Origin of the sequence: Lachnoanaerobaculum gingivalis (genome assembly GCF_003862475.1) — a bacterium.
GTDB classification, from domain to species: domain Bacteria; phylum Bacillota; class Clostridia; order Lachnospirales; family Lachnospiraceae; genus Lachnoanaerobaculum; species Lachnoanaerobaculum gingivalis.
In genome coordinates, this window is record NZ_RRCO01000004.1 from 288,358 (window position 1) to 346,028 (window position 57,671).

Here is a 57,671-nt window from a genome sequence, read left to right on the forward strand (position 1 = left end):
ACATCACTTGGTTGCTATGAGAGAACACTTGCATGGCTTATAGAAAAATATGCAGGAAAGTTCCCTACATGGTTATGTCCTGAGCAGGTAAGAATTCTTCCTATATCAGACAAGTATGCAGACTATGCAAACTCAGTTTTGAAAGAACTTAAGAAAAACGGTGTGGACGCTACTGTTGATACAAGAACAGAGAAAATCGGATTTAAGATAAGGGATGCCAGACTTTCAAGACTTCCATATATGCTTGTAGTAGGTGAAAAGGAAGAAGCCGAGGGAAGCGTATCTGTAAGAAGCAGATTTGCAGGGGATGAAGGAAGTAAAAAGCTTTCAGACTTCGTGGATATGATCTGCAAAGAGATAAGAACAAAAGAAATCAGAAAAGAAGAAGTAACTGAATAAAATGTGAATTTAGAAGAGGGCGAAGACCTTTAAATGATCTTTGCCCTCTCTTTATTTTTATTTATCAAGTGCATTTTGGAGTAAATGGAGTGGGAATGGCGGTGAGGCCAAAGGCCTTACGGCTATCGACATCAAAAGTACAGGGTTGTCGTCTGCGGCGCTTCTGTTGGTGTTAAGTTTACCGCATTTTTTACATCTGTGAACTATTGCCCATTCACCCTTATCCTTAACCCATATGGAAATAGGCTCCATAATGCCTTTACAATCACTTTTTCGATCTCCCGGTTCATTGTCCACATGAATGGAGGACAGGCAGTAGGGGCAATGGTTTCTGTGATGTGTACCTGCACCTTCAGGATTTATCATTTTTCCACAATTGGCACAGGGGAAAGAGTCATTGCATGCTTCATATCTGTAATCAGGTTCTATTTTTACGGAATTTTTCTTTTTGATTGTACCGGCTTTCTTCTGTGATGAAGGGGCGCTGTTAAGGTTTTTTAGAGCCTCTTCCAAATCAAATTTTTCTTGACTCATATTTTCTTCTCCATTGTGTATTTCTTACAATATAGTTTGTGTATCTTAACCAAACAGGCACTGTGAATTATCTAATGTGTCAGATATAATTATATTGTATAAAAATTATATAAATACTTATTTCTGTATTATACCCAAGAAATTTGTATATGTAAAATATATTTTAACGGATTTAGGATGAGTTGTAGGAGAAAAAATGAAGAAGAGATTAGTTGTTCTGGCGGCGGCACAGCAAAGAGCAAATGAGAGTGCGGTATCATTTGCACATACCAGACCTGACGGACAGGCTTTTTATACTGTGAACAATATAACAAATAATTACATTGGAATATCTGAGATATTGACAATGGACAATTCCTCATCTACAGATATAAAGATTACATCATTTAAGAATTCACCAAAGCATAATGAGTTTATGCTTCAAAGTGAGGGGGTTATAGAAAATCTGCCGGTGTCTACAATATATGCCGGAGTCGGATATTATTATGTAGCAATGCTTTTCGGACATCAGAAATAAACAAAAGTCGCCACCGATTATACTTACAGCTATTTATCGATGGCGGCTTTTTTTAAATATTTACTTTTCTTAAATCGTCAAAAAATCCGGGATATGATATTTCAACACAGTTTTTATTATCAAGTTTTATTTCACCGTCTGAAATAAGCCCAAGAACAGCAAATGTCATTGCGATTCTGTGATCGTCATGAGTAGATATAGTGACATTTCCCAAAAGTTTGTTTGTTCCCTCAATCTCCATACCGTCTTCGGTTTCAACTACATTTACACCGAGTTTTGAAAGTTCCTCACACATTACCTTTATTCTGTTGGATTCTTTTACCTTAAGCTCTGTAGCATCCTTTATAATAGTTTTACCTTCGGCCATTGAAGCTACGGCGGCAAGTAAAGGCAGTTCATCTATAAGAGTCGGTATAATATCTCCTCCTATAGTAGTTGCATGAAGTTTTGAATATGATACTTTGATATCGGCTACAGGCTCAAACTCATCATTTGATTTGATTATTTCTATATTTGCACCCATATCTTTTAATACTTTTATTACGCCGTCTCTTGTGGGATTGATACCAACATTTTCAAGTATAAGCTCGGAATCCGGAACCAAAGTGGCGGCAGCCATAAAAAATGCCGCAGAAGATATATCGGAAGGAACGTCTATATCTGTCGCAAAAAGTTCCTTACAAGGATTTATTGTTACGGAGGTTTTTGTAGTGTTTAAATTTGCACCGAATTTTTTTAACATTAATTCGGTATGATCTCTTGATTTTGCAGGCTCAATTACAGTAGTAGAAGAGTCTGCGTATAATCCTGAAAGAAGTATTGCGGATTTTACCTGCGCGCTGGCAACAGGAGAGTTATATTCAATACCGTGAAGAGAACTTCCTGTGATTGTCAGAGGTGCAAAACCGTTGTTACTTTTAATGTAGGCTCCCATCAATGTCAGAGGAGCTATAATCCTGTTCATAGGCCTTTTTTGTATGGACTTGTCACCTGTGAGAACAGAAGTAAAATTTTGTGCGGATAAAATACCGCTGACAAGTCTGGTTGTAGTACCGCTGTTTCCGCAGTCAAGTATTTCTTTAGGTGCGCTTAAACCATAAAGTCCTTTTCCATTTACTTTAACACAGGTGTTTTCCATTTCAATATCAATACCCATTTTCTTAAAGATTGATATAGTTGAAATGCAGTCAGCACCTGTTAAAAAACCTTTTATATTTGTAATACCCTTTGATATGGCTCCAAACATAACAGCTCTGTGAGATATTGATTTATCGCCGGGAACCATTAATCTACCTTTTATCATATTTCCTCCGTTAAATAATTTTATAATTATATTCCTTCAATAATTTGCCTGCCATTTTACAGGAATCGGCATCATAGAAAGAAATATTTAATGCACCTTCGCCCTTTTCTCTGTTGTGATTGATACCGATATTTTTAATACTTATAGAATTTGCGGCCAGGATGGCGGATATAACGGAAATTGCTCCGGGTTTATCCTGTATATGCACGCTTAAATCATATTTTGAAATAATAAGTCCCTGAGAGTTTGTATCAAGAGAGTTTCTGTACTCACCGGATTTTGCAAACATATTGTTGATATATGTACTCGACTTAGCAGACAAATGTGAGTATACATCCTCTAAAGTATCTATATATTTGCGAAGCATCATATTTATAGGCTCAGAATTAAGCATACATATCTGTTCCCACATGATTGGAGAAGCCGAGGCTATTCTTGTAATATCCTTAAATCCTCCTGCGGCAACTCTTTTCATTACTCCGTCATCATAGTCATTTTCACTTACCAGATTTACAAGTGTAGCCGCAATAATATGAGGTAAATGACTTATGGTTGCAACAACTTTATCATGCTTTTGATAATCTATTACAAAGGGTATAGCCTTTATTGATTCGATTATTCCTGAAAATACCTCAAGCTTATCGACATTTACTTTTGAAGATGGAGTGATCATATAATAAGCGTTTTCCAAAAGCAGTGCATCAGAAGCGTCATATCCTGTTTTTTCAGAACCTGCCATCGGATGTCCGCCTATAAAGACATCCTCAAGTTCAAGTTCTTTTGCAAGACTGTGAATTGAAGATTTTGTGGAACCTACATCCGTTATGATTGCATCATTTCTTATATAAGGCTTTATGTCGTTAAGATATTTATCATTGAACTCTACCGGAGTACATAAAAATACTATATCACAGTCTGAAAGAGTGTTGTCTATACCTTCAAGAATAATATCTATAATCCCGTCACTTTTACCTTTTAACAGCTCGGAACGGTTGTTTGTATAGGCATAGATTATTGATTCGGGTCTGTATTTTCTTATTGCTTTGGCAATCGATCCCGCTATAAGTCCAAAGCCTATAAAAGCTATATTATTGTATTGCATAATCCTCCGTTCCGGCACTGCACCAATATTAAATATAAAAAGTCTAGTACATTTGTCCGAATTAGTCAATTACTTTTACTTTAATAATTTAAAGTGACATAGTAAAATAGCTTGAACAGGACTATTTATCTTTACTAAAACAGTCTATTTATACAAAAGCTTTATAAAAATATATTACGATTTAACTATAATAAAAGTACAAATTACATTGTCTAAATTGAATATAAAACTTGAAATTTTATCGTATGTTTAGTAAAATATCTTTATCAGAAAAGTCTATTGACTAAAAAGGAGGGATACTCTTATGAAGGTTTATGAAACTAAACAGATTCGTAACGTTGTACTGCTTGGCCATGGAGGCTCGGGTAAGACTACAGTAGCAGAGGCCATGAGCTTTGTTGCAGGAAATATTTCAAAGATGGGAAGTATTTCAAGCGGAAATACCATCAGCGATTATGACAAAGAAGAAATTAAAAGAGGTTTTTCCATCAGTACATCTTTAGTTCCGGTAGAATATGAAGGAGATACCGGAAGTGTAAAGATAAATCTCTTGGACACTCCGGGATATTTCGACTTTGTAGGCGAGGTGGAAGAAGCCGTATCAGCTGCAGACGCTGCCATTATTGTAGTCAATTGCAAGGCCGGAATTGAAGTAGGTACAGTAAAAGCATGGGAGTTGTGCGAAGAATACGGTTTACCTAGAATATTCTTTGTAACAAATATGGACGATGACAAGGCAAGCTATCGTGAACTGCTTTTGAAGCTTGAAACACGCTTCGGAAGAAAAGTGGCTCCTTTCCATCTTCCAATCAGAGAAAACGAAAAGTTCGTAGGATTTGTAAATGTCGTAAAGATGAAGGGTAGAAGATTTACAAACCTATCAGATTATGTAGAGTGTGAGATACCTGATTATGTTGAAGCCAACTTAAAGATTGCAAGAGAGGCCTTGATGGAGGCCGTTGCCGAGACAAGCGAAGAATACATGGAAAGATATCTTTCAGGTGAGGAATTCAGTGATGATGAAATTTCAACAGCACTCAAAGAAAATATTTGCAACGGAGATATCGTGCCTGTAATGATGGGTTCAGGAGTGGACGCACAGGGATTTAAGGCACTTATGATGGCAATTGAAAAGTATTTCCCGTCACCTGATTATAAAGAGTGTGTGGGAGTAGACGTAAGCAACGGTGAGCATTTTACAGCAAAATATAATAAAGAGGTTTCATTATCCGCAAGAGTATTTAAGACAATCGTGGATCCTTTCATAGGAAAATACTCATTGGTTAAGATTTGTACAGGTACACTGAAGCCTGACAGTGCAATCTATAATGTAGGTAAGGAAACAGAGGAGAAATCCGGAAAGATTTATGTACTCAGAGGAAAGAACGCTATAGAAGTACCTGAGCTTGTTGCCGGTGATATCGGCGCTATGGCTAAGCTTAGTGCAACAACTACAGGTGATACTATTGCGTTAAAGAATGCACCTATCCTTTATCATGGACCAAAGATCTCATCACCATATACATGTATGAGATATAAGATCGTAAACAAGGGTGAAGAGGATAAACTTTCATCAGGTCTGTCAAAACTTATGGAAGAAGATTTGACATTAAAGCATATGAACGATACTTTAAACAGACAAACTCTTCTTTACGGAATAGGTGATCAACAACTTGAAATTGTAGTTAGCAAACTTTTAGATAGATATAAAGTAAAGATAGAACTTTCAAGACCTAAGGTAGCTTTCAAAGAGACTATCAGACAAAAGGTTGAGGCTGCCGGAAGATATAAGAAGCAATCAGGTGGACACGGTCAGTTCGGTGATGTAAAGATGAGCTTTGAACCTTCAGGAGATCTTGAGAAGCCATATGTATTTGAGGAGACTGTATTCGGAGGTTCGGTACCTAAGAATTATTTCCCTGCAGTTGAAAAAGGAGTGGCTGAGTGCTGTATTAAGGGACCTTTGGCCGCATATCCTGTAGTAGGTGTAAAGGCAGTACTTTTGGACGGTTCATATCACCCTGTTGATTCATCTGAAATGGCATTTAAGATGGCTGCAACAATAGCATTTAAGGACGGATTTATGAAGGCCGCACCTGTGCTTTTAGAGCCTATTTATACAGTAAGTGTAATAGTTCCTGATAAGTTTACAGGTGATGTTATGGGAGATCTCAACAAAAGACGTGGTAGAGTTCTCGGTATGGAGTCAATAAATCACGGAAAACAGCTTATAAGAGCCGATGTTCCTATGTTGGAGCTTTTTGGATACAATACCGAGCTTCGTTCAATGACCGGAGGTATGGGTGTATTCAGCTATGAATTTGCAAGGTATGAGCAGACACCGGGAGATATCCAGAAGAAGGAAGTGGAAGCAAGAGCAAGTAAGCTTGAAAATGATACGGAATAATAAATATATTTATTATTAAGGAAATATGTTTATTCGTAAGAAATCTTACTATAAATTTACATATTGAATAAAGTGCTTGAAAATTTTTTCATAAGGTTATATATTAGCTTCATCAAAAAAACTTATATGAAAAAGGAGGTATCATATCATGCACTTATCAATAATCAAAAAAACAGTTTTATCATTAACATTGGCTTTAGGTTTAGTTTCAGGTAGTGTAGTTGCTTTTGCCGCACCTTCACAGATAATTATTCCTGGAAAATCTGCAGACGCTGCAAGCGCACAGGTTATTAATGAGGGAAAGATAACCCGTATTATAGGAATAGAGGGAGAGAAGGCACCTTCAGAGATTATTATACCGGGTACTTCTACAGTTGTAGTAAGATCAACAGTATCTAATGCAACACCTTCTATGGCTACTCGTTCAAACTCTACAGCGTCAAGCAGCAGAGGCGGTTCATCAAGCTCATCAAGAAGCGGAAGCTCAAGAGCTGTTACTGCAACAACAGTACCTACAAATACTCCTGCTTCAAACTACGGTCCTGCACCTTCAAATACTACTGCTCCTGCAGGTAATGTAGGTCCTGCAGCTAACGTAGGTCCTGCAGCAGGAAACACAAATGTTTCAACTAAGGGTGATGTGACAGCAGCTAAGCGCGGAAAATTAAATGTACCAAAGACAGCTGATGCTTCAGCAATGGGACTTTATGCAGCATTACTTGGTCTTTCAACTGTAGCAGGTGCGTTTGTAATCGCAACAAAGAAGAAAGAGAACTAATCTTAAATTAAATAAAATAATATATTTTACGGCAGACTGTACAGTCTGCCGTTTTTGTGTTTTTTTTAATGCAATTTTGTATGTTTCTTATAAAAAACAAGAAATTGATAAAAAAATAACAATATACCTTTATTTTATTTTTTAAATATAGTATTATATCATTGCTCAGTATAGAAGACAGTTTTAGAAATACTTAAAACTATTGTCACTATAAACGGAAATTTTTTTTAGTGGAGGAAAATTGTGAGAGGTGTTGAAACAAGAATTCAGGAAATAAGGCATAGAATCTTTAGAGAAGTTGCCAGAATGGCTTATCACACAGAGTGGCCGGTAGATAAAAGAATAGAGGAGCTTCCTTATAAGATTATTCCCGGTGAAGTGGGAAATTTTAGAAACAACGTTTTCCTGGAAAGAGCTATAGTAGGTGAAAGACTCAGACTTGCTATGGGATTGCCTTACAGAAGTGCGGCTAATCATGCTCCCTTATCTGAGGGAATAGAGCTTGCGGATAAGGCGGAGACATATTATACACCACCGTTAATTAATATAATTAAATTTGCATGCCATGGTTGTGTTGAAAAGAGAGTATATGTAACTAACGGTTGCCAGGGATGCTTGGCACATCCATGTTCGGAGGTTTGTCCTACAGGTGCTGTAAAGATAGATAAAGAGAGCGGATTCTCAAGCATTAATCAGGAAAAGTGTATCAAATGCGGTAGATGTGCAAATGTTTGCGCATACAATGCAATCATTGTGCAGACAAGACCTTGTGCGGCTTCATGCGGTATGGATGCAATATCTTCAGATGAAAACGGTAAAGCCGATATTGACTACGATAAATGTGTATCATGTGGACAGTGTCTTGTAAACTGTCCGTTCGGCGCTATTTCAGATAAATCACAGATTTTCCAGACTATAAGAGCTATTCAGTCGGGAGACAGAGTATATGCGGCTATTGCTCCTGCTTTCGTAGGTCAGTTCGGTCCTAAGGTGACACCGGGAAAACTGCGTGCGGCAATGAAAGCGCTCGGATTTGCCGATGTATTTGAGGTAGCTATAGGTGCAGATCTTTGTGCCACACAGGAGGCATTTGACTTCCTTGATGAAGTACCTGAGAAATTACCTTTTATGGGTACATCATGTTGTCCTTCATGGTCATTGATGGCAAAGAAAGTGTTCCCGGATCAGGCTGAATGTATATCAATGGCACTTACACCTATGACGCTTACGGCAAGACTTATAAAGAAACAGCATCCGGACGGAAAAGTAGTATTTATCGGACCTTGTTCAGCTAAAAAGCTTGAGGCTATGTGGACAGAGGTAAGAAGTGAAGTGGACTTTGTACTTACATTTGAAGAGATGGCCGGAATATTTGATGCAAAACATATAGATATTGAAAATCTTGAAGAAGATCCGAACGGTGTCAACGATGCATCTACAGATGGAAGAAACTTTGCTGTGTCAGGAGGAGTTGCAAAGGCGGTTGTAGGAGTTATTAAGAGTCAGTATCCTGACAGAGAAGTAAAGGTAATGAATGCGGAAGGCCTTGCAGATTGCAAAAAGATGATGACAATGGCTAAGGCAGGAAAGTACCCGGGATATCTTCTTGAAGGAATGGCATGTCCGGGCGGTTGTGTTGCAGGACCGGGAACAATGCAGAATATCAAGAAATCTCAAGGTGCGGTAAATCAGTATGCGGCTAAGGCAACACATGGCATTGCTATTGAGACGGAATCTGTAAAAGAGCTTGATAAGTTGGTTAAATAATTAAATATAATAAAAGCTATTGGCACTCATATTAGGTGAGTGCCAATTTTTTATTGACTTTTATATTTTCATGGTTATAATAGTTATATCAAAGCAAATAATATATTTGCGAATTTATTAGAGAGGTGATGAAATGAAAAAGGGAAACTTATCAATAAACAGTGAAAATATATTTCCGATTATAAAGAAATGGTTGTATTCAGATCATGATATTTTTGTGAGAGAATTGATTTCAAATGCAACAGATGCCATAACAAAGCTGAAAAAATTAAGCCTTGCAGGTGAGTTTACAAAGCCTGAAGGAGATGAATATAAGATAAATGTAGAAGTCAGTCCTAAACAAAAACTTATTCGTTTTATAGATAACGGTATAGGTATGACTGAAGAAGAGGTAGAAAAGTATATAAATCAGATAGCTTTTTCAGGTGCGGTTGATTTTATAGAAAAATATAAGGATAAGACAAATGAAGAGCAGATAATAGGCCATTTCGGTCTTGGATTTTACTCTGCATTTATGGTAGCGGATAAGGTAAGTATTGATACTCTTTCATACAAAGAAGGTGCAAAGCCTATACATTGGGTTAGTGACGGCGGTCTGGAGTTTGAGATGGGAGAAGGCAACAGAGCTTCAAGAGGAACTGCTATTACATTATATCTTAATGATAATTGTCATGAGTTTGCAAACGAGTTCAGAGTAAGAGAGATACTTAACAAGTACTGTTCATTTATGCCGGTAGAGATATTCTTAAAGGATATAGATGCTGAGGAAGCTACAGAAATTATAGAAAAGGATGAGCTTTTAGAAAGCGATACCGTAATAGAGACTATAATTGAGCCTGCAAAGACGGAAGAAAAAGAAAAAGAAGACGGTACTAAGGAATTAGTTGAGATAGAACCTGCAAAGGAAAAGATCAAGATTAAAAAGCGTCCTGTAGCGCTAAATGATATACATCCGCTTTGGACTAAGCATCCTAATGAGTGTAGCGATGAGGAGTATATCGAGTTCTACAGAAAAGTATTTATGGATTATAAGGAGCCTCTGTTCTGGATCCATTTAAATATGGATTATCCTTTTAACTTAAAAGGAATTTTATACTTCCCTAAGATAAATACGGAATATGATTCTATAGAGGGTACTATAAAACTTTACAACAACCAAGTATTTATCGCCGACAATATAAAAGAGGTTATTCCGGAGTTTTTATTACTGTTAAAGGGTGTAATAGACAGTGCAGACATTCCGCTTAATGTTTCAAGATCCGCATTACAAAATGACGGTTCTGTAAGAAAAATCTCAGAGTATATTGCAAAGAAGGTTGCAGATAAGCTTTCAGGAATGTGCAAGACCGAGAGAGATAAGTATGAGAAATACTGGGATGATATCGCACCTTTTATAAAGTACGGTTATCTTAAAGACGAGAAGTTTGCTAAGAAGGTAGAAGATTATATATTATTTAAAAATATAAATGATAAGTACCTTACATTAAGCGAGCTTATTGATGAAAGCAAAAATTCCGAGGAAACGCTAGAAAATTCTTCTGATGAAACTCAGGAAAACGCTGAAGAGAAAAAAGAGGTTGAGAAAACTCAGATATTCTATGTAAATGATGTAAAAGAGCAGAGTCAGTATGTAAATATCTTTAAGTCTGCCGGAAAGGATGCCGTAGTATTGCCACACAGCATTGATGTACCTTTTATCTCAACTCTTGAGATGAAAAGAGACAATGTGAAATTCCTTAGAATAGATTCAGATATGACGGATGATATGAGAAGCGAGGAGGTAGCTGAAGATACAAAGGCTTCATATGATAAGTTATCTGAAAAGGTAAAGACAGCTCTTCACAATGACAGATTGAAAGTTTCAGTACAGCTTTTAAAGAGCGATGAGATTTCATCGGTGATTACAATATCCGAAGAGAGCAGAAGAATGCAGGAGATGATGAAGCAGTACGGAATGATGGGCATGGATCCTTCAATGTTTGGAGGTGAGGGTGAGACTTTGGTTCTCAATGCAAATCATCCGCTTGTAAAGGAGCTTCTTGAGAACAATCATGAAGATTTATTTGATATGATTTGTGAACAGTTCTACGATCTTGCTTCAATATCACACAGCCCGCTTTCACCTGAGAGAATGAGTACATTTATTAAAAGAAGCAATGAGCTTATGCTTAAATTAAAATAATAAAATAAAAACAGCCGGTACTTAACAACTTAAAATCGTAAGTGCCGGCCTTTTTAATATTTTACTCAATGCCTACCATTACTGAAGTAGCCTTGATAACAGCATAAGCTTTTTTGCCTACAGCAAGTTCAAGCTCTTTTACAGCGTTCTTTGAGATTGTAGCTGAAACTACACCAAGCTTTGTCTCAATAGCTACGATATCGTTAACAGCACCTTCTTCAATGCTCTTTACAACACCTTGGAACTTGTTTCTTGCAGAGATCTTTGGAAGCTCTGTAGCAACCATAACCTCTGTAGCCTTGATAACTGCGATTGCAGAAGCTCCATCCTTTAACCCGAGCTCCTTGATAGCATTAACTGAAATAGTAGCTGAAACAGCCTCTCCGTTTACTTCAATAGTAACGATGCCGTTAACAGCACCTTCATTAACATTCTTTACAATTCCCTTGAATTGATTTCTTGCACTTAATTTCATTGTGTAAAAACTCTCCGGTAAAAAATATTTTGCTTAAAGAACTTAAGCAATACTACAGATTTTAGCATAAATTTAAAATATTTCAAGCATATTTAGCTTATAGAATTAAGCATACTTGACTTATAATAAGTATATTACTATAATGGATGTAGTTTTAAAAACTACATTAAACGGAGTTGAAAAATATGACATATAGATTAATTGGGGATAGTTGTACTGATTTGGATGAGAATCTGAAAAAAGATGAAAATATAAAAATTGTTCCGCTTACACTTGAAATCGGAGACTATCAGGTTATAGATGACGAGAAGTTTGATCAAAAAGACTTTATAAAGAGAATGGCCGAATCGAAAATAGGACCAAAAAGTGCCTGTCCGTCACCGGATGCATTTAAAGAGGCTTTGGAATGTGATACCGATATGGCATTTATCGTTACTCTTTCAGAGCATCTTAGCGGAAGTTATCAAAGTGCTGAGATCGGAAAGAAACTTTACGAAGAGGAATATGAAAAAAAGGATATTTTAGTGCTTTCGTCAAGGTCGGCATCTGCCGGACAGTATAGACTTATGCTTGAGCTTGACAAATTATGTAAAGAAGGTCTTAGCTTTGAAGAGATTTCAAAGAGAATGATTAAGCTTAGAGATGAGATGAAGACATATTTTGTTTTGGAGTCTCTTGATACACTTAGAAAGAACGGAAGGCTTTCGGCGGTGAGTGCATTTATAGCCTCAGCTTTAAATATCAAGCCTGTTATGGGTGCCGTAGACGGTGTGATAGTAAAAAAAGACCAGCAAAGGGGGATGCAGAAAGCTTTAGTAAAAATGGTTGAGCTTGCTATATCTGAAGCGGGAGAAAACACATCTGAAAAGATTGTATGCATTACTCATATAAATAATGAAGAAAGAGGTGAGAGTGTAGCTAAGCTTTTCCGTGACAGTAATAAATTTAAGGATGTTAAGGTTGTAAACGGTGCAGGAGTTGCCACTTTGTACGCAGGTGACGGAGGAATAGTTCTTGCAATCGGATAGGTCAAAAATAAACTTAAGTACACAATAATAAATTGTGTACTTTTTTTGGATTTATGATAAACTTACTTTGTAATGTATAGATATTAGAACGATATGTATGCTTTAATTAAAATATTAAGCGAGGGGTATATGAATTTACTTGAGGCAAGGGATATATTGGAGAAAAGAGGTCAAAAATTATTAGAGGAGCTTTACGGAAAATCCGGAGTTGATGATAATTTAAAGAGATATGAAGCAGTTTTAAAGGGATTCTTAAAGGAATTCGGAGAAAAGGATGTTAAACTGTTTTCATCTCCCGGAAGAACCGAGATTTCAGGAAACCATACGGACCATAACAACGGAAAGGTACTTGGAGGAAGTATAAATCTTGACTGTGTAGCGGTAGCTACAAAAAACGACTCCGACTTTGTTAATATTATAAGTGAGTCTTTTTCGCAGAAGTTCAGAGTGAATATAAAGGATATTGAGCCGGGAACAGATAAGATAGGTACTGTAGAACTTTTAAAGGGAATACTGGCAGGATTTAGACAAAGGGGTGCGAGTATCGGCGGTTTCGATGCCTATATTACAAGTAATGTAATTTCAAGTGCAGGGGTAAGTTCCTCAGCCGCATTTGAAACTTTGATTTGTCAGATAATAAATACCTTATTTAATGAAGGGAAACTTTCAAAAACAGATTATGCCTATATCGGAAAATATGCCGAGAACAACTATTGGGATAAGGCAAGCGGACTGCTTGATCAGATGTGTTGTGCTTATGGAGGGCTTATAAGCATAGACTTTGCAAATCCTGATTTGCCGAAGGTTGAAGAGATGGATTTTGACTTTGCGGGGGCAAAGCACGATCTTATAATTGTACAAACAGGAAGAGGACATGCGGATCTTTCAGCGGATTATTCTTCAATACCTGCAGAGATGAAAAAGGTGGCGGAGTTTTTCGGAAAGTCTACATTATCTGAAGTTGATGAAGATGAGTTTTATAAAGAACTGCCGAAGATAAGAGCTTTTGCAGGTGACAGAGCTGTACTTAGAAGTATTCATTTCTTTGATGAGAATAAAAGAGTCGATAATGAGATAAAAGCATTAAAGAACAATGATTTCGATTCTTTCTTAAAGAATATTACGGACAGCGGAAATTCATCATGGAAATATCTTCAAAATGTATATACAAATGCCGCACCGAATGAACAGGGGATTACAGTGGCACTGGCTTTATCCGAGAGATTCCTTAAAGAAAAGAATGTTGGGGCAACCAGGGTTCACGGTGGAGGATTTGCAGGAGTTATTATGGCGATGGTTCCTGAGAACTTAAGTGATGAATATGTTTCCTATATGGATAAATTCCTTGGAAAAGGGTCAAGTTATAAGATGAAGATCAGACCTTACGGGTCTATATGTTTGGATGAAATGATTTAAAGGAGGATAAATGAACGAAGAACAATATTCGGTAGCATGTCTTATTGTCGGAATACTGAGCTGCGTACTTTGTTGCATGTGTTTAGGACTTCCGCTTGGAATAGTAGGTATAGTACTTTTTGTTTTGTCGACAAGAAACGGACATGGAATAGATGTAAAGGCAGGTGTAGGACTTGCTTTATCAATACTGGGCGTTATACTTTCAATTGCTATGGTATTTATAATAATAATAGGATTGTTATTCTCAGATGATAACGGCTACAGCAGCTATCGTGATAACAGCAATCCTTTTGAATATTTTATTGAAGAGTATGGTGATTCATTGGAGTTTGATGACAGTGATGAATATCAGAATCTTCCATATTATTTTGATGAAAATGAAGATGCACAAATAAATGAATTATAATTATGGATAAGGAATAAGCTTATGAAATGCCCTTTTTGCCAGGCGCAGGATACAAAGGTTATCGATTCTCGTCCTGCGGATGACAATTCTTCAATAAGAAGAAGAAGGCAGTGTGAAAGCTGCAATAAGAGATTTACCACATATGAGAAACTTGAGACAATTCCTCTAATGGTAATTAAAAAGGATGACAGCAGAGAAAACTTTGACAGGTCAAAGATAGAATATGGAATCATCCAAAGCTGTCATAAGAGACCTGTCTCCACAGTTGTAATAAGAAAAACGGTGGATGATATAGAAAACCAAATCTATTCTATGGAAGTCAGTGAGATACCTACCAGGAAGATAGGTGAGCTTGTGATGGAAAAATTAAAGGAACTGGATGAGGTTGCGTATGTAAGGTTTGCATCTGTATACAGGGAGTTTAAGGATGTAAATACTTTTGTAGATGAGATATCAAAGCTTTTAAAGAAATGATTTTTATGAATAAACTTTTTCCGGATTTACACAAGAAAGATATATATGAGATAGACTATAGAGGGCTTTATAATAAGGGATTCAGAGCTGTTCTTTTTGATATAGACAATACTTTGACTACTCATGGAACAAAGGCTGACAGGTCAAATATTGAATTTTTTAAATCTCTTAGAGAAATAGGATTTAAGACCTGTCTTATTTCAAACAATAAAGAAAAAAGAGTTTCACCGTTTGCAAAGGCGGTCGGATCGCCTTATATATATAAGGCTGATAAACCTTCAAAAAAGGGCTATATAAAGGCGATGAATACTTTGAATGTAAAAAGGGAACAGACTTTTTTTGTAGGAGATCAGATTTTTACAGATATATGGGGAGCTAATAATGCAGGAGTTTACTCTGTTTTAGTGGACCCCATAAGCCCGAAAGAAGAAATACAGATAGTTATAAAAAGGTTCTTTGAAAGAATTGTACTTTTCTTTTATAAAATTAAGACAGATAAGGTGAAAAAGAATGATAAGTGCTGATACAAAAGTTTACGGTATCATAGGAAATCCTGTTTCACACAGCCTTTCTCCGATTTTACAAAATACTTTGGCTAAAGAAATGAATATAAATATGAGCTATTCGGCATTTCATGTGACTGAAAATATCAAAGAGGCGATAAAAGGCGCTTTTGCGTTGGATATTAAGGGTTTTAATGTAACTATCCCATATAAAAAGGATATGCTTGATATAGTTACAGATATTGATGACAGGGCAAGAAAAATAGGTGCAATAAATACGCTTATAAAGACTGAAAACGGTTATAAGGGATATAATACGGATATTATAGGACTTGGCATGAGCCTTTATAATAACAATCTTAGTATAAAGAGTAAGGATGTAATTATTTTGGGGGCGGGAGGTGCCGCAAAGGCTGTACTTTATTTGGCAATAGAAGAGGGAGTAAAATCAATTACTCTTGTAAACAGAAATATTTCAAAGGCTGATGAACTGAAAGCGGATGTAGGTATTAAAGATATTTCCGTTATCGCTTTGGATGATTTAAAGTCAAATATCAATCTGCTTGACAAGGATAATTATTTTGTATTCCAGACTACGAATGTGGGTATGCATCCGGATGTTGAAGATTGCATAATAGAAGATGAGGTATTTTATGAAAAATGTGATTCGGGTATCGATCTTATTTATACACCTTTTGAGACTGCATTTATTAAGAAGATGAAATCAAAAGGGAAGGTTTGCATAAACGGTCTGGATATGCTTATTCTTCAAGGTGTTGCAAGCTTTGAGATATGGAATAATGTTAAAGTCGATAAGGATATTATAGAAAAAGTGAAAGTATTGTTGACAGAGAAACTTAGAGAGAGAATGCAATGAAAATTTTGGTGATAAACGGTGTGAATATGAATTTCCTCGGAATAAGAAATAAGGAAGTTTATGGAAACAAGGACTACAGCTATCTTCTGGAAATGATTGATAAAAAGGCAAAAGAGCTTGGGGTGGATGTGGAATGCTTTCAGAGTAATCATGAAGGTGCGATAGTCGACAAGCTTCAGGAGGCATATTTTGAAAAGCCGGCAGGAATAGTTATAAATCCTGCAGCATTTACGCATACAAGTGTAGCTATAAGAGATGCTCTTGAGAGCCTTGATTGTATTAAGGTAGAGGTACATATATCAAATATTTCGGACAGAGAAGAGTTTAGGCATAAGTCTCTCACACAGCCTGTATGTACAGGGCAGATAGCAGGACTTGGGCTAAGCGGATATACTCTTGCAATGGAGTACATAATAGAGCAAACTAAGTCTTGATTTGACATCAAAATTGTTATAGAATAGTTCAAGTATCGCATGAAAGTTTTTAGGAGGAAATATTAATGGTTTCAGCAGGTGATTTTAAAAATGGTTTAACATTGGAGATTGAGGAAGGACAGGTTTTTCAGATTCTTGAATTCCAGCATGTTAAGCCGGGAAAGGGAGCTGCATTCGTTCGTACAAAAATTAGGAATGTAATTACAGGTAGCGTTGTTGAAAGAACTTTCCGACCTACTGAGAAATTCCCACAGGCAAGAATAGACAGAGCCGATATGCAGTATTTATATGCAGACGGAGATATGTTCAACTTTATGAATGTTGAGACATATGATCAGATTGCACTTAATGCAGACAAGGTTGGAGATGCGTTGAAGTTCGTAAAAGAGAATGAGATGGTTAAGATATGTTCATTCAACGGTAATGTATTCTCTGTAGAGCCACCTTTATTTGTAGAGTTGGAGGTTACAGATACAGAGCCGGGATTTGCAGGAAATACAGCACAGGGTGCTACAAAGCCGGCAACAGTGGAGACAGGTGCAGTTGTTTATGTTCCATTGTTTGTAAATCTTGGTGATAAGATTAAGATTGATACAAGAACAGGTGAGTATTTATCAAGAGTTTAAAATTTTCAATGTTTGACGGTCATCTTGACCGTCTTTTTTGTAGTTGAGTTGCACAGTATAGTGCATAAAAATAAATTATACAGACTGGAGATATATGAAGACAATTATTGAATTGATTTCCGATGAGCTTAAGTCTGCATTTGCAAAATTGTCATATGATGAAAAGTATGGAAAGGCCAATATTTCAAACAGACCTGACCTATGTGAGTATCAATGCAACGGCGCAATGGCGGCAGCTAAGGAATATAAGAAAAAACCTATTGATATAGCAAATGAGGTTGTTGAAATCCTAAAACAAAGTGAAAGCTTTGAAAAAATCGAAGCTATTATGCCGGGATTTATCAATATAAATATAAGCAATACTTTTATAGAGAAATATGTGAGAGACATGTCAAATTCACAAAAGTACGGTATAGAGCTTGACAATCCTGCAAAGAAAATAATAATCGATTATGGAGGTGCAAATGTTGCAAAGCCTCTTCATATCGGACATTTACGTTCTGCGATTATCGGAGAGAGCTTAAAAAGAATGGGAAGATTCTTCGGTAATGAGGTAATAGCGGATGTACACTTGGGAGACTGGGGTCTTCAGATGGGGCTTATAATAGAAGAGCTTAGAGAAAGAAAACCTGAGCTTGTTTATTTTAAGGAAAACTATGACGGAGAGTACCCAAAGGAAGCGCCTTTTAGCTTAAATGATTTGGAGGAAATATATCCTGCGGCTTCAAAAAAATCAAAGGTTGATGAAAGTTTTAAGCAAAGAGCACAGGAAGCCACTTTGGAACTTCAAAAAGGTTACAGACCGTATAGGGAGATTTGGAAGCATATAATTAATGTATCTGTAGAGGACTTAAAGAAAAACTACAGTTCACTTTTGGTAGACTTTGATCTCTGGAAGGGTGAGTCCGATGCCGATCCTTATATACCGGATTTGATTAAAGATCTGGAAGACAGAAAAATTGCAAGAGTTTCTGAAGGCGCTTTGGTAGTGGATATAGCTATGGAAGGTGATAAGAAGGAATTGCCTCCTTGTATAATAAGAAAATCCGACGGCGCTGCACTTTATGCCACATCGGATCTCGGTACTTTGGTGGAAAGAGAAAAGCTTTATTCACCTGATGAATATATCTATATTGCGGATAAGAGACAGGAACTTCACTATACACAGTTTTTCAGAGTATCAAGAATTGCAGGTATAGTTCCTCCAAATCATGAACTTAAATATATAGGTTTCGGAACAATAAACGGAAAAGACGGAAAGCCTTTAAAGACAAGAGACGGCGGTGTGGTTCGTCTTGAGACTGTAATTAAGGACATTGAGGATGCCGTATTTGCAAAGATAAAGGAATCAAGAGATGTATCCGACGAGGAAGCAAGAAATACTGCAAAGATTGTAGGACTTGCGGCTATTAAATATGGCGATCTCAGCAATCAGGCTGCAAAGGATTATATATTTGATATTGACAGATTTATATCATTTGAAGGAAATACAGGGCCTTATATTTTGTATACAATAGTCAGAATAAAGTCTATACTTGAAAAGTACTATGAAAGCGGTTCAAAGCAGGTCAGTCTTAATGACTTGAGTGTTCCTGTGGAAGATATACATAAAAAGCTTTATATGGAATTGTCACAGTTTAATGAAGTTATGAAATCTGCATGGAATGAACTTGCACCACATAAAATATGTCAGTATATTTATGCGGTTTCAAATACATTCAACTCATTCTATCATGAAATAAAGATACTTTCTGAAGCTGATGAGAAAAAGAAAAAAGGATACCTTGCAACTATTCTTCTTACAAAGGAGCTATTGGAGTCTGCCATAGATCTCCTTGGAATAGAAGCGCCTGATAAAATGTAATAAAAACTCCTACTAAATTCTGAATTTGGTAGGAGTTTTTATATAGCAAAAAAATATTTTTGCTATATTATTTTTATTTAGATTGAATTTTTCTGTATAAAATTATAGACTGGAAGTGACATATTAATGCAGAGATAGAGAGAATTTTATTAATAAATATTTGTAAAAAATACTTGCTTTCTGTATCATAAAAAAATGTATACAAAAAAATACAATATAAATCCTTGAAAATCGTCTGTAACTTTGTACAAATATGGTATAATAAAAGAAAATAAGGGTGGAAAAATGCTTCAAACGGCAGTATGCCGAAAGACTAAGAATTGCTTTGGTTTCTTGGTTTATTTGTGCGTCAGGAGATTATATATTGCTTTAAAATAATCTAAAAATTAACAATTAATTTGACTTGTTTTACACAAATTACTGCCTGATTTCTTACATTTGTTTACCCGGATAGAAGAGGAGAAAAATATGGGATTAGCTACATTTATTGGTGGTGTACATCCATATGAGGGCAAGGAACTCTCAATGGAACATCCGATAACGGTACTACAACCAAGCGGTGTTGAAATGGTGTTCCCGTTAAGCCAACATATCGGTGCACCTGCAAAACCCTTGGTGGCTGTCGGAGATGAAGTGCTGGTCGGACAAATCATCGCAGAGGCGGGGGGATTCATATCAGCCAATGTGGTAAGCTCAGTGTCCGGAAAAGTGAAAAAGATCGAACCCAGAAGAGTGTCAAACGGTTCAATGGTGAATTCCATTATCATTGAGAATGATAAGGAATATCGTGCTGTAGAAGGTTTTGGAGAAAAAAGAGATTATACAAAGCTTTCTAAAGATGACATCAGAAAAATAGTGAAAGAGGCAGGTATTGTCGGACTCGGAGGAGCTGCATTCCCGACACATGTGAAGCTTTCACCAAAGAATGAAAATGAGATTGATTACATCATTGTAAACGGTGCGGAATGTGAGCCGTACCTTACAAGCGATTACAGACTTATGATGGAAGAACCTGAAAAGCTGGTGGAAGGCTTAAAGATTATACTCAGGCTTTTTCCGAATGCAAAAGGTGTTATAGGTATTGAAAATAATAAACCTGAAGCTATTGAGAAAATAAAAAAACTTGTACAAAACGAATCAAAAATAGAGGTTGTGGAACTGTATACAAAGTATCCGCAGGGTGGTGAGCGTTCACTGATTTTTGCGTGTACAGGAAGAAAGTTGAACTCAAGCCTCTTACCTGCAGATGTAGGCTGTATTGTTGACAATACGGATACAGTTATTTCAATATATAATGCGGTAGCCGAGTCTACTCCTCTAATCAGAAGGATTGTAACTATAACAGGCGATGCCGTTACGACTCCGCAAAACTTTAAAGTAAGAACAGGAACCAATTATCAGGAACTTATTGAAGCGGCGGGCGGTTTTAAGACTGAGCCTAAAAAGGTGCTTTCAGGCGGTCCTATGATGGGACAGGCTTTGTTTACTCTTGATATTCCTGTTACCAAGTCATCATCTTCAATTACAACTTTTGTGGAAGATGAAGTTGAGCAAAATCCTGAAACACCATGTATCAAATGCGGAAGATGTATTGATGTATGTCCAAGTTTTCTTGTGCCTGTTCTTATGATGGATAAGGCATTAAAGGACGATACTGAAGGATTTGAGAAGTTAAACGGTATGGAATGTGTTGAATGTGGCTCATGTGCTTATGTATGTCCTGCAAAGAGACCACTTACTCAAGGATTTAAATATATGCGTCAGGCTGTTGCAGCAAAGAGAAGAGCTGAGGCGGCAAAGAAGGAGGGGAAATAATGGCAGGCAAATTTAATGTTTCATCATCTCCTCATGTAAGGGATAATTCATCCACAGCAAATATCATGAAGGATGTTTGTATTGCAATGATACCTACTTTGGCATTTGGATGCTTTCAGTTCGGTTTATCTGCGCTTATCGTGGTTATATGTACAGTTCTTGCATGTGTACTTGCTGAATATTTATACGAAAAAGTAATGAATAAGCCTGTAACTATCGGAGATTTTTCCGCTGTGGTTACCGGACTTATATTGGCTCTTAATATGCCGCCTCAGATTCCTGTTTGGATGCCTATACTTGGTGGTGTATTTGCAATAATTGTTGTAAAACAGCTCTATGGCGGACTTGGCCAAAACTTTATGAATCCGGCTTTGGCTGCAAGATGCTTTATGCTTATATCATTTGCCGGAAGTATGACAAACTTCAGCTCTGTGGCTATGAACTATGATTCATCATCTACACCTACACCTCTTGCTTTCTTAAAGGCAAAGGGAATTACGGATGCACTTGAGCAGTATGATCTTGTAAATATTTTCCTCGGTAGAATACCGGGAACAATAGGAGAGGTTTCAACTATTGCTTTACTTATAGGTGCAATTTATCTTGTTGTAAGAAAGGTTATTTCTCTTAGAATACCGGTTATATATATTGCTACAGTTGCTGTATTTGTATTCTTATTCGGTGATCACAATCCTACAACTGTTTTATATCATGTGCTCAGCGGAGGTCTTATATTCGGTGCGTTCTTTATGGCAACAGATTATGTAAGCAGTCCTGTTACAAAAATGGGACAGGTGTATTTTGCGATATTTATCGGTATACTTACAGGTTTATTCAGATTATTCGGAGGCAATGCGGAGGGAGTTTCCTACGCTATCATCATCGGTAATGTGGTGGCTCCGCTTATAGAGAAGGCAACATTGCCGAAGGCATTTGGAAGGGAGGCAAAGAAGGCATGAAAAAACAATCAGGATTTGTAAAAGATGCGATTATTTTATTTGCTATAACCCTTATTTCAGGCCTTGTACTGGGATTTGTATACGATATAACAAAGGCTCCTATAGCGGCTGCGGCAAAAGCGGCAAAAAATGAAGCTTATGCTGTTGTTTTCCCGGAAGCCAAAGACTTTGAAGAAAATGAGGCCGATACGGCAAAGATTGCGGAGACTGCAGATGAAATTGCAGGTAAGGGCTTCGGACATTCAAATATTGATGAGGTTGTTACCGCAAAGGATGGGTCCGGAAACAATATAGGCAGAGTTATAACATCAACATCAAAAGACGGATATAACGGTACAGTACAAATATCCGTAGGTATAAAGTCTGACGGTACTGTGGTCGGAATAACATTCCTCACACTGGAAGAGACACCGGGTCTTGGTATGAGAGCGGCGGAAAAGTCTTTCTACGGTCAGTATGCAAATAAAAATACAAAAGAATTCAAGCTTGTAAAGGGTGCTGCAAGTGCAGACGATGAGATATCGGCTATAAGCGGATCTACCATCACAAGTACAGCTGTTACCAATGCTGTAAATGCGGCACTTTACTTTAATTCAATATTGGAATAAGGAGGAAATATGAATAAGAGTTTAGAACGTTTATATAACGGTATAATAAAAGAAAATCCTACCTTTGTTCTGATGCTTGGTATGTGTCCTACACTTGCGGTTACAACATCTGTAGTAAATGCTATAGGTATGGGACTTTCTACAACAGCCGTTTTGATGTTTTCAAATTTAATTATCTCTGCAATGAGAAATATAATACCTGACAGAGTGAGAATCCCTGCGTTTATAGTTATCGTTGCATCTTTGGTTACGGTGGTACAACTTTTGATGCAGGGTTATACACCTGAACTTTATAAATCACTCGGTATTTATATACCGCTTATAGTTGTTAACTGTATTATTCTTGGTAGAGCGGAAAGTTATGCTTCAAAGAATCCTGCAATTCCGTCTTTCTTTGACGGAATTGGAATGGGAATCGGATTTACGCTTTCACTTTCCTGCATAGCTTTTGTAAGAGAGCTTATTGGTGCGGGAACAATATTTAAGGGACTTATTGCTTTACCTAACAACAATCAGATAATACCTACAGATTTTACTATTTCAATACTTGTACTTGCTCCGGGTGCATTCTTTGTACTTGCACTTTTAGCGGCTTTACAAAATTATTTTAAGGCTCCAAGTGCTACAAATACAGGTAATTCATCTGAAATAGCTTGTGGAGGAAATTGTTCGGCATGCTTTGGTGAAAGCAAGGCACACAATCACAATGCTATTGATAAGGATATAGAAGAAAAGGAACTTGAGGCAAAGAGAAAGAAAGAAGAGGCTCTTGCTAAGGCAAAGGCTGAGAAGGAAAATGCAGCTAATGCAGGGGAGGGTAAATAATGACTCAACTGATTTTACTTTTGATTAGTGCGGCACTGGTAAACAATGTAGTGCTCAGCAGATTTTTGGGACTTTGTCCTTTCCTCGGTGTATCAAAAAAGACTGAAACCTCTGTAGGTATGGGAGCGGCGGTTATATTCGTTATTACCCTTTCAAGTATGGCGGCCAGCCTTATTTATGCACATATTTTGTTTCCGTTAAAGCTTGAATATTTACAGACTATTGTATTTATTCTTGTTATAGCGGCATTGGTACAGTTTGTTGAGATGGTATTAAAGAAAAATATGCCGTCACTTTATGAGGCTCTAGGTGTATACCTTCCTCTTATTACAACCAACTGTGCAGTTTTGGGTGTTGCTCTTGACAATGTTGCAAAGGAATACAATTTTGCACAAAGCCTTGTATACGGCGTAGGTACTGCAAGCGGTTTTGCTTTGGCGATAGTATTGCTTTCAGGTGTCAGAGAGAAAATTGAAAATAATGATATACCTCATGTAGTATCAGGTATGCCTATTGTACTTATAACAGCAGGTCTTATGGCAATTGCCTTTACCGGATTCTCAGGACTTATTTAGGAGGGAAGAATATGAATGGAGTAATTATTGCGGCGGCAGTAGTTGGTATAGTAGGTATTCTTATCGGTCTCCTACTTGGAGTTGCCAGTGAGAAGTTTAAAGTTGAAGTGGATGAAAAAGAAATAGCTGTAAGAGATGCCCTGCCGGGAAACAACTGCGGTGGTTGCGGATATCCGGGTTGTGACGGTCTTGCAAAGGCTATTGCGGCAGGTGAAGCACCTGTAAATAAATGTCCTGTAGGCGGAGCACCGGTTGCAGATATTATCGCAGAGATAATGGGAGTAAGTGCAGGTGAGGCAGTAAAACAGGTTGCATTTGTAAAATGTAAGGGAACTTGTGATAAGGCAAAACAAAACTTTACATATTTTGGCATTACAGACTGTAATTCGGCTATGAATGTTCCGGGACAGGGCGGTAAAGCCTGCAGCTACGGATGTATGGGATTCGGATCATGTGTAAGAGCTTGTGAGTTTGATTCTATACATATCGTTGACGGAATTGCATTGGTGGACAGAGAGAAATGTGTGGCATGTGGAAAATGTGTTGAAGCCTGTCCTAAGAAGCTTATAGACTTGGTACCTTATGAGACATTTACTTTTGTACAGTGTAATTCACAGGATAAGGGTAAAGCTGTCAAAGAGGTATGTGAGGTTGGTTGTATTGCATGCACTATGTGTGTAAAAGCATGTGAGGATGATGCAATCCATATGAATGGAAATGTAGCACTTATAGATTATTCAAAGTGTATAAATTGCGGAAAATGTGCGGCAAAGTGCCCAACTAAGGTTATACAAGTTGTTGACGGTAAAATTGCAATGACTGCATAATATTGATTTTAAAAGGGGAGTTTAGATATCTAAGCTCCTCTTTTTTATTAGGAGAATAGAAGTTTGAAAGTAATTTCAATGCTTTGGTATAAAACTTACAAGTATAAAACTTTATTTAGTATTTCAGACACAAAAAAACCACCTTGGGAATAGGTGGTTTTAACATTTTTAGGGGGGCCGGACAGTTAAACTGTCCGGTATGAGTATGAAAAAGCTTTGTAGTTCCAGTAATTCTGAAACCTGCACTAGCTATCGCTAATGCTCTTATAATATAAAAAATAATTGTGTCTATAATATGGAAAAAATATAAAAAAAATATAAAGAAAGAAAATAATAAATAAAAAACAAAGCCAATATATTTATAAAAAATTTAGGTTACAAAAACACGGATTTTAGACAAAAATTTCTGTTTATTATTCAGAAAAAATGGAATGGAGGATATAACTAATATGTATACCGAAATTCTTACAGGAGATATGATACCTGCTTTGGCTATTGCGATGCCGGTAAGTTATATTTGGACTAATTTTATTGTGCCTTTACTCTAATTTGGCTTATTTAGGGGGATTTGAGCCTTTGTGCCATTGACATAATATCTACAAGTGATTATAATATTAACCGGTTATAAAATAAAAAACGAAGACGGAGAGAGTAATCCTTGGCAGAAGTTTCAGCGAGTCGGTGACGGTGTAAGACCGATACGGAGCGATGGATGAAAATCACTCCTGAGTTGCAATCTGAATTAAGAGTAAGATGTGCCGGTTTCCCCGTTATAGGAACACATATGATAGTATGTTGTAAAGGTGGTATATAAGTTTTGGCTTGTCCTGTTACAGGGCAGGCTTTTTTTATAATCATCTTACAAAGAAAGGATTTTTTATGTATAAGAAAGTGCCTACAGACCTTAAATTTGTAGAGAGAGAAAGAGAAGTTGAAAAGTTTTGGCGTGAGAACCGAATTTTTGAGAAGAGTATTGAGGATAGAAAAGATGCTCCCACATATATGTTCTATGACGGACCGCCGACAGCAAACGGAAAGCCACATATAGGACATGCCTTAACCAGAGTTATCAAGGATATGATTCCAAGATACAGAACTATGAAGGGCTATAAGGTTCCGAGAAAAGCCGGCTGGGATACACATGGACTTCCGGTAGAGATAGAAGTTGAAAAAGAGCTTGGAATTAACGGAAAAGAGCAGATAGAAAAATACGGTGTCGCACCTTTTATTGAGAAGTGTAAAGAGTCGGTTTGGAAATATAAGGGTATGTGGGAGGAATTCTCAGATGTTATAGGTTTCTGGGCTGATATGAACGATCCGTATGTTACATATCATAACTCATATATTGAGTCTGAGTGGTGGGCTCTAAAGCAGATTTGGGATAAGGGACTCCTTTATAAGGGATTTAAAGTAGTGCCGTACTGCCCAAGATGTGGAACACCGCTTTCAAGCCATGAGGTGGCACAAGGGTATAAGGATGTAAAAGAAAGATCTGCTATTGTAAGATTTAAGAAAAAGGATGAAGATGTTTACTTCCTGGCTTGGACCACTACACCTTGGACCTTACCAAGTAATGTGGCTCTTTGTGTAAATCCTGACGAAGATTATGTTAAAGTAAAGCAGGGAGATTATACTTATATTTTAGCAAGTGCATTGGTTGAAACGGTTTTAAAAGAGGACTATACTGTTCTTGAGACTTATAAGGGTAAGGATCTTGAAGGAATTGAGTATGAGCCGCTTTGGGGTGGACTCAATGTAAAGGGGAAAGCATGGTTTGTAGTATGTGACAGCTATGTCACTTTGACAGATGGTACAGGTATAGTACATATAGCACCGGCATTCGGTGATGACGACTCAAGAATAGGCAGAAACTATGATCTTCCTTTTGTTCAATTTGTAGATGCACAGGGTAATCTTACAAAGGAAACAAAGTGGGAAGGCGTATTTGTAAAGGATGCGGACAAGCTTGTATTAAAAGATCTTGAAGAGAACGGAAAGCTCTTTGATGCACCTGTATTTGAGCATAGCTATCCACATTGCTGGAGATGTAATACACCGCTTATCTACTATGCAAGAGAGTCTTGGTATATCAAGATGACTGCAGTTAAAGAAGATATAATAAGAAATAATAATACAATCAACTGGATTCCTGAGAGTATCGGAAAGGGAAGATTCGGAGATTGGCTTGAGAATATTCAGGACTGGGCGGTATCAAGAAACAGATATTGGGGAACACCTCTTAACGTATGGATTTGTGACTGCGGACATATGCACAGTATCGGAAGTATTGAAGAGTTAAAGTCTATGTCAAAGAATTGTCCTGACAATATAGAACTTCACAGACCTTATATTGACGCTGTGACAATCACCTGTCCGGAGTGCGGTAAGGAGATGAGAAGAACTCCTGAAGTACTTGATGCGTGGTTTGATTCAGGATCTATGCCTTTTGCACAGCATCATTATCCTTTTGAAAATCATGAGAAGTTTGAGGCACAATTCCCGGCCGACTTTATTTCAGAGGCTGTAGACCAGACAAGAGGTTGGTTCTATTCACTTCTTGCCATATCTACACTTATATTTAATAAAGCACCGTATAAGAATGTTATTGTTATGGGACATGTACAGGATGAAGACGGTCAAAAGATGAGTAAGTCAAAGGGAAATGCCGTAGATCCTATGGATGCACTTAACAAGTTCGGTGCGGATGCTATCAGATGGTATTTCTATGTAAATTCGGCACCATGGCTTCCAAACAGATTCCATGACAAGGCGGTTGAGGAAGGACAAAGAAAATTCCTCGGTACACTTTGGAATACTTATGCATTCTATGTACTTTATGCAGATATCGACAGCTTTGATCCTACAAAGTACAGTTTGGAGTATGACAAGCTTAGCGTAATGGATAAATGGCTTTTATCAAAGCTTAATACATTGGTAAAGACAGTTGACGACTATTTAAATAACTATAAGATAACAGAGACTGCAAGAGCACTACAGAGTTTCACAGATGATATGAGTAACTGGTATGTAAGAAGATGTAGAGAGAGATTCTGGGCAAAGGGAATGGAGCAGGATAAGGTAAATGCTTATATGACACTTTATACAGCTCTTATAACTCTTTCAAAGATAGCTGCACCGATGATACCTTTTATGACTGAAGAGATTTATCAAAATCTTGTAAGAAGCGTAGATAAGAATGCTCCTGAAAGTATCCACTTAACAGACTTCCCGGCTGTCAACGAAGAGTTTATCGACAAGGATCTTGAGGTAAGCATGGACGAGGTGCTTGACATAGTAGTACTTGGAAGAGCCGCAAGAAACTCAGCTAATATAAAGAACCGTCAGCCTATCGGAAATATGTATGTTAAGGCTGAGACTGTACTTGATCCTTTCTATGTGGAGATTATAGAGGATGAGCTGAATGTCAAGGCTGTAGAGTTTAAGGATGATGTGGAAGAATTTGTAAGCTACTCATTTAAGCCGCAGTTAAAGACTGTCGGACCGAAGTACGGTAAGCTCTTAGGAAAGATAAGAGAGGCACTCGCTTCACTTGACGGACATGCGGCGATGAAGTCTTTGAATGAAACAGGTAGTGTAGACTTTGAGTTTGACGGTGAGAAGGTAAGTCTTTCAAGAGAAGATCTGCTTATCGAAACTGCAAAGAATGATGACTTTGTAACTGAGGCAGACAATAAGACTACTGTTGTACTTGATATAAGACTTAGCGAAGAGCTTATTGAAGAAGGTTTTGTAAGAGAACTTATTTCAAAAATTCAGACTATGAGAAAGGAAGCGGGATTTGAGGTGGTTGATCATATCGTGCTTTCACAGACCGGTAATGAGAGAATTGCTGAAATAATAAAGAAAAATGAAGCAGTGATCAAGAACGACACATTGGCAGATGAGATAGTATATAACAATGTAGAGGGATACACTAAGGATTGGAACTTGAACGGAGAGAATACATCCCTTGGAGTGAGTAAGAAAGGTTAGATATACTTACGATGATGAACGCTAAGGAATTAAAAAAAGCTATAGAGGATAATGTAAAGGTATTATACAGAAAGACTATAGACGAGGCGAGTAAAGAGCAGGTTTTCTATGCTCTTTCCTACGCCATAAAAGACACTATCATAGATGAGTGGATAGCAACACATAAGGCTTATGACGCTCAGGATGCAAAAATTCTTTACTATTTATCAATGGAGTTTTTGATAGGTAGAGCACTTGGCAACAATATAATAAATCTCGGTGCAAGAAAAGAGGTTGCACAAGTTTTAAATGAGCTTGGATTTGACCTGACAGATATAGAGGATCAGGAGAGTGACCCTGCTCTTGGAAACGGCGGTCTTGGAAGACTTGCCGCATGCTTTCTTGATTCTCTTGCAACTCTTAATTATCCTGCATACGGTTGCGGTATCAGATACCGCTACGGTATGTTTAAGCAAAAGATAGAGAACGGATATCAAAAGGAAGTTCCGGATAACTGGATTAAAAACGGATATCCTTTTGAAATAAAGAGAAGCGAATATTCATATATTGTAAAATTCGGTGGAAATGTAAGAGTAGAGAATGTGGACGGTAAGGAGAAGTTTATACAGGAAAACTACGGTTCTGTAAGAGCAATTCCTTATGATATGCCTGTACTCGGATATGAGAACGGAATGGTAAACACGCTTCGTATCTGGGATGCCGAGGCTATTACAAACTTCAGTCTTGAGCAGTTTGATAAGGGGGATTATCAAAAAGCTCTCGAACAGGAAAACCTTGCAAAGACATTGGTAGAGGTACTTTATCCGAATGATAATCACTATGCAGGTAAAGAACTTAGATTAAAGCAGCAGTATTTCTTTATTTCAGCCAGTCTTCAAAGAGCGCTTGACAAGTTTAAAGAAAATCACAGCGATATACATGATTTACCGAAGAAGGTGGTATTCCAGTTAAACGATACTCACCCTACAGTAGCGATACCTGAACTTATGAGACTTCTCTTGGATGAGGAAGGATTAAGCTGGGATGATGCTTGGAAGATAACTACAGAATGTATGGCATATACCAACCATACAATAATGGCGGAGGCACTTGAGAAGTGGCCTATCGATCTGTTTAAATCACTTCTTCCAAGAGTTTATCAAATCGTAGATGAGATAAACAGAAGATTTGTAGAGCAGATAAGAGCAAGGTACCCACATAATTTTGCGGAAAAAGAAAAGAACATGGCAATACTCTATAACGGCCAGGTAAGAATGGCTTATATGGCTATTGTAGCAGGATTTTCTGTAAACGGTGTTGCAAGACTTCATACCGAAATTTTGGAACATCAGGAGCTGAAAGATTTCTACGAGATGATGCCTGAGAAGTTTAATAATAAGACAAACGGTATTACTCAAAGAAGGTTCCTTGCTCATGCCAATCCGCTCTTGACCGATTGGATTACAAAGAAGCTTGGAACAGATAAGTTTATTACTGATTTACCGCTTTTATCAGGTCTTAAGAATTATCTGGATGATGAGAACGCTCTTAATGAGTTTATGGATATCAAATATCAGAATAAACTTAGACTTGTTAAGTATATCAAGGAGCATAACGGGATAGAAATAGATCCCGACTCTATCTTTGATGTACAGGTAAAGAGATTACATGAGTATAAACGACAGCTTTTAAATATTTTACATGTAATGTATCTTTATAATAAGCTTAAAAATGATGATAACTTCGATATGTATCCGAGAACATTTATATTCGGTGCCAAGGCGGCGGCAGGATATAAAAGAGCAAAGCAGACGATTAAGCTTATAAACTCCATTGCTGATGTAATCAATAACGACAAGAGCATAAATGATAAGATAAAGGTTGTATTTATTGAGGATTATAAGGTATCAAATGCTGAGATAATCTTTGCTGCGGCCGATGTCAGTGAACAGATATCTACTGCAAGTAAAGAGGCTTCAGGTACAGGAAATATGAAATTCATGCTTAACGGTGCGCCTACTATAGGAACTATGGACGGTGCCAATGTTGAGATAGTTGAAGAAGTTGGTCATGAGAACGCATTTATCTTCGGACTTTCTTCAGATGAAGTTATTGCATATGAGAAGAATCATGAGTACGATCCGATGGTTATTTTTAACAGTGACAGCGAGATCAGAACAGTACTTATGCAGCTTGTAAACGGATTCTATTCTCCAAACAATACTGAGGAGTTTAGAGAGATCTATGATTCACTCTTAAAGAGTAACGGTCATGACAGAGCCGATACATATTTTATTCTTAAAGACTTCAGAAGTTATGCTGCGGCTCATGAAGAGGTTGACAGAGCTTACAGAGACAAGAAGAGATGGGCAAAGATGGCGCTTACTCAGACTGCAAATGTAGGTAAGTTCTCATCTGACAGAACAATAGAAGAATATGTAAGAGATATTTGGCATTTGAGTAAATTAAGGTTGGATAATGCAAAATAAAAAGATTTTCAGTTTTGATATTGATATGACATTGCTTAATCATGAAGATTATAAGATAACCCCATCTGCTCTTTTAGCTATAGAAAGCTTAAGAGAGCAGGGGCATATCATAGTCCTTGCGACAGGTAGAAATCCGGAAAACAGCGACAGCAGGCAATTTGTTGATATAGTAAAGCCTGATGCTGTGATCGGTCTTAACGGTACCTTGGTAAAGGTGGGAGAAGAAAAAATCTTTGAACATTTCTTTGATAAGAATGTTTTAAGAGGGCTGGCAAAATATGTAGAAGGCAAGGAATGCTCTATAGGGCTTACCCTTGAAGATAAGGATTATTTTTTCAATCCTCATATAATTGATGCATATGATTTTAAAAGATGGGGACAGCACTTCAGAAAGTTTTATCCGGCTGAAGAATTATTTGACCTGCCTATAAGAACATTGACTTATATAGGACCGGTTGAATGTGCAAAGGATATAGAAAAGAAATTTCCCACTTTGAAACTTCCGCTCTTTGCCGGAATGTTCGGAGCAGATGTTGTAGAAAAGGTTGCAAGCAAGGCGGAAGGACTAAAACGCTTGTGTAATTACTTCAGTGTTGATTTAACAGATACGGTTTCATTCGGAGATTCCATGAATGATAAGGAAATCTTGGAGGAATCGGGACTGGGTATAGCAATGGGAAATTCAATAGAGGAACTAAAACAATATGCAGATTATGTCACCGAAAATATAGCAGATGACGGAGTCTTCAATGCATTGGTAAAATTTGGCTTTATAAATACTTAATATTATAGAAGTAACAGCTCTGTAAATAAGATTATCGGCTCGTTTTGTAGCGATTTGATAAACTTATATTATACAGGGCTTTTACAAAAGGAGCATTATGAAACAGACAATTGTTGATTTAAGAAAAGTAATGCAAAGAGAGGGGATAGACGCATGGATATCCCCTTCTTCTGATGCACATCAAAGCGAATATCCTACAGAATATGACAAATGCAGGAGATTTCTTAGCGGTTTTACAGGAAGTGCAGGTACACTTCTCGTAATGAAGGAAGAGGCCTTTCTTTGGACTGACGGAAGATATTTTTTGCAGGCAGGAAATGAACTTGAAGGTTCAGGCATTACTCTTATGAAAATGGGAGAGCCGGGAGTACCTAATCTTGATGAGCTTTTGGAAGAAAAGATGAAAAAAGACGAAGTGCTCGGCTTTAATGGATCACTTCTTAGCTTTTCAGAGGGAAAGGTTATTGCAAGTAAGGTTGTAAAAAACGGAGTTAAACTTGCAATAGGAAAAGAGATCACTGATGAAGTATGGACCGACAGACCGAAAAGACCACATACAAAAGTGTTTATTTTGGATGAAAAGTATGCAGGAAAGTCGGCGGAAAAAAAGATAAGTGAAGTAAGAGAAAGAATGAAGGGAAGAGATCTTTTGATAGTATCATCACTTTCAGACATTGCATGGCTGACTAATCTGAGAGCCTTTGATATAAAATGTAATCCGCTTTTCCTATCTTATTTTATACTTGAAAGCGACAAGGCTACATTATTTATTCAGGATGAGGCGCTCAGTGATGAGGTAAGAACATATCTGGCTAAGAACGGAATAGATATAAAGCCATATGACAGTTTTGATGAAACTGTGGCAGGTATTAAAAATAAACAGATAATGTTTGATGAGGCGGATGTCAGCTATAAGACATTTATCTCAATAAGCAAAAAAGAAAATGCAAATAAACTTTACAGTGTATTAAGCCCTGTAACATATCTGAAAAATATCAAAAATGATGTTGAGGTTTCAAATATGAAGAAATCCCATATTAGAGACGGTGTATATATGGCTAAGTATATGTATTGGATAAAAAAGCAGATAAAAAACGGTGCCAAGCTTACAGAAAAGACGGCATCAGATTATCTTGACAATCTAAGAAAAGGAGATGAACTCTTCCTTGATTTAAGCTTCCCTACCATATCAGGATATGCAGAGAACGGTGCAATAGTTCACTATGAGGCTGAGTATGAGACTGCAAAGACACTTGGAGCAAAGGGACTTTACCTGTTTGATTCAGGTGCTACATATAAGGACGGTACTACAGATGTAACCAGAACAATTTCTCTTGGAGAAAATACTTATGAAGAGAAGCTTAATTATACTCTGGTAACGATCGGTATGCTGAGACTTTTAAACACTACATTTAAAAGAGGAGCCATAGGCGTATGCCTTGATATAAAGGCGAGAGAAGCACTTTGGGAGTACGGGCTTGATTATAATCACGGTACAGGACATGGAGTAGGCTTTGTAAATACAGTACATGAGGCACCTACCTCTATAAGAAATAAGATAAACAAAGATTTATTCAGAAATCTTGAGTTTGAACCGGGTATGATAATGAGTGACGAGCCCGGAGTATATATAAGCGGCAAGCATGGTATCAGAATGGAAATTTTGATGAATGTTATAGAAAAACAGGAAGGTTTCCTCGGATTTGAAAGTCTTACCAAGGCACCTATTGACAGCGAGCCGTTACTTGTTGAAGTGATGACAAAGAAGGATATTGAATATTATAATAAATATCAGAGAGAAGTCTATGAGGCTATATCTTATGGACTTGATGAAGAAGAGAAAGCATGGCTGAAGGAATTAACAAAAGAAATATAAAAGCTTCAAAGGAGCTAAAATGCGCAGTCGCCAAAAAATGTGGCGGCTGCGATTATATAAACAGTTCATATGAAAAGCATGTCAAGGAAAAACTTGATAAAGCAAATTCTTTGATAAAAAAATACGGTAAATTTGACGGGATTGTCTCAATGAGCAATCCCTATCATTATAGGAACAAAGTAAGTGCGGTTTTCGGCTTTGAAAACAAGAAAATAATAGCCGGAACTTATGAAAAGAACTCACATAGAGTGGTAGATACAAAAAACTGTTTGATTGAAGATGAGAAGGCAGGAAGTATCATACAGACCATCAAGAAAATGTGTGTTTCATTTAAAATAAAGGCATATGACGAAGACAGTGGCTTCGGATTTTTACGCCATGTACTGATACGCGTAGGAAAGAAAAGCGGTCAGATCATGGTGGTTTTGGTGACCTCAAATGTAATATTCCCAAATAAGAATGCCTTTATAAAGGTACTAAGGGGAGAGCATCCCGAGATAACTACCATAGTTCAGAATGTAAACAATAAAAACACCAGCATGGTACTTGGTGACAGAGAAATAGTGATGTATGGTAAAGGCTATATCACAGATGAACTATGCGGCCTTACATTTAAGATTTCACCAAAGTCATTTTATCAGGTAAACAGAGATCAGACAGAGAAGCTGTATTCTCAGGCAATAGAGTACGCCGGATTAAAGGGAGATGAAGTATTACTTGACGCCTATTCAGGTATAGGAACTATAGGGCTTATAGCTTCAAAATCTGTTAAAGAAGTTATATCAGTGGAGCTAAATAAGGATGCCCACAAAGATGCCATCACCAATGCCAAGATAAATAATATAAAGAATGTGAAATTTTATAATGCAGATGCAACAGCATTTATAAATGATTTGGCAGCAGCCGGGGAAAAGATAGATGTGGTGATCCTTGATCCCCCAAGAACAGGCTCTACAGAGGAGTTTATAGCTGCGGTCGGCAGATTAAAGCCAAAGAAGGTTGTGTATGTTTCATGCAATCCGGAAACACTGGCAAGGGATCTGGAAAGCTTTAAGAGGCAGAGGTATGGGTTTGAGAAGGGGATGGTGTTTGATTGCTTTTGTCATACTAAGCATGCGGAGTGCGTCTGTTTGATGTCACGAGTGGAAAAGTAAAGTTGCTGAAAAGGCTTGAAATCAAAGGGTTTAGAGGTTATGTGTTAATATTTGACTACCCTCTAAACCTCTTTTAGTCCTGATGAAAACAAAGATATACACACAATTTTTTTATTCTGTAACTATAAAACTGCTGATTTTCGCTATTGAAACTACAGAATTGTTGTTTGTGTGGATTTTAGGTCGTTGAGACGATAGTAATGCTGTCATTTGTAAACTTTCTATGGTGTCATTAAAATGTAAGAGAAAATATGGTAAAATGATATATTGATGATATATAAAAGTCAACAATATGATTGAAAGGGTTTTAGATATGAGTTTTTCGGAAGATATAAAAAAGATAAGGCGAATGGCATTGCTAACTCAGGAAGATTTTGCAAAAGAAATCGGTGTTTCTTATGCCACAATTAATCGATGGGAAACGAGGAAGGCGAAACCAAATCTGAAAACAATGAAATTAATAGACGAGTATTGCAAAAAGAATAATATCGATTTTGATATTAGAGAAGAAATTATATATTGACTAAATGCAGGATAATTGATTAGCTTGAAGTATAATCGTGTTTGGCAGTTTTAGCTCACTACACGTTCTAATATGCAATGGAGCTTAGAGCGGACAGCATATAAAAAAATAACAAAAAAACTCATCATTTTGTATTATTGTACTAAATGGTGTTAGGAAAGGAATAAATTAATGGGTAAACCGACATCTACCAACAAAAACCCAAATTATCATAAGCTCTTACCGTATTTATCCAATAAGGAGTTTGATGAGGCTTACGCCTTGGTTAGTCATTACATTCAATCAAATGGAAGTGTAGAAGCAAACGAGTATAGAAAACTTTTATTAGAACATGGAGTTAATGTTGATAATTTGCCTTCAGCTGATAAATTTAATAAGGCGTTTGATGTACCATTTCCAGCAAGCAAATCTGAGTTCACTTTTATTGATTTATTCGCTGGCATAGGCGGATTCCGCTTGGCAATGCAAAACAACGGAGGTCGCTGTGTATTCTCATCAGAGTGGGATGATGCTGCAAAACAAACATATTTTGAAAATTATGGAGAGGTACCATTTGGAGATATAACAAAGCCTGAAACAAAGGCACTTATTCCAGAGAAGTTTGATGTATTGTGTGCAGGATTTCCATGTCAGCCATTTAGTTATTCTGGTCAAAAACTTGGGTTCAAGGATAAGACCAAAGGAACTTTATTCTTTGATGTATGTGAAATACTAAAAGCACGAGAGCCACAGGCGTTTTTCTTAGAAAATGTTAAGGGTATAGTTTCTCATGATAAAGGAAAAACTATTGAAACCATTCGTAGTATCTTAAAAGATGAACTTGGTTACGATATACATGAATGTATTCTGAGTTCTTTGGACTTTGGACTACCGCAAAAGAGGGAACGTTGGTATTGTGTTGGATTTAAGAAGAATACTGATTTTGTATTTCCAGAGGGCACAAATAGTGGTGCTACCTTAAGAGATATTATTGATTTAGCTAATAACAATTCATCGCTGAAACTTCCTAAATTTGAGTTAGATCGAATAAAGTATCATTTTGCTCATGCGGATGAAATAAGGGTAAAACACGACAATTCAAAGTATGCCCCTAAAACTAAAAAGGGAAAGTACGGTGTTTACTCATTCCAAAAGCCCGATGGAAGCTTACGATTCCATGTTGGAGATCCAGCTAAAACGCAAATACAAGAAGCTTTTTATTCATGTCTGGAATCGTATGCCTCAACAATTATAGCTAATAGAACACCAAAATTATGGGATATAGAAAGAAAGCTGTCAGTTCGTGAGTCTGCAAGACTACAAGGATTTCCGGATGAATTTATGATTCCTGTTTCAGACGCACAAGGCTATAAACAGTTTGGTAATTCTGTATCTGTACCAGTTCTGACGGAGATTGTAAAGAACTTAATTGAACATCTCGTAGTGGAGGGTAAATAACTATGTATTTTTTTACATCTGAGACAATAGCGCAAGCTAATAAGCAAATTTCTTATTTAGATGCAAAAGTGGGAGGCCTGTTATGTATTCTTAGCTGCCTTGACAAGGAGATTGAAGAAAACCTAAATTACACAATTAATGGCACCTTGCTGCGAAAGCAATTGAGTATGGTTTTTGATAAGACTCCCAGAGATTCGTTTGATAATGTTAAGTCAAGTTATATTATATTCGCTAAAGATTGGGTTACCACTTTTTTTAGGCGCTATATAAAGACCAAAATTGATTTAACAGCCTGTTCAGTTTTCTTCTTAAGAAGGAATGGATTTGAAAGAGAGTGTACTGAAGAAGAGGTAGTAAAGATTTTTATTGACCGATTTAACCTAAAGCCATTTGCCGACAAATGGTTTTTTGAAGGTAAAAAAATAGAGCTTGAGTATAACCAGACTGATGTTGAAGATAATCAAAGTGGATTTTACTCTATGATGAAATATAATAACGATTTCAAATCGATTCTTTTCAACAGTGTAATTCAAAAATCGGCAGCGGATTTAAAAGCGGCAGGACAAATACAGACACTTTATTCTGGTTCTGGCGTTCAAACATGTTTCTTATTATCGGATGAACCGCTTGATCATTATTACATTATGCGGAATTCAAATAATTCCAAAACTGAAGAAGATGAGGATATCTCAAGTGATGTTTTGAATCATAACCTGTTTGGTATTCACATTAAAGAAAAGAATACAGCTTTATCAGAAGAAAATCCACATATTTGCATAGGTTGGTCAGTTCTTGGAGATTTATCTTCTGTTTCAACTAAAGAAGAGCTGGCAGATATTTTTGCTAAAGAATGGCCTGAAGCAAAATCAAGAGCGCAAGGACAAAATGTGGGTCAAGTTTGGCGATTCGTTAATGACATGCAAATTGGAGACTATGTTGTATTCGCTGATGGAAATGTATTCCACATTGGAAAGATTGAGTCGGATTATTATTACGATGACGCAATCGGAGATGATCAGAGCTTAGATTATAAGAATTCACGTAAGGTCGTTTGGCTAAAAAAGAATATTCAAAGGTCAGAGATTTCATATTCACTCCATCATTCTTTAATGACAGCTATGTCCGTTTGGACAATGAATGATTATAGGGCAGCTATTGCCAATTTATTAAATGGTACATACATTAAAGACCAGGACGATGCAGAGACTGAAATCGAAATTTCATCTATCAGATTTAGTACTGGATATCAATCTAAATTTGCACGCAACAGAATCGTTTTCGGTGCTCCTGGAACAGGAAAGAGCTTCACAATTAATAAAGAGAGAAAGGAACTTCTCGGTTCAGATAACGAGACTGATTATGAGCGGGTTACATTTCATCCAGACTACTCGTATGCAAATTTCGTAGGTACATATAAGCCAGTTCCAAGTATTGATAGTGAAGGCAAGGATACAATTACTTACGCTTATGTTCCAGGCCCTTTCATGCGAGTATATGTTAATGCACTAAAAAACAGCAGAGAAGATTTGACAAAGCCGTATCTCCTCATTATTGAGGAAATTAATCGTGCAAATGTTGCAGCAGTTTTTGGTGACATATTCCAGCTTCTTGATATGGAAGGAAATGTGAGCGAATACCCAATCCAGGCATCAGAGGATATAAAGGCATATCTTGCCAAAGAACTTGGCGGAGTTCCAAGCGATTACTCTAAAATCCGTATACCGGATAATATGTTTATTTGGGCTACTATGAATAGTGCCGATCAAGGTGTATTTCCTATGGATACGGCATTCAAAAGAAGATGGGATTTCACTTATCTTGGCATAAATGACAGTGATGAGGATATTCAAGGAAAGTATGTTGAAGTTGGTTCTATAGAAAAGCAGCATATAGAATGGAACTCTCTTAGAAAGGCTATTAATGATTATCTTGCTTCGGAGAAAATAAATGAGGACAAGCAACTCGGACCATATTTCATTTCGAGAGATATTGTCGTTCCCCAAAATGGTGATAAGATGGATAGCAAGAGATTCTGTGACGTTTTTAAGCATAAGGTTCTCATGTATCTTTTTGATGATGCTGCAAAGCAGAAAAGGAACAGATTGTTTGAAGGATACAGGGGAGATAAAACAAGATACTCTGAAATCTGTAAGGGATTTGATGAGCAAGGCATTGGCATCTTTAATGCAGCAATTCAAAACCAGGTTGAGGTAGTGGATCTTGTTACGAATAGCATCGAGCTTGATGAAAATGATATGTACAAATCTGAAGAATAAGGAGGTCTTAGCTTATGATCTCTAAATTCGTAAGAGAGCAGAAAAGATATACGCAAAAGGATCTTTGTGAGATTTTGGAGTGTTCAGAAGAGGAAACGGTTAAGCGTATAAGAAAAATAAAAGAGTTTGGTGTTCTAAAGGCTGTTAAAGCATCAGATGTACAGAGAGATATGTCAGATCTTCTTGACGAAGATATCGAAGTTGCGGACGTTGAAGTGGGAGAAGATGAATATCTCTATGTGTTTACATTTGTTGGGGTCATAGTTGTTGCGGGGCGTGTGTTGAAATGCTATCCCAAATATCTGCTTAATAATGAAGCTCCAAAGGATGAACTACGACAAGTAATAAAGGTTTTAGAAAAGTACAATACAAAAGAACAGATAGTTCGTATGTTCAATGACAGTAGCGAAAGCAGTACATTTAATCTGATTGCTGTCTTACTTTTCTTGCTTTCAGATTTCTACGAGAATGGGGTTTACAGTAATACAGAGGATATCATTGAAAGTAACGGATCTGGTGAGATACTGTGGGATAAAACCATCAATGAGACATTTACACTAATTTCAAACGATAGGCCTTTCTATACGGATCTGCAAACTAAAAAGCGAATAACCGATGATTTCGATTATTTCAAGAGATTACATGAGTGCATCCTTACTAAGGCTTCACAAGAGTTGAAAACTGCGGAACTACTTGATCTCTTTGAAATTACTCCCGTTGATTTGACGGATGAGACCTTAGATGATTTTGGAGAAGATGAGTATATCCTTTATCGCATCGAAAAGGAACTAAACACTCAGTTTAATACAAGAAAGCAACTCGTGTTGAAAACAGTATATGCATATATAGCTCAATGCGGAAGCCTTAATGACTTGGATTGTCTGTCACTTTTTGGGACGAATAGTTTCAATCTTGTGTGGGAGGGCATTTGTGCGGATATCATGGATAACAATCTTGATACAAATCTCGGTTCGATTCTACTTCCTGAAAGATTGAAACCAGGATATGACAAAAATCAAAAGTTGAGAGACTTAATTGAGAAACCATTATGGACAATTACAGGAGAGAAAGCTAAAGACACTCTCATTCCAGATTTGATTACTATCAGAGGTAACCGGTTTATAATATTCGATGCAAAATACTATAATGTAAAGCTTGAGCCAGGCATTGCGCCTAAAGGGCAACCGGGAATCGAATCTATAACTAAGCAGTATTTATACCAGTTGGCCTATAAGAAGTTTATAGAGGATCACGGCTTCACATCAGTGAAGAACTGTTTCCTTATGCCAACAGAGAACAAAGAAGTAGAAGCGCGTGGGGAGGTATCAATGGAGATGTTGTCTTCTCTTGGACTTCAAGATATCAAAGTCAGATTCTTGCCAGCAGAACATGTATATGAGCATTATCTTGCTGGGAGAAAAATGGATATTGAAAGCTTGAATTTATAGCAAAAAGAAAGCGGTTCACAATATGAAGCGCATATGCTTAGGCACAATGATTACACTACTGCACCAAGAAAGAAAGTGCAATGCGGATAAAATTAAAACTATATACACGGGATGTTTGTGGACTACGGTATTGGCATTGAGAATTATAGTAAGTAGTTGCCATAGCCATCTAATAGTGAGTATGATTTAGAACCACAGGATTTTATAGAGTCTACAAGAAAAAGTGGCAATATCCTGAGCAAGTAAAAAACTTATATCTGCAGAAAACTTTATACTTAATGTAGAGTTGTTAATAGATCTTGCTAATCATCCTCCGTTTCATTTTGAGCGTTTAAAAGGTAATAGAAAGAATAAATGTAGCATACGGTTAGGTAATACAGGATATTGGGTTGGTCCTATGTCAAGATTTAGTACAAATTAAAATGAGAGGTTCTACCGGCTAAGATGCCGGAAGAACATGTACCTTATTATATAGCTTTTCAAACTCGTCAGGAGACATATAATCACAATGACTATGAATCCTTACCGTGTTATAAAAGGCTTCAATGTACTCAAATATAAGCCTATATGCGTGGCTGTAGTCTTGAATACTGAATCTGTTTAGCCATTCTCTTTTAATAAATGAATGAAATGATTCAATGCACGCATTATCATATGGATAGGCACAACGAGAATAGCTTCGTTGCATAGTTTTAGTGGCTTCACACCAAGCATTTGATACATACTGGCTGCCGCGATCAGAATGTATTATTAAAGGCGATTCGGTGTTACGATAAGTCTTTGCTTTATCTATGGTTGCTACAACAGTTGATACTTCCATAGTAGCAGAAAGAGTCCAGGCTATTATTTTCCTGGCAAATAAGTCCATAACACAATTAAGGTAAACAAAGCCGTTTTGAGTCCATATATAGGTAATATCTGTACACCATACGGCATTAGTGCGTTCCGGGTTAAATCGTTCATCAAGTATGTTTGTAAGTTCAGTACTGAAATCAGAGTCTCTGGTAGTGGTAGTAAAAGGCTTAATCCATTGGGCTTTAATACCCATTTCACGCATATATTTGCCTACAGTGCGCTCAGCAATAGTTTCACCTGACTTACGAAGTTCTTTGGTTATTTTAGGAGCACCATAGTTTTGTTTTGAAGCATCATAAATAAGCCGGATATTCTTCTTAATAGCTTCCTTCCTCTTAATAGCAAAAGATATTTTTCTATTAAGAAAAGAACAATATCCGAATCGAGATACACCTAAAAATTTAAGCATTCCGGAAGTAGAGACACGGTGTCCACTTACTTTAGTTGCCTCTACCTTTGCAGAAACCTCTGTATAGATAGCAATAGTTAACTTTTCCCCAGAATGCTTATGGCTTTTTTTAGTACATCAAGAGCATCCTGAGCATCACGAAGCTCATGTTTAAGGCGAGCTATTTCTTTTGCATCATCAGATTGATAGTTACCTGAGCCACGAACGGGAATGTCACCATCATTATTACGAAATTGACTTTCCCATTTGGCAAGTGTACTAACACCAATACCAAGATTCTTGGCACATTCAACTTGAGTAAGGTCAGGATGTTCATTTCGATAGTTTATAGCATCCAGCTTAAACTGCTTTGAGTGATGGTTTCTATTACTTGACATAATGAGTTCCTCCTAAGGTTTATTATATAACAAATAAGGAAATATCTCATTTTGTTTTGTACTAAATATATTCTAGCGCCAGGTCACGATTATTCCTTGCTATAATGATGGAAGAGAGATTATAGAGGTAGATATTTTGGCTCAATGTAAAATGATTAGAATAGTGAAGGTAACGGAGGTGTCGAATCATTTTGAAGGGGTATGCTTGCTGACAGCAAATTGAGTAATAAAATCTGTGAAAACAACTTTCTAACAGATTTTCTCCCTTATAGTTGCTTTTATCCCTTAAAATACACCTTATTTTAAGAGATAAATAAAGGATTACGGGAATATCAATATCTACAGATAAAGTTGCGCTGATTTGATTTTGGAATAATGGAATATCAATATCTACAAAAACAAAATAACAATACTGATGAAGTTTTATTTTTCAACCTTGAATCGACAAATGAAGAAATGGAAAAGATGACTGTACTTGACAAAAACAAGAGATATACTGCATATTGAAAAATACATATATAAATTCATCAAGGAGTAAAAATGAGTAATATTGTTTTAGAAAAACACTTTGATAGAATCAAGGCGGCTTACGAAGCATGTGTGTTTACCAATGGTATCAGACCGGAGCCTGAAGATAATATAAAGAAGTTTGAATCAAATTATGTATCTATACCGTTAGAGTACCGTTGGCTACTACTTAACCTGGGAGGTTGCTATTTGGCGGAACCATGGATTTTTAACTTGAAGGAGTTGGAGGAAAACTATACATTCTTTGAAGAAGCATATGAGGAGTATATGAGCGAGTGTAAACATGGTAAGGCATTTCCGATTGGAGGTTTAGGTGACGGAAGCATAGTATTTATAGACTTGGAAAGCGGTAAGGTGCGTGGATATAATAATGACTATACTGACATTGAGGAAATTGCAGAGAGCTTTTCTAAGCTTATTTTAGATTTGGTAGAACAGGTGGAAGGTTATTCTTGATATAAGATGGAATGATATCATCCCTTCATAGTATATGACTATAAAACTGTCATATACTGTGGGGGGAGTTTTGTGCTTTTTTATAATTCAACCTGAATTATAAAAAATACAATATTTAAACCCAAATTATTCACGGCGTAATATTTACATTAAAAACTGTATTATAAATCTTTAAACTTAATCCATGAAGCCATAAATGACTTGAAACAGCTAAAAATGGGCAGACTTCCACTGGTTAAGGTTTACTCGTAATTATAAATCTGTTAAGGGCCATTATTAGTTTCTATTCAAGCTTTACACATAGCTTGCTGATATTGCATAGAGTTACATAGAACTCAGCCTTATATATGCAACTGCTACACAGATTGAATGTTATATACCTTGTTAAATGGAGTACTTTTGCAGAAATCTTAAGCAGTTTTAGACGAACAGTATCAATCATATTTGCATATAATACCAATCGTCTAAACCAATCAAATATATTATAAGTAAGTGCATATATTTTGAATAATATAAATACACAAAAAGAAGAAGTCGATCCATAATTTATTGATCATTAAAGTGATAACCTCATATTTGAAGACTGGTTTGTATATAAACGAGTCGTAATATCATGTTTAAAATTAAATGATTAAAGAACAGATGATAGTAATTTTCTTAATAGTTGATCTTTAAAGAAACTAACCACCTAACTTGCAACTCTATGAATTAATAATATAAACTTAATCAATAAAACTTAGGCAATAAAAGTATTGAATATCAGAGGAATTCAAGGTAAAATTGTATGTCAAATAGTATGTTATAAAGGAGAGTGAATATATGGATAATATTAATGTTGAGTGCCAAGTATTTACTCCTCGTAATATTGTCATTGAGGTATTAAATGAGGTTGGGTATAAAGAAAGTTTATATGGCAAAAAGGTTTTAGAAAATTCTTGTGGTGATGGAGCTTTTCTTGTTGAAATCGTTGATAGATATATATTAGACAGCATAAAACAAAATATTTCTATAGATAGAATAGTCTATGGATTAGAAAACGATATATACGGAAGTGAGATAGATGAAAAGCATAAAATAAATTGCATAGATAATTTAGATAGAGTAGCTAAAAAATATGGTATAAATAATGTAATATGGAATATCGCGCAAATTGATTTTTTAAAAAGTTCTATTTATGAAGAATTTGATTTTATTATCGGCAATCCGCCTTACATAAAATACTCAGATTTAAACAGAACCACAAGATCTTTTATTAAAGAAAACTTTGTAGTGTGTTTAGAAGGTAAGCCAGACTATTATTATGCTTTTATTGAAAAATCTATTAAAGTATTAGCAAAGGGGGGAAAATTGGCTTATCTGATTCCTAATAATATTTTTAAGAATAGATTTGCAGATAGATTGCGTATTTTCATGTTACCTTATTTGTCAGTAATAATTGATTATACAACAGAAAAACTATTTGAAAATAAGTTGACTTCGTCGGCTATTATTATTTGTGATGGAACAAAGCATAATAATGACATTCTATATGTAGATAAAGTAAAAAGACTAGACATAAAACTGCATAAAAACAATTTGACAAACAAGTGGATTTTTAGAAGAGAAAGCATTACTAGGGAAAATAGAAAAAGAAAATTCGGTGAGGATTTTAATGTGAGATGCCCTATCGCCACATTGTTAAATGAAGTGTTTATACTAAAAAAATATGAAGAGTATGATGAATATATATTGGTTAATAAATATAAAATTGAAAAAAATATATTAAGGGAGGCTGTCAGTCCACGCTCTTTACAATATGGTAGAAAAGAGTTTCTGATTTTTCCATATTCGTATAGCGATGATAATTTATTGCATTATGAGGAACTGGAGTTTATGCAAAAATTTCCAGAAGCATATAACTATTTAAAATTTTTTATTGAGAAATTGAATAAGCGTGATAAAGACGAAAATTCAAAATGGTTTGAATTTGGAAGATCGCAGGCATTAACTAATATTAACCAAGAAAAATTATTGCTATCTACTTTGATAACAGAAAGGGTTAAGATACATCATATTTCTCAAAATCAAGTTCCATATTCTGGAATATGCATATATCAAAAAGGAAATTTATCATTAGAAGTTGCAGAGAAAATTTTGAAAAGTGATGAATTTTTAAGTTATATTCATGACATAGGAATTAATGCGAATGGAACAACAATGAGGATTACAGCAAGAGATATTAGGGAATTTGAATATACTTTAGATTAGGATGGGGATTGCCATGGCAAAGATATCATTCAATGTAGATGCTTATACAGCTCGTTTAATAGGACGAGAAAATGTATCAAAATTAAATGGTGCCATAATTGAATTAGTTAAAAATACGTATGATGCAGATGCTACGATTTGTGTTTTGTATTATGAAAAAACAACTAATTCGCTATATATCGCAGACAATGGCTGCGGCATGACAAAGGATGTGATTATAAAACACTGGATGACTATTGGGAGATCGACAAAAAAGAAACAATTTATTAGTAAATCAGGTCGAGTACAAACTGGAGCAAAAGGAATTGGGAGGTTTGCTTTAGATAGAATATCTGATACATGTGAAATGTTTACTGCTTCAACGGAAGGAAAGTTAATTTGGAAGGTTGATTGGGAGGATTTTTCAAAGAGTGATAATATTACAGATGTAACAGCAGATTTATATGAACCAACTATATCAATAGATGAGTTTCTTGATGACGTTATTAATTGTGAAGTAAAAAAAATAATATCAAATAACTTTAAAAACACAGGAACTATTTTTAAGTTAACTTCTTTAAGAGACTCATGGAATGATAATGTTATAAAAAAAATTAAGGACGATTTAATAACATTAATACCATATGAAATGAAAAGTGAATTTCAAGTATATTTTTTTGATGAGCAAAACACTAGTGAAGATGCTGATATATTAGATGTTGAAAATGCTTTTTCTTATGATTATAAAGTTGAATTTAATGTTCTGATAGATGGAAAAACTTATATTAAGATACATAGAAATGAATTTGACTTCGGTGATAGATTTGATGAAATAATTACACAAGCTGAATTTACTTCAGAAGATGAACGGTATTTTAAAGGTGAATATATTTGTATAGAAACAAACTTTGCACATATGCTACCAAAACGTGGGGAGCAGTTAAAAAATACAATAGGTGAATTTTCTGGGGTTTTGTATTTTGAAAAAGTGACTTATTCAAAAACAGATGCCGAAAAATATTTTTATGAATTGTCTAATAATCGTAATAATGAGAGGGATATTTTTGGGGGAATTAAAATATATAGAGATAGTTTTAGAGTGAGACCTTATGGAGAACCTAAAACATCTGATTATGACTGGTTACTATTAGCCGGTAGAAAAAACAAATCTCCTGCTGCACCTTCTCATCAAACAGGTGCGTGGAGAGTTAATGCTGATCAGATAATTGGATCAATTTTTATTTCACGTATGAATATTACATTACCAGATCAATCCAACAGAGAAGGTATTGTAGAAACAAAGGAATTTGTATTATTAAAAGAATTTTTAATTAATGTAATTCAGGAATTTGAAAAAGATAGACAATATGTTTTTCGTAAGTTAGATGCTCGCTATGACAAAATAACGGAAGCCTCAAGGATACAAGCTGAAATTAATAAGAAAGCAGAAGAAGCAAAAGCAGCTAGAGAAAAGTATGACTTTTTAGGTGATAGCAGTGAATGTAATCAAAAATTAGGATCTGATAAAAGTTATATAGATCCAGAAAAAGCTAAAACGGCTTTAGACCATAAAGATACAGTTATTAAAAACTTAGAGGATGAAAATAGATTACTAAGAACATTAGCTACAACTGGTATAGTTACTAATACTTATGTTCACGAAATTAAAGATATAACTCATAAGCTAAGCAGAAAAATTGTTATGGCTAAAGAAGCATTGGAATTAGATGGTAACTTGGAAGATGGGTTAAAATATTTAAATGAAGCTAATGTAATGAGAGAATCATTAAATTCATGGTTTAAAGTAACAATAGGTTCTGTAACGCGTGATAAAAGAACTATGAAAAAAACAGATTTAAATTTTCTGATATCACAGACAGTGAAGTCATGGAAAGAAACACTTAAAAACATTTCAATAGATTTAGAATTTCAAGAACCAGAAATACAATTAAAATGTTTTCCTTATGATATCGAAAGCATTTTTAGTAATCTGATTGCTAATAGTGTTAGTTCTTTTGAATCCTGCTTTTCAGATAATAAGAGTATAAAAATTGTTGTATCTGCCTCAGATAAAGAAATTATTATCAAATACAGCGATTCTGGACAAGGTTTATCTCTTGCCTATAAAAATAATCCAAAGAAAATTTTAGAGCCTATGGAAAGTGATAGAAGAAATGAAATGGGAGAAACTATTGGCACTGGTATGGGGATGTGGATTATAAACAGAACTGTTGCAGATTATAATGGAAGTATAGATTTATCCGATAATACGAAACATACTAGTGGATTCTATGCCACTATAAAATTAATAAAGAAATAGAAGTGGAGGGCTGATATGTATAGAGTAGGATTTATTGATGATGATAGAGATTCATATGAGGATTATCGAGTACGTTTAGCAAGAAAAGATATTGAATTACTATATCCGGATTGTATTACTGAAATGCCAGAAATTATAGAGTGGCTTTTATCTAATAGTATTAAATGCCTTATTATAGACTACAAACTTAATAATAAATTTAAGTTTTTGGGGACTGAACTAATTGCTTACATAAATGTTAAAGTCCCCGATTTACCATGCTTAATATTAACTAATTACCCTGAAGAATCGATACGCGAAAATTTAGTGATTATAAATTTAATTGAAGACAGAAATGTTTTGGCCGAAGATGATATAGAAGGATTTGCAAGAAAAATCAAACAGGCTGTCGATGTTTTTGAAAATAGATTACATAAATATTATATCAATTATGAGGAACTGCTTAAAGCAAGGAAAAATGGTTCTATATCAGCAATAGAAGAAGAACAATTTATAGATCTGTATAAATTATTACGCGCATATGGTGAAGTAGATGACTTGCCAATTCAGCTTTTAAGTAGTGAAGTTAATCAGAAAATTGATGAAATACTTGGAAGAGTAAATGTTTTGGTAGAGGAAGTTGAAAACAGGTAAAAAATATGCGAATACATGGAAAAAATGAAATCAGTAGAAGTGTTGATGTAAATCAAGAAAATGACTATAAAAAATATGTTCCTCAATTGAGAGAAGACTTTAAACATATATGCGGTTATTGTGGTAAATCTGAAGAGGTTACAACAAAAGGCTTTGAACCAGATCATTTCGTTCCTGGAAGAATAGATTCAAACAGAAAACTTGATTATTCAAATTTAGTATATTCTTGTTTCACATGCAATAGAAAAAAACTCGGCAAATGGCCAACAGAGGATAAGAATAAATCCAACGATGGAAATATTGGATTTGTAGATCCGGCATTAAAAGAGTATGACTTACATTTAGGTAGAGATAAAGAAGGTAATATTGAATTCTATACAAAGGTTGGAGAATACATGTATAATATTGCTTTCAGTTTTGATATGCGCCCGATGAAAGAAATATGGAAAATTAGTCAATTGATTAATGCAAAGGATAATTTATTTAAAGTTAAGGATAAGCTTACACCAGAGGAATTGATGAAATATTTAGAATTGGATAAGGCTATAGATGAATTGAAGAAAATACTATTTGAAAAAAAAGAGTAATCAGTTAAGATTGTAGTTTTACCTATTTATTTAAGCTATTAACCAAATATATAGGATAATATAATTTCTTGAAAATACACTTAAAAATTATTTGAGAAGGAATTATAGGTTTAAGATACTGCTGTTGCACAGCTGGAACGTATACGAAAAAAAGTTCGTTCATTGGATTTCATGCCCGCTCGTTATGCATTGGTTGAGTGGGAACCATGGAGTTCTATAAAAATGCATCAGATGCCGGTAGACAACTTTATTGTATATTACCTCGTTGATTATGAAAAAAAGAATAGTTACGGTAGTCCGAATCTTTTACGGTGGCTGCGATATTGAAAGTATTATTAATTCTAATAAACAAATATAATAAAAGAACAGAAAATTATCCTAAAACTCACACCAACAAAAAAGGAGACCACATGCCACCAATAACCGTTTTAATTAAGCCTGCTTCCAATCTTTGCAATATGTCCTGTGAATATTGTTTTTACTGTGATGAGGCAAGTAAGCGTTTGCAAAATTCCTATGGATTTATGTCTGAACAGACTTTGAAAAATACAATCAGAAAGACCATGCTTAGGGCGGAGGGGAGTATACACTATGCTTTTCAGGGAGGTGAGCCGACCTTATGTGGCATTGATTTTTTTGAAAAGGCATTGGCATACCAAAAACAGTACAATAAAAACAATATAGAAGTAACTAACGCCCTTCAAACAAACGGTTTTGCACTTACAGATGAATGGTGTTCTTTTTTTAAGGAAAACAATTTTTTAATAGGATTGTCGGTAGACGGTACAAGAGAAATACACGATTCTTATAGACATACAAAATCAGGAGATGATACTTTTGACAGAATAATAAATTCGGCGAAACTACTTGATAAGCATAAGGTGGATTATAATATTCTTACTGTAGTTACATCTAAGGTTGCAAAGAATATTTCAGATATCTACAGGTTTTATAATAAACAGGGATGGAAATACCAACAATATATAGCCTGTCTTGATCCTATAAATGAAGTGCGTGGAGCTAAGCCTTACTCCTTAACTCCAAAAGTTTATGGAAAGTTTTTAATTGAATTATTTGATCTATGGTATAAAGATTATATAAATGGAAAAGATCCATACAACAGGCAGTTTATAAATTATATAAATCTTGCCGGAGGATATATGGCTGAATCCTGTGAGCAGCGTGGAGTATGTGGTATTCAGACGGTAGTAGAAGCTGATGGAAGTGTCTATCCATGTGATTTTTATGCTATGGATGAATATCGCCTTGGAAATTTCAATGAAAACAATTTAAGTGAGATAGATAAAAAAAGGTCTGAAATATGCTTTATAGAAAGGTCGTTTAAGCTGGATAGCGAATGCAGGGAATGCAAATATTACAGAGTCTGTAGAGGTGGATGTCAACGCAATAGAGATTTAGACCCGGATACAGGACTATACAGTAATTATTTTTGTGAAGCATATAAGATATTTTTTGATGCCTGCTATGACAAAATCATTGATATAGCAGAAAGTCTAAGACAAAAATGATTGAAAACGGCTGTCGTTTTAATGATTGAAAGATTGTGAAGCGAGAGCCTTTTTTATTCAGATTGATTTTATACAATATAAATAAAAATATTGACATCAAAGCAATTTAGGTATATACTTACCACATAAGTAAACGGTTACGCAAACGATAATTTAATTTAATATCCGGCTTTGATTTTAAAATATTGGAGATAGATTGTTTATGAAAAAAGCATCAGGCAAGGTAACCATAAAGGATATATCAAAGGAGCTTGGTATATCGGCTGTTTCTGTTCACAGAGCACTTAGAGGAAAAGAAGGGATAAGTAGTGAACTTCGCTCTAAGATTTTGGAAACGGCGAATGAAATGGGGTATGTGGAAAATTATGCCGCTGCCTCCATTAAGAGAAAAACCAGTAAAGTTGCTGTAGTGTTGCCAAAGGATAAATGGGAGAAAAAAATTTACTTTGATTATTTATGGCTCGGTATTAATAAAGGTGCACAGGAGCTTAAAGGGCTAAACATAGAAATAAGTCCTTTTGTATGTGATAACGAAGAAGAGCAACTTGTACAGCTAAAAGAGATTGCCGATAAGGGGTCTAATGAATACGGCGGTGTTATAACAATTTCTTTTACAAGGGCATCGGAAGTACTTATGCAGTTTCAGAGAATGTTGGCAAAGGATATGAGGGTGTTGGTTATAGACGATCACATCGAAATTCCTGAAGGCCTCATCAGCATTCCACCTAGAGAAATACAGGTAGGTAAAGTGGCGGCTGAGCTTGCAACACTTATTACTCCCGATAAAGGAAGGATACTTGTTTCCTGTGGACGCAAAGATTCAAAGATACATGAGGGGCGTTTGGAAAGCTTTTGTAATTATATAAAAGAAAACAAACCGGAGTTGATAATAGAACTTGTGACAGGATATACAAGGAATATGGACCATAGAGGAGAACTCTATAAAAATGCATGTGAGGCACTTGGTAAGTATAGTGATATATGTCTTATATATGCTCTTACCTCTCATGATAACAGGGCGTTTGTTGAAGCACTTGAAAAATATGGTAATAATAAAAAAGTTGCTATAATAGGAACAGATTTAAATGAAGAAACCTTGGAATTTTTAAAAAAGAAGAGAATGTCGGCGGTTATAGACCAAAATCCTTATGATAAAGGATATATGGCCTTTAAGATTATGGTGGACTGCTTAATAAAAAATATGTCTGTGCCTGATGTTATACCATGCAGGATTGATATCGCTCTTGAAAACAATGCAGATCTCTATGCGGATTGATTATTTTTAGAACTATATTTACTGTTTTCCGAAGCGGAATGCAGTTTAATAAAATATGTAAAAATTTATATGTGAATATACATATTCAAGGAGGATTATATGAAGAGAAAGTTTTTACAAAAAGTTGGAGTTGCAGTAATTTCCGGTGCAATGATTATGTCAGTATTGGCAGGATGCGCTAATAATACAGCCAAGGAAAGTACTACAGCCGCTCAAGCATCAAGCGAGGGTACAAGCGGTGAATCAAAGGATGATACAGCCAAAGGTCCTGATTACAGCGGAGTGAAGCTCGTATACTGGTCAAACTGGGAAGCTACAGAGCCACAGGGAATTGTTATTGCCGAGGCCATAAAAGCTTATGAAAAAGAAACCGGTGTAGAAATTGAAGTAGAGTTTAAGGGACGTAAAGGAATTAAAGAAGGTTTGATTCCGGCACTTGATGCAAAACAGCAGGTTGACTTCTTTGACGGACAAGGAAACAAGAGCAATTACGGTGATCGTATTATAAGTCTTGAGGATTTGGTTAAAGAAAGTGATTATGAGTCACGTTCCAACCCTACAATGATGAAGCTTTTCAGAAGCTATAATGAAGGTGTACTTAAAGAGATTCCATATCAGTTTAAGGCAAATGCTTATTTTTACAATAAAAAGCTTTTCAAGGAAGCAGGTATTGATAAGGTACCTACAAACTGGGATGAATTCCTTGCTACATGTCAAAAGCTTAAAGATGCGGGAATAACTCCGATTACCACTGATGATGCATATGTACCACAGGCTTTCGGTATGCATCTTGGAAGACTTGTAGGAAGTCAAGGCTTAAAGGAAACTATTAACAACAATGAATGGGACAGACCTGAAGTTTTACAAACAGCTAATGATCTTGCAGAGCTTGCTACAAAGGGATATTTCTCAGAGCTTGTGGCTTCAAATGTATTCCCTACAGGACAGAATACAGAATTCGCTACAGGTAAGGTTGCAATGTATGCTGTAGGAACATATGTGGTTAATGAAGTTAAAAATATTACAGGACCTGATTTTGAATGGGGATTTTTCGGATATCCTGAAGTAAATAACGGAATTAACGGCACAGAGGCTATGATGATTGGTGGACAGAGCTTTGCTATTACTTCAGTATGTAAGAATAAAGAGGCTGCATTTGGATTTATTGAGAAGATGACAAGAGGTGAATATGACGAGAAGCTTGCTAAAGAGAGTATAAGTCTTCCTGCAGATTCACAAAATCATTCATGGCCTGAGCAGTTGGCTGATGTAAAGCCATACTTTGATAACTGCACAGAGATTATGGGTGGTGCGGAAAGCAATCCGGAAATTACACCGGCATTAAAGGAGAATTTAATTAAGCTTTACTCAGGTAAGATTACAGGTGCTGAATTTGTTGAAAATATGAAAAAGGCAGCAGGAAAATAAAGTCTAAATGAAAAAAGAGGGCAGGCGGGTAACGAGGTCGTTATTTGACCTGCCTTTTTTAACCGGTGAAATTGCTGCCTTTAAGATAATAAGCTAAAAGTCTGGCTTTTGCCTGTTTCGGAAGGGAAAATATTTATGAAACGCAATAAAAGTATGATTTGGGCATTTACTATTCCCGGAACAATATTGTTTCTTGGAGTATTCATTTACCCGATAATAAGAACTGTAATTATGAGCTTTTTTAAGATAGTGGAAATTACGGATCCGATAAACAAATGGGAATTTAGAGGCTTGGGAAATTACGTAGATCTGTTCAATGCCCCATTGTTTATACAGTCGCTTATTAATATAGCAAAGATATGGACAATCGGAGGTATAGTTACACTTTCAATCTCTTTATTGATAGCTATCATTTTGACAAGCGGAATAAGAGGAAAGGGATTTTTTCAGGCGGCAATATATTTGCCGAATGTAATCAGTGCGGTAGCTATGGCTACAATGTGGATTCAATATGCTTTTAACTCATCCTATGGATTTTTTACAACATTTTTTAAAATGATAGGTTTGGAGAGTTTGGCAAAAATACAGTGGCTGGATGCGGAACATAAATTCTATGCACTTTTATTTTCTTACTGCTTCGGAATGATAGGACATCATATGCTTATATGGATCAGCGGAATTGAAAGAATAAGCAAGGAATATTATGAAGCATCAGGTATAGACGGTGCAAATAAGGTCCAACAGTTTTTTCATATAACACTGCCTCTTTTAAGAGGAATTTTAAGAACAAATATTATTATGTGGTCAATAAGTATTGCAGGATTCTTTATATGGTCACAGCTTTTCTCACCTTTAACTGCAGATACATCTACAGTAGTACCTATGGTATATATGTATACCAAAGTATTCGGAGCTGAAACCGCCGATATGATTTCTCGTGATGCAGGTGCGGGTGCGGCAATAGGTATAATTCTTTGCGCTTTGGTAATAATTATATTCAGAGTTGCCAATAGAGTTCTTAAAGATGATGATTTGGAATTTTAATTAACATTTTATGAAAGGTTAGATTATGAAAATACTGAAAAACAAAGAAAAATCCGCACCTTTTAACTTGTCAAAAGAGATTAAACTGTTACCCGGATATATAATACTGATACTTTGGGTTGCTTTTACTGCGGTGCTTTTAGGCTGGGTAGTGGCTGCAAGTTTGTCTACTACCGCAGATATATTTTCAGGGGATATTTTAGGATTTAAAACAGGACTTCATTTTGAGAATTATGTTAAAGCATGGGTATCATCAAATGTTTCCGTGTTTTTTGTAAACTCACTCATTTATGCGGTTTTATCCTGTGTATTTATTATTCTGGTATGTGCCCCATATGCTTATGTTTTACAAAGATTTGAATTCAAGGGAAGAAAATTTCTTACTTCCGCACTGGCAGGAACTATGGGTGTTCCTCTTATAATGGTAATAATACCTTTGTATACATTGGTGGCGGGAGCCGGATTACTTGGTAACGCTTTTTCAAACAGAATTGTACTTATAGTTTTATTTGTAGCTATAAAAGTACCTTATACAACTACATTCCTTATGGCATACTTTGCCAATATTTCAAGTGCATATGAAGAGGCGGCGGCTATAGACGGATGTCATCCGATAAAGGCCTTTTGGATGATCGTATTTCCACTGGCTCAAGGAGGAGTTGTAACGGTAACAATTTTTAATTTCATAGCAATATGGAATGAATATTTCCTTTCACTCTTATTTGTAAATTCAGAGAAACTAAGACCTGTAGCGCTTGGATTATTCTCGATGATAAACGGAATGAAATACAGCGGTGACTGGTCAGGTCTATTCGCTTCCGTAATAATTGTATTTATTCCGACATTTATACTTTATATCGGACTTTCAAAGAAGATTATCGGTGGAATAACCGGAGGTGTAAAGGGATAGAAAGGAAGCACAATATGAATTTATTGTTTGTTTTTGCAGATCAATGGAGGGCAGGGGCTATAGGATATGCAAAGGAAGACCCTGTTAAAACTCCGAATATGGATAAGTTTTGCAAAGAGTCAACCTATTGCGACCATACTTTCAGCACCTTTCCGGTTTGCTCTCCTCATAGAGCCAGCCTTATGACCGGAAAATACCCACTGTCATCAGGATTTTTTACAAACTGTAAAAAAGGATTATCTTTAAGATTAAAAGATGAAGAGATTTGTGTAGGTCAGGTGCTGAAAAAAGCTGGTTATGAGACCGCATATATAGGTAAATGGCATTTAGATGAACCTGAGCAAAATATTTGTGAATTTCCGAAGTCAGGTGCAAGAGATTGGGATGCATATACTCCTCCGGGAGTAAGAAGGCATGGATTTGACTATTGGTACTCATACGGTACTTATGATATGCATTTATCACCACATTATTGGCATGACAGTGATGAGATGATAAAGGTAAACAAATGGTCACCTGAGCACGAAACTGACAAGGCAATAGAATACCTATCAAAAATAAGAGACAAATCAAAGCCTTTTGGCATGTATATATCTTGGAATCCGCCACATAGCGTATACAGTGAAGTTCCGGATGAATACTTAAAGATGTATGATGATGTGGAGTTAAAGAAAAATGTTATTTTTGAAAATATACATCACCATACCGGTGAAAATGCCGCAATGAGCGAGGAAGAATTAAGGCTTACCACAAAGCAGTATTATGCGGCTATAAGCGGTCTTGACAAGCAGTTTGGAAGGTTGATTGAATACCTGAAAGAAAATAATCTGTATGAAGATACTCTTGTTATCTTGTCGGCGGATCATGGAGATATGATGGGATCGCATGGGCTTATGGGTAAGCATGTTTGGTATGAGGAGTCAATAAAAATTCCTTTTGTAGTACATGTACCGGGAAACAAGAATAAAAGATGCTCTACCTGTATTGGAAGTCAAGATATGATGCCAACAGTTTTGGGCCTTTTGGGTTGCAGGATACCTGATACGGTTGAAGGAGAGGACTGTTCCAAATTTATTAAAGGTAATGAGGATGCGGATAGGGTAAGCTTTATTATGGCATGCCCCGGCAGAGCCGATTTTGTGGAAAAATTTAAAAAGATGGGTAAGAATCCAGCCGATTATGGGTGGCGTGGGGTTAGAACAAGAAAATACACCTACGTCATGGAGCTGGGTTATGATGTTATATGTAATCCTAAAAGATATCTTTATGATATACAAAATGATTCTCAGCAAAAAAATACTCTTGATTTAGATAATGAAGAGAATAAACAGCTTGCTAAAACGATGGAAGAAGAAGTTATTAAATGGCTGAAGCGTCAAAATGACGGTTTTTATAAGAACTGGAACAGTGAACTATGAATAATATAGATTTGTTGTGGGATGATTTTAGAGAACATTTTGCATTCAAAAAGGAAGAGTATATAAAAATTGCGGACTTTTGTAATAGAAACTGCAAAGAGATGAGGAATATTATTCTTCAAACCGCAGATGAGTTGACAGAGAATAGATTTCTTTTCAGATTACCCTGGGATATGGAAACCACAAATGAACCGGTAAATTTTGGCGTAAAAATAAATTGGAATTATTGCTTTAATGAAGATGAAGAATTTATTTTTCAGTTAAACAGACACAGATACCTTATATGTCTTGGACAGGCGTTTTGGATTAAACAAAATGATATATATGTAATAACTTTTATAAATCAGCTGCTTGACTGGATAAATGAAAATATTGATATTGAAAATGCCGACAGAAAAGTTTGGAGAACACTTGAGACAGGTCTTCGTGCAGACTACTGGGTAAGGGCAATGTCTTTTTTCACATCTCATCCTCTTATTACGGATGAAATAAAAGAAAAGTTTTTCTTGGCATTATCCGTGCATGCAAATCATTTGGCAACAAATCCTAAAGAGGGCTTTTCCATAAAAAGTAACTGGGGTGTTATGGAGTATGCAGGTTTATATGTACTTTCACATGTGCTGAAAAACGATGAATATAAAAAGAAAGCAATTTATTTTCTGAAGATGGCGCTTCATACACAGATACATGATGACGGAATGCAATGGGAAGCATCTACAATGTATCATAATGAAGTACTGGATGCGTATTTTGAAGTTTTAAGAGTGGCTAAGCTTTATAATGATGAAGTTTTTTCGGAAGATGAAAAAAATATTATAAAAAATATGGCATTTGCTACTTTATATCATACTTATCCAAATCATCATCAAATCCTGACCGGAGATTCGGATGATACCGATGTAAGAGATCTGTTAAGTCGGGGAGCATTATTATTTAAAGACAGGTCGCTTAAATTTGCAGGATATAATGAGCTTGACTTTGAAAGTGCATGGCTTTTTGGGACTGAGGGAATAGT

Annotated in this window: 48 protein-coding genes and 1 pseudogene (2 of these 49 only partly in view); 42 read left to right on the forward strand and 7 right to left on the reverse strand. The window is 36.0% G+C overall.

From position 1 onward, the window contains the following. Window positions 1-399: the 3' portion of a threonine--tRNA ligase gene (gene thrS, locus EHV10_RS10095; protein ID WP_128674543.1), read on the forward strand. 1,557 nt of this gene lie to the left of the window's left edge; the window shows 399 of its 1,956 coding nt (coding positions 1,558-1,956); the start codon falls outside the window, past its left edge; the stop codon is at window positions 397-399. 57 nt (window positions 400-456) lie between these two features. Here the strand turns inward: thrS and EHV10_RS10100 are convergent, their stop codons facing one another. Next, on the reverse strand, window positions 457-933 hold the full coding sequence (locus EHV10_RS10100) for an RNHCP domain-containing protein (RefSeq protein ID WP_128674544.1): 477 nt from the start codon (window positions 931-933) through the stop codon (window positions 457-459). A gap of 196 nt (window positions 934-1,129) precedes the next feature. Here EHV10_RS10100 and EHV10_RS10105 point away from each other — a divergent pair, with 196 nt between their 5' ends. Continuing rightward, window positions 1,130-1,450, forward strand: coding sequence for a CAP domain-containing protein (locus EHV10_RS10105; protein WP_243116119.1), 321 nt, complete (start codon window positions 1,130-1,132; stop codon window positions 1,448-1,450). Between the two features lie 52 nt (window positions 1,451-1,502). On the opposite strand, the gene aroA is transcribed toward EHV10_RS10105, so the two are convergent. Next, window positions 1,503-2,753: a 3-phosphoshikimate 1-carboxyvinyltransferase gene (aroA, locus tag EHV10_RS10110; RefSeq protein ID WP_128674545.1), complete on the reverse strand. Its 1,251-nt coding sequence runs from the start codon at window positions 2,751-2,753 to the stop codon at window positions 1,503-1,505. A 10-nt stretch (window positions 2,754-2,763) separates the two neighbouring features. Then, window positions 2,764-3,855 (reverse strand): prephenate dehydrogenase, encoded by a 1,092-nt coding sequence (locus EHV10_RS10115; RefSeq protein ID WP_128674546.1) that lies wholly within the window; start codon window positions 3,853-3,855, stop codon window positions 2,764-2,766. A 304-nt stretch (window positions 3,856-4,159) separates the two neighbouring features. Between EHV10_RS10115 and EHV10_RS10120 the strand changes: the two genes are divergently transcribed. From EHV10_RS10120 to htpG, 4 genes are all read left to right on the forward strand, one after another. After that, complete coding sequence (locus EHV10_RS10120) at window positions 4,160-6,262, forward strand: elongation factor G (protein WP_128674547.1); 2,103 nt, start codon at window positions 4,160-4,162, stop codon at window positions 6,260-6,262. A 148-nt stretch (window positions 6,263-6,410) separates the two neighbouring features. Then, complete coding sequence (locus EHV10_RS10125; RefSeq protein ID WP_128674548.1) at window positions 6,411-7,040, forward strand: sortase B protein-sorting domain-containing protein; 630 nt, start codon at window positions 6,411-6,413, stop codon at window positions 7,038-7,040. 243 nt (window positions 7,041-7,283) lie between these two features. After that, complete coding sequence (locus tag EHV10_RS10130) at window positions 7,284-8,807, forward strand: 4Fe-4S dicluster domain-containing protein (RefSeq protein WP_128674549.1); 1,524 nt, start codon at window positions 7,284-7,286, stop codon at window positions 8,805-8,807. A gap of 133 nt (window positions 8,808-8,940) precedes the next feature. Next, window positions 8,941-10,989: a molecular chaperone HtpG gene (gene htpG, locus EHV10_RS10135; RefSeq protein ID WP_128674550.1), complete on the forward strand. Its 2,049-nt coding sequence runs from the start codon at window positions 8,941-8,943 to the stop codon at window positions 10,987-10,989. A 61-nt stretch (window positions 10,990-11,050) separates the two neighbouring features. Here the strand turns inward: htpG and EHV10_RS10140 are convergent, their stop codons facing one another. Continuing rightward, window positions 11,051-11,464 (reverse strand): TOBE domain-containing protein, encoded by a 414-nt coding sequence (locus EHV10_RS10140; RefSeq protein ID WP_128674551.1) that lies wholly within the window; start codon window positions 11,462-11,464, stop codon window positions 11,051-11,053. Between the two features lie 185 nt (window positions 11,465-11,649). Here EHV10_RS10140 and EHV10_RS10145 point away from each other — a divergent pair, with 185 nt between their 5' ends. The 24 genes from EHV10_RS10145 (at window position 11,650) to EHV10_RS10260 (ending at window position 40,660) form a co-directional block, all read left to right on the forward strand. After that, window positions 11,650-12,492 (forward strand): DegV family protein, encoded by an 843-nt coding sequence (locus EHV10_RS10145; RefSeq protein WP_128674552.1) that lies wholly within the window; start codon window positions 11,650-11,652, stop codon window positions 12,490-12,492. Between the two features lie 129 nt (window positions 12,493-12,621). Then, a complete protein-coding gene (locus EHV10_RS10150; RefSeq protein WP_128674553.1) occupies window positions 12,622-13,908 on the forward strand; it encodes a galactokinase in 1,287 nt (428 codons plus the stop codon). Between the two features lie 10 nt (window positions 13,909-13,918). Then, a complete protein-coding gene (locus EHV10_RS10155) occupies window positions 13,919-14,314 on the forward strand; it encodes a DUF4190 domain-containing protein (RefSeq protein ID WP_128674554.1) in 396 nt (131 codons plus the stop codon). A 21-nt stretch (window positions 14,315-14,335) separates the two neighbouring features. Further along, the gene (gene nrdR / locus EHV10_RS10160; RefSeq protein WP_007591373.1) at window positions 14,336-14,788 is read left to right on the forward strand and encodes a transcriptional regulator NrdR; all 453 of its coding nucleotides are present in this window, start codon (window positions 14,336-14,338) and stop codon (window positions 14,786-14,788) included. Further along, on the forward strand, window positions 14,785-15,312 hold the full coding sequence (locus EHV10_RS10165; RefSeq protein WP_128674555.1) for a YqeG family HAD IIIA-type phosphatase: 528 nt from the start codon (window positions 14,785-14,787) through the stop codon (window positions 15,310-15,312). Before nrdR ends, EHV10_RS10165 begins: the two co-directional genes overlap by 4 nt. Beyond that, on the forward strand, window positions 15,299-16,168 hold the full coding sequence (gene aroE, locus EHV10_RS10170; RefSeq protein WP_128674556.1) for a shikimate dehydrogenase: 870 nt from the start codon (window positions 15,299-15,301) through the stop codon (window positions 16,166-16,168). Before EHV10_RS10165 ends, aroE begins: the two co-directional genes overlap by 14 nt. Next, entirely contained in the window at window positions 16,165-16,602 is a 438-nt protein-coding gene (aroQ, locus tag EHV10_RS10175) for a type II 3-dehydroquinate dehydratase (protein ID WP_007591376.1), read from the forward strand. The genes aroE and aroQ overlap by 4 nt, the downstream gene beginning before the upstream one ends. 65 nt (window positions 16,603-16,667) lie before the next feature. Continuing rightward, window positions 16,668-17,228, forward strand: a complete 561-nt coding sequence (gene efp, locus EHV10_RS10180) for an elongation factor P (protein WP_007591379.1) — start codon at window positions 16,668-16,670, stop codon at window positions 17,226-17,228. Between the two features lie 94 nt (window positions 17,229-17,322). Beyond that, complete coding sequence (gene argS, locus EHV10_RS10185) at window positions 17,323-19,092, forward strand: arginine--tRNA ligase (RefSeq protein ID WP_128674557.1); 1,770 nt, start codon at window positions 17,323-17,325, stop codon at window positions 19,090-19,092. Window positions 19,093-19,560: 468 nt separating this feature from the next. Continuing rightward, complete coding sequence (gene rsxC / locus EHV10_RS10190; protein ID WP_128674558.1) at window positions 19,561-20,907, forward strand: electron transport complex subunit RsxC; 1,347 nt, start codon at window positions 19,561-19,563, stop codon at window positions 20,905-20,907. After that, window positions 20,907-21,866, forward strand: a complete 960-nt coding sequence (locus EHV10_RS10195) for an RnfABCDGE type electron transport complex subunit D (RefSeq protein ID WP_128674559.1) — start codon at window positions 20,907-20,909, stop codon at window positions 21,864-21,866. The genes rsxC and EHV10_RS10195 overlap by 1 nt, the downstream gene beginning before the upstream one ends. Beyond that, window positions 21,863-22,474, forward strand: a complete 612-nt coding sequence (locus EHV10_RS10200) for an RnfABCDGE type electron transport complex subunit G (RefSeq protein ID WP_128674560.1) — start codon at window positions 21,863-21,865, stop codon at window positions 22,472-22,474. The genes EHV10_RS10195 and EHV10_RS10200 overlap by 4 nt, the downstream gene beginning before the upstream one ends. Before the next feature lie 9 nt (window positions 22,475-22,483). Next, window positions 22,484-23,299, forward strand: coding sequence for an electron transport complex subunit RsxE (rsxE, locus tag EHV10_RS10205; protein ID WP_128674561.1), 816 nt, complete (start codon window positions 22,484-22,486; stop codon window positions 23,297-23,299). Continuing rightward, window positions 23,299-23,874 carry an electron transport complex subunit RsxA gene (rsxA, locus tag EHV10_RS10210; protein WP_128674562.1) on the forward strand — a complete coding sequence of 192 codons (576 nt, stop codon included), beginning with the start codon at window positions 23,299-23,301 and terminating at the stop codon, window positions 23,872-23,874. Before rsxE ends, rsxA begins: the two co-directional genes overlap by 1 nt. Before the next feature lie 11 nt (window positions 23,875-23,885). Next, the gene (locus EHV10_RS10215) at window positions 23,886-24,701 is read left to right on the forward strand and encodes an RnfABCDGE type electron transport complex subunit B (protein WP_128674563.1); all 816 of its coding nucleotides are present in this window, start codon (window positions 23,886-23,888) and stop codon (window positions 24,699-24,701) included. An 879-nt stretch (window positions 24,702-25,580) separates the two neighbouring features. Continuing rightward, entirely contained in the window at window positions 25,581-28,694 is a 3,114-nt protein-coding gene (gene ileS / locus EHV10_RS10220; protein ID WP_128674564.1) for an isoleucine--tRNA ligase, read from the forward strand. An 11-nt stretch (window positions 28,695-28,705) separates the two neighbouring features. After that, window positions 28,706-31,162 carry a glycogen/starch/alpha-glucan phosphorylase gene (locus tag EHV10_RS10225; protein ID WP_128674565.1) on the forward strand — a complete coding sequence of 819 codons (2,457 nt, stop codon included), beginning with the start codon at window positions 28,706-28,708 and terminating at the stop codon, window positions 31,160-31,162. Further along, a complete protein-coding gene (locus tag EHV10_RS10230) occupies window positions 31,152-31,946 on the forward strand; it encodes an HAD family hydrolase (protein WP_128674566.1) in 795 nt (264 codons plus the stop codon). Before EHV10_RS10225 ends, EHV10_RS10230 begins: the two co-directional genes overlap by 11 nt. Window positions 31,947-32,043: 97 nt before the next feature. After that, on the forward strand, window positions 32,044-33,822 hold the full coding sequence (locus tag EHV10_RS10235) for an aminopeptidase P family protein (RefSeq protein WP_128674567.1): 1,779 nt from the start codon (window positions 32,044-32,046) through the stop codon (window positions 33,820-33,822). After that, window positions 33,792-34,976 carry a 23S rRNA (uracil(1939)-C(5))-methyltransferase RlmD gene (gene rlmD, locus EHV10_RS10240; protein ID WP_128674568.1) on the forward strand — a complete coding sequence of 395 codons (1,185 nt, stop codon included), beginning with the start codon at window positions 33,792-33,794 and terminating at the stop codon, window positions 34,974-34,976. The genes EHV10_RS10235 and rlmD overlap by 31 nt, the downstream gene beginning before the upstream one ends. A 313-nt stretch (window positions 34,977-35,289) precedes the next feature. Continuing rightward, a complete protein-coding gene (locus tag EHV10_RS10245) occupies window positions 35,290-35,499 on the forward strand; it encodes a helix-turn-helix domain-containing protein (protein ID WP_128674569.1) in 210 nt (69 codons plus the stop codon). Window positions 35,500-35,670: 171 nt separating this feature from the next. After that, entirely contained in the window at window positions 35,671-36,936 is a 1,266-nt protein-coding gene (locus EHV10_RS10250) for a DNA cytosine methyltransferase (protein ID WP_128674570.1), read from the forward strand. A 2-nt stretch (window positions 36,937-36,938) separates the two neighbouring features. Continuing rightward, window positions 36,939-39,212 (forward strand): AAA family ATPase, encoded by a 2,274-nt coding sequence (locus EHV10_RS10255; protein ID WP_128674571.1) that lies wholly within the window; start codon window positions 36,939-36,941, stop codon window positions 39,210-39,212. A 14-nt stretch (window positions 39,213-39,226) separates the two neighbouring features. Further along, window positions 39,227-40,660: an LlaJI family restriction endonuclease gene (locus EHV10_RS10260; protein WP_128674572.1), complete on the forward strand. Its 1,434-nt coding sequence runs from the start codon at window positions 39,227-39,229 to the stop codon at window positions 40,658-40,660. A gap of 439 nt (window positions 40,661-41,099) precedes the next feature. On the opposite strand, the gene EHV10_RS10265 is transcribed toward EHV10_RS10260, so the two are convergent. Together EHV10_RS10265 and EHV10_RS10270 are read right to left on the reverse strand one after the other, a co-directional pair. Continuing rightward, window positions 41,100-41,999 carry an IS3 family transposase gene (locus tag EHV10_RS10265; RefSeq protein ID WP_207667153.1) on the reverse strand — a complete coding sequence of 300 codons (900 nt, stop codon included), beginning with the start codon at window positions 41,997-41,999 and terminating at the stop codon, window positions 41,100-41,102. Between the two features lie 2 nt (window positions 42,000-42,001). Further along, window positions 42,002-42,301, reverse strand: coding sequence for a transposase (locus EHV10_RS10270; RefSeq protein WP_128674574.1), 300 nt, complete (start codon window positions 42,299-42,301; stop codon window positions 42,002-42,004). A gap of 540 nt (window positions 42,302-42,841) precedes the next feature. On the opposite strand from EHV10_RS10270, the gene EHV10_RS10275 reads away from it, so the two are divergent. Beyond that, complete coding sequence (locus EHV10_RS10275; RefSeq protein ID WP_128674575.1) at window positions 42,842-43,285, forward strand: SMI1/KNR4 family protein; 444 nt, start codon at window positions 42,842-42,844, stop codon at window positions 43,283-43,285. A gap of 283 nt (window positions 43,286-43,568) precedes the next feature. Here EHV10_RS10275 and EHV10_RS10280 read toward each other — a convergent pair. Then, a pseudogene (locus EHV10_RS10280) lies at window positions 43,569-43,790 on the reverse strand (transposase); the annotation flags it as partial. Between the two features lie 314 nt (window positions 43,791-44,104). Between EHV10_RS10280 and EHV10_RS10285 the strand changes: the two are divergent. The 11 genes from EHV10_RS10285 to EHV10_RS10340 form a co-directional block, all read left to right on the forward strand. Beyond that, complete coding sequence (locus EHV10_RS10285; protein ID WP_128674576.1) at window positions 44,105-45,532, forward strand: Eco57I restriction-modification methylase domain-containing protein; 1,428 nt, start codon at window positions 44,105-44,107, stop codon at window positions 45,530-45,532. Window positions 45,533-45,545: 13 nt separating this feature from the next. Then, window positions 45,546-47,831 (forward strand): sensor histidine kinase, encoded by a 2,286-nt coding sequence (locus EHV10_RS10290; RefSeq protein WP_128674577.1) that lies wholly within the window; start codon window positions 45,546-45,548, stop codon window positions 47,829-47,831. Window positions 47,832-47,846: 15 nt separating this feature from the next. Beyond that, window positions 47,847-48,464 (forward strand): chemotaxis protein, encoded by a 618-nt coding sequence (locus tag EHV10_RS10295; protein WP_128674578.1) that lies wholly within the window; start codon window positions 47,847-47,849, stop codon window positions 48,462-48,464. 5 nt (window positions 48,465-48,469) lie between these two features. Then, window positions 48,470-49,051 carry an HNH endonuclease gene (locus EHV10_RS10300; RefSeq protein ID WP_128674579.1) on the forward strand — a complete coding sequence of 194 codons (582 nt, stop codon included), beginning with the start codon at window positions 48,470-48,472 and terminating at the stop codon, window positions 49,049-49,051. A gap of 410 nt (window positions 49,052-49,461) precedes the next feature. Then, window positions 49,462-50,580 (forward strand): anaerobic sulfatase maturase, encoded by a 1,119-nt coding sequence (locus EHV10_RS10310; RefSeq protein WP_128674580.1) that lies wholly within the window; start codon window positions 49,462-49,464, stop codon window positions 50,578-50,580. 202 nt (window positions 50,581-50,782) lie between these two features. Then, window positions 50,783-51,856 (forward strand): LacI family DNA-binding transcriptional regulator, encoded by a 1,074-nt coding sequence (locus tag EHV10_RS10315; protein WP_128674581.1) that lies wholly within the window; start codon window positions 50,783-50,785, stop codon window positions 51,854-51,856. 99 nt (window positions 51,857-51,955) lie between these two features. Beyond that, complete coding sequence (locus tag EHV10_RS10320) at window positions 51,956-53,284, forward strand: ABC transporter substrate-binding protein (RefSeq protein ID WP_128674582.1); 1,329 nt, start codon at window positions 51,956-51,958, stop codon at window positions 53,282-53,284. 135 nt (window positions 53,285-53,419) lie between these two features. Continuing rightward, window positions 53,420-54,328: a carbohydrate ABC transporter permease gene (locus EHV10_RS10325; RefSeq protein ID WP_128674583.1), complete on the forward strand. Its 909-nt coding sequence runs from the start codon at window positions 53,420-53,422 to the stop codon at window positions 54,326-54,328. A 25-nt stretch (window positions 54,329-54,353) separates the two neighbouring features. After that, entirely contained in the window at window positions 54,354-55,238 is an 885-nt protein-coding gene (locus EHV10_RS10330) for a carbohydrate ABC transporter permease (protein WP_128674584.1), read from the forward strand. Between the two features lie 14 nt (window positions 55,239-55,252). Next, on the forward strand, window positions 55,253-56,656 hold the full coding sequence (locus tag EHV10_RS10335; protein ID WP_128674585.1) for a sulfatase family protein: 1,404 nt from the start codon (window positions 55,253-55,255) through the stop codon (window positions 56,654-56,656). Continuing rightward, window positions 56,653-57,671 carry the 5' portion of a heparinase II/III family protein gene (locus EHV10_RS10340; RefSeq protein ID WP_128674586.1) on the forward strand. The gene runs 988 nt beyond the window's last position, so only the first 1,019 of its 2,007 coding nucleotides appear in the window; it begins with the start codon at window positions 56,653-56,655; the stop codon falls past the right edge of the window. The genes EHV10_RS10335 and EHV10_RS10340 overlap by 4 nt, the downstream gene beginning before the upstream one ends.

Coding starts and splice junctions, on each gene's coding strand:
- EHV10_RS10295 (WP_128674578.1), top strand. CDS start 47,847: ATGTATAGAGTAGGATTTATTGATGATGATAGAGATTCATATGAGGAT.
- EHV10_RS10285 (WP_128674576.1), top strand. CDS start 44,105: ATGGATAATATTAATGTTGAGTGCCAAGTATTTACTCCTCGTAATATT.
- EHV10_RS10310 (WP_128674580.1), top strand. CDS start 49,462: ATGCCACCAATAACCGTTTTAATTAAGCCTGCTTCCAATCTTTGCAAT.
- EHV10_RS10155 (WP_128674554.1), top strand. CDS start 13,919: ATGAACGAAGAACAATATTCGGTAGCATGTCTTATTGTCGGAATACTG.
- EHV10_RS10125 (WP_128674548.1), top strand. CDS start 6,411: ATGCACTTATCAATAATCAAAAAAACAGTTTTATCATTAACATTGGCT.
- ileS (WP_128674564.1), top strand. CDS start 25,581: ATGTATAAGAAAGTGCCTACAGACCTTAAATTTGTAGAGAGAGAAAGA.
- htpG (WP_128674550.1), top strand. CDS start 8,941: ATGAAAAAGGGAAACTTATCAATAAACAGTGAAAATATATTTCCGATT.
- EHV10_RS10215 (WP_128674563.1), top strand. CDS start 23,886: ATGAATGGAGTAATTATTGCGGCGGCAGTAGTTGGTATAGTAGGTATT.
- EHV10_RS10260 (WP_128674572.1), top strand. CDS start 39,227: ATGATCTCTAAATTCGTAAGAGAGCAGAAAAGATATACGCAAAAGGAT.
- EHV10_RS10230 (WP_128674566.1), top strand. CDS start 31,152: ATGCAAAATAAAAAGATTTTCAGTTTTGATATTGATATGACATTGCTT.
- EHV10_RS10250 (WP_128674570.1), top strand. CDS start 35,671: ATGGGTAAACCGACATCTACCAACAAAAACCCAAATTATCATAAGCTC.
- EHV10_RS10100 (WP_128674544.1), bottom strand. CDS start 933: ATGAGTCAAGAAAAATTTGATTTGGAAGAGGCTCTAAAAAACCTTAAC.
- rsxE (WP_128674561.1), top strand. CDS start 22,484: ATGAATAAGAGTTTAGAACGTTTATATAACGGTATAATAAAAGAAAAT.
- EHV10_RS10235 (WP_128674567.1), top strand. CDS start 32,044: ATGAAACAGACAATTGTTGATTTAAGAAAAGTAATGCAAAGAGAGGGG.
- EHV10_RS10270 (WP_128674574.1), bottom strand. CDS start 42,301: ATGTCAAGTAATAGAAACCATCACTCAAAGCAGTTTAAGCTGGATGCT.
- EHV10_RS10195 (WP_128674559.1), top strand. CDS start 20,907: ATGGCAGGCAAATTTAATGTTTCATCATCTCCTCATGTAAGGGATAAT.
- EHV10_RS10325 (WP_128674583.1), top strand. CDS start 53,420: ATGAAACGCAATAAAAGTATGATTTGGGCATTTACTATTCCCGGAACA.
- aroE (WP_128674556.1), top strand. CDS start 15,299: ATGATAAGTGCTGATACAAAAGTTTACGGTATCATAGGAAATCCTGTT.
- EHV10_RS10335 (WP_128674585.1), top strand. CDS start 55,253: ATGAATTTATTGTTTGTTTTTGCAGATCAATGGAGGGCAGGGGCTATA.
- nrdR (WP_007591373.1), top strand. CDS start 14,336: ATGAAATGCCCTTTTTGCCAGGCGCAGGATACAAAGGTTATCGATTCT.
- EHV10_RS10145 (WP_128674552.1), top strand. CDS start 11,650: ATGACATATAGATTAATTGGGGATAGTTGTACTGATTTGGATGAGAAT.
- aroQ (WP_007591376.1), top strand. CDS start 16,165: ATGAAAATTTTGGTGATAAACGGTGTGAATATGAATTTCCTCGGAATA.
- EHV10_RS10320 (WP_128674582.1), top strand. CDS start 51,956: ATGAAGAGAAAGTTTTTACAAAAAGTTGGAGTTGCAGTAATTTCCGGT.
- EHV10_RS10150 (WP_128674553.1), top strand. CDS start 12,622: ATGAATTTACTTGAGGCAAGGGATATATTGGAGAAAAGAGGTCAAAAA.
- EHV10_RS10140 (WP_128674551.1), bottom strand. CDS start 11,464: ATGAAATTAAGTGCAAGAAATCAATTCAAGGGAATTGTAAAGAATGTT.
- argS (WP_128674557.1), top strand. CDS start 17,323: ATGAAGACAATTATTGAATTGATTTCCGATGAGCTTAAGTCTGCATTT.
- EHV10_RS10275 (WP_128674575.1), top strand. CDS start 42,842: ATGAGTAATATTGTTTTAGAAAAACACTTTGATAGAATCAAGGCGGCT.
- EHV10_RS10290 (WP_128674577.1), top strand. CDS start 45,546: ATGGCAAAGATATCATTCAATGTAGATGCTTATACAGCTCGTTTAATA.
- EHV10_RS10225 (WP_128674565.1), top strand. CDS start 28,706: ATGATGAACGCTAAGGAATTAAAAAAAGCTATAGAGGATAATGTAAAG.
- EHV10_RS10330 (WP_128674584.1), top strand. CDS start 54,354: ATGAAAATACTGAAAAACAAAGAAAAATCCGCACCTTTTAACTTGTCA.
- rsxA (WP_128674562.1), top strand. CDS start 23,299: ATGACTCAACTGATTTTACTTTTGATTAGTGCGGCACTGGTAAACAAT.
- EHV10_RS10315 (WP_128674581.1), top strand. CDS start 50,783: ATGAAAAAAGCATCAGGCAAGGTAACCATAAAGGATATATCAAAGGAG.
- EHV10_RS10200 (WP_128674560.1), top strand. CDS start 21,863: ATGAAAAAACAATCAGGATTTGTAAAAGATGCGATTATTTTATTTGCT.
- rlmD (WP_128674568.1), top strand. CDS start 33,792: ATGGCTGAAGGAATTAACAAAAGAAATATAAAAGCTTCAAAGGAGCTA.
- aroA (WP_128674545.1), bottom strand. CDS start 2,753: ATGATAAAAGGTAGATTAATGGTTCCCGGCGATAAATCAATATCTCAC.
- EHV10_RS10300 (WP_128674579.1), top strand. CDS start 48,470: ATGCGAATACATGGAAAAAATGAAATCAGTAGAAGTGTTGATGTAAAT.
- rsxC (WP_128674558.1), top strand. CDS start 19,561: ATGGGATTAGCTACATTTATTGGTGGTGTACATCCATATGAGGGCAAG.
- EHV10_RS10245 (WP_128674569.1), top strand. CDS start 35,290: ATGAGTTTTTCGGAAGATATAAAAAAGATAAGGCGAATGGCATTGCTA.
- EHV10_RS10115 (WP_128674546.1), bottom strand. CDS start 3,855: ATGCAATACAATAATATAGCTTTTATAGGCTTTGGACTTATAGCGGGA.
- EHV10_RS10120 (WP_128674547.1), top strand. CDS start 4,160: ATGAAGGTTTATGAAACTAAACAGATTCGTAACGTTGTACTGCTTGGC.
- EHV10_RS10105 (WP_243116119.1), top strand. CDS start 1,130: ATGAAGAAGAGATTAGTTGTTCTGGCGGCGGCACAGCAAAGAGCAAAT.
- efp (WP_007591379.1), top strand. CDS start 16,668: ATGGTTTCAGCAGGTGATTTTAAAAATGGTTTAACATTGGAGATTGAG.
- EHV10_RS10165 (WP_128674555.1), top strand. CDS start 14,785: ATGATTTTTATGAATAAACTTTTTCCGGATTTACACAAGAAAGATATA.
- EHV10_RS10255 (WP_128674571.1), top strand. CDS start 36,939: ATGTATTTTTTTACATCTGAGACAATAGCGCAAGCTAATAAGCAAATT.